55 protein-coding genes and 1 tRNA gene (2 of these 56 running past the window's edge) are annotated in these 56984 nt (G+C 71.5%); 22 read left to right on the forward strand and 34 right to left on the reverse strand.

The window, feature by feature from the left end; all coding sequences use genetic code 11:
• The 5 genes from KBX26_RS06875 to KBX26_RS06895 all read left to right on the forward strand — a co-directional run.
• Positions 1–237: the 3' portion of a DUF4241 domain-containing protein gene (locus KBX26_RS06875; RefSeq protein ID WP_030334294.1), read on the forward strand. 402 nt of this gene lie to the left of the window's left edge; the window shows 237 of its 639 coding nt (coding positions 403–639); the start codon falls outside the window, past its left edge; its stop codon occupies positions 235–237.
• Between the two features lie 148 nt (positions 238–385).
• Positions 386–1066, forward strand: a complete 681-nt coding sequence (locus KBX26_RS06880; RefSeq protein WP_030334292.1) for an FKBP-type peptidyl-prolyl cis-trans isomerase — start codon at positions 386–388, stop codon at positions 1064–1066.
• A gap of 189 nt (positions 1067–1255) precedes the next feature.
• Positions 1256–2083 (forward strand): hypothetical protein, encoded by an 828-nt coding sequence (locus tag KBX26_RS06885; protein WP_030334291.1) that lies wholly within the window; start codon positions 1256–1258, stop codon positions 2081–2083.
• Positions 2084–2114: 31 nt separating this feature from the next.
• Entirely contained in the window at positions 2115–2768 is a 654-nt protein-coding gene (locus KBX26_RS06890; RefSeq protein WP_030334289.1) for an HAD family phosphatase, read from the forward strand.
• 28 nt (positions 2769–2796) lie between these two features.
• Positions 2797–3807 carry an NADPH:quinone reductase gene (locus tag KBX26_RS06895; protein ID WP_030334287.1) on the forward strand — a complete coding sequence of 337 codons (1011 nt, stop codon included), beginning with the start codon at positions 2797–2799 and terminating at the stop codon, positions 3805–3807.
• Positions 3808–3994: 187 nt separating this feature from the next.
• On the opposite strand, the gene KBX26_RS06900 is transcribed toward KBX26_RS06895, so the two are convergent.
• Positions 3995–5629 (reverse strand): fatty acid--CoA ligase, encoded by a 1635-nt coding sequence (locus KBX26_RS06900; protein ID WP_210865055.1) that lies wholly within the window; start codon positions 5627–5629, stop codon positions 3995–3997.
• Positions 5630–5700: 71 nt separating this feature from the next.
• On the opposite strand from KBX26_RS06900, the gene KBX26_RS06905 reads away from it, so the two are divergent.
• Complete coding sequence (locus KBX26_RS06905) at positions 5701–6192, forward strand: NUDIX domain-containing protein (protein WP_030334282.1); 492 nt, start codon at positions 5701–5703, stop codon at positions 6190–6192.
• Between the two features lie 36 nt (positions 6193–6228).
• Here the strand turns inward: KBX26_RS06905 and KBX26_RS06910 are convergent, their stop codons facing one another.
• Positions 6229–7263: an aldo/keto reductase gene (locus KBX26_RS06910; RefSeq protein ID WP_210860563.1), complete on the reverse strand. Its 1035-nt coding sequence runs from the start codon at positions 7261–7263 to the stop codon at positions 6229–6231.
• A gap of 125 nt (positions 7264–7388) precedes the next feature.
• On the opposite strand from KBX26_RS06910, the gene KBX26_RS06915 reads away from it, so the two are divergent.
• Positions 7389–8021 carry a TetR/AcrR family transcriptional regulator gene (locus KBX26_RS06915; RefSeq protein WP_210860564.1) on the forward strand — a complete coding sequence of 211 codons (633 nt, stop codon included), beginning with the start codon at positions 7389–7391 and terminating at the stop codon, positions 8019–8021.
• A 14-nt stretch (positions 8022–8035) separates the two neighbouring features.
• Here the strand turns inward: KBX26_RS06915 and KBX26_RS06920 are convergent, their stop codons facing one another.
• A complete protein-coding gene (locus KBX26_RS06920) occupies positions 8036–9712 on the reverse strand; it encodes an MDR family MFS transporter (RefSeq protein WP_030334276.1) in 1677 nt (558 codons plus the stop codon).
• Between the two features lie 129 nt (positions 9713–9841).
• Positions 9842–10384 carry a type 1 glutamine amidotransferase domain-containing protein gene (locus KBX26_RS06925; RefSeq protein ID WP_210860566.1) on the reverse strand — a complete coding sequence of 181 codons (543 nt, stop codon included), beginning with the start codon at positions 10382–10384 and terminating at the stop codon, positions 9842–9844.
• A gap of 179 nt (positions 10385–10563) precedes the next feature.
• On the opposite strand from KBX26_RS06925, the gene rfaE2 reads away from it, so the two are divergent.
• Together rfaE2 and KBX26_RS06935 are read left to right on the forward strand one after the other, a co-directional pair.
• Complete coding sequence (rfaE2, locus tag KBX26_RS06930; protein WP_247680297.1) at positions 10564–12387, forward strand: D-glycero-beta-D-manno-heptose 1-phosphate adenylyltransferase; 1824 nt, start codon at positions 10564–10566, stop codon at positions 12385–12387.
• Positions 12384–13262: a glycosyltransferase family A protein gene (locus KBX26_RS06935; RefSeq protein WP_210857918.1), complete on the forward strand. Its 879-nt coding sequence runs from the start codon at positions 12384–12386 to the stop codon at positions 13260–13262. The genes rfaE2 and KBX26_RS06935 overlap by 4 nt, the downstream gene beginning before the upstream one ends.
• Before the next feature lies 1 nt (position 13263).
• Here the strand turns inward: KBX26_RS06935 and KBX26_RS06940 are convergent, their stop codons facing one another.
• The 3 genes from KBX26_RS06940 to KBX26_RS06950 are packed head-to-tail and all read right to left on the reverse strand — an operon-like array spanning position 13264 to position 15433.
• On the reverse strand, positions 13264–14370 hold the full coding sequence (locus tag KBX26_RS06940; RefSeq protein ID WP_210864978.1) for a glycosyltransferase family 9 protein: 1107 nt from the start codon (positions 14368–14370) through the stop codon (positions 13264–13266).
• 8 nt (positions 14371–14378) lie between these two features.
• Complete coding sequence (locus tag KBX26_RS06945) at positions 14379–14930, reverse strand: Hsp20/alpha crystallin family protein (protein ID WP_030334267.1); 552 nt, start codon at positions 14928–14930, stop codon at positions 14379–14381.
• Positions 14930–15433 carry a DUF2231 domain-containing protein gene (locus KBX26_RS06950; protein ID WP_030334266.1) on the reverse strand — a complete coding sequence of 168 codons (504 nt, stop codon included), beginning with the start codon at positions 15431–15433 and terminating at the stop codon, positions 14930–14932. The genes KBX26_RS06945 and KBX26_RS06950 overlap by 1 nt, the downstream gene beginning before the upstream one ends.
• A 154-nt stretch (positions 15434–15587) precedes the next feature.
• Between KBX26_RS06950 and KBX26_RS06955 the strand changes: the two genes are divergently transcribed.
• A complete protein-coding gene (locus tag KBX26_RS06955) occupies positions 15588–16205 on the forward strand; it encodes a pyridoxamine 5'-phosphate oxidase family protein (RefSeq protein WP_210864979.1) in 618 nt (205 codons plus the stop codon).
• Here KBX26_RS06955 and KBX26_RS06960 read toward each other — a convergent pair.
• From KBX26_RS06960 to KBX26_RS06970, 3 genes are all read right to left on the reverse strand, one after another.
• Positions 16120–16830 carry a hypothetical protein gene (locus KBX26_RS06960; protein WP_210857921.1) on the reverse strand — a complete coding sequence of 237 codons (711 nt, stop codon included), beginning with the start codon at positions 16828–16830 and terminating at the stop codon, positions 16120–16122. The genes KBX26_RS06955 and KBX26_RS06960 overlap by 86 nt on opposite strands.
• A 97-nt stretch (positions 16831–16927) precedes the next feature.
• Positions 16928–17476: a DUF4240 domain-containing protein gene (locus KBX26_RS06965; RefSeq protein WP_307857760.1), complete on the reverse strand. Its 549-nt coding sequence runs from the start codon at positions 17474–17476 to the stop codon at positions 16928–16930.
• Positions 17477–17507: 31 nt separating this feature from the next.
• Entirely contained in the window at positions 17508–17915 is a 408-nt protein-coding gene (locus KBX26_RS06970; RefSeq protein WP_210857922.1) for a VOC family protein, read from the reverse strand.
• 67 nt (positions 17916–17982) lie between these two features.
• Between KBX26_RS06970 and KBX26_RS06975 the strand changes: the two genes are divergently transcribed.
• From KBX26_RS06975 to KBX26_RS07005, 6 genes are all read left to right on the forward strand, one after another.
• Positions 17983–18627 (forward strand): class I SAM-dependent methyltransferase, encoded by a 645-nt coding sequence (locus KBX26_RS06975; RefSeq protein WP_307857761.1) that lies wholly within the window; start codon positions 17983–17985, stop codon positions 18625–18627.
• An 87-nt stretch (positions 18628–18714) separates the two neighbouring features.
• Entirely contained in the window at positions 18715–19590 is an 876-nt protein-coding gene (locus KBX26_RS06980) for a patatin-like phospholipase family protein (RefSeq protein ID WP_210857924.1), read from the forward strand.
• 2105 nt (positions 19591–21695) lie between these two features.
• On the forward strand, positions 21696–22046 hold the full coding sequence (locus KBX26_RS06990; RefSeq protein WP_247680298.1) for a hypothetical protein: 351 nt from the start codon (positions 21696–21698) through the stop codon (positions 22044–22046).
• A gap of 2 nt (positions 22047–22048) precedes the next feature.
• On the forward strand, positions 22049–22660 hold the full coding sequence (locus KBX26_RS06995) for a tetratricopeptide repeat protein (protein ID WP_210857926.1): 612 nt from the start codon (positions 22049–22051) through the stop codon (positions 22658–22660).
• A gap of 8 nt (positions 22661–22668) precedes the next feature.
• On the forward strand, positions 22669–23934 hold the full coding sequence (locus KBX26_RS07000) for a glycosyltransferase (RefSeq protein ID WP_210864980.1): 1266 nt from the start codon (positions 22669–22671) through the stop codon (positions 23932–23934).
• 55 nt (positions 23935–23989) lie between these two features.
• Complete coding sequence (locus KBX26_RS07005; protein WP_210857928.1) at positions 23990–24208, forward strand: hypothetical protein; 219 nt, start codon at positions 23990–23992, stop codon at positions 24206–24208.
• A 12-nt stretch (positions 24209–24220) separates the two neighbouring features.
• On the opposite strand, the gene KBX26_RS07010 is transcribed toward KBX26_RS07005, so the two are convergent.
• Together KBX26_RS07010 and KBX26_RS07015 are read right to left on the reverse strand one after the other, a co-directional pair.
• Positions 24221–24655: a DUF6228 family protein gene (locus KBX26_RS07010; RefSeq protein ID WP_210864981.1), complete on the reverse strand. Its 435-nt coding sequence runs from the start codon at positions 24653–24655 to the stop codon at positions 24221–24223.
• 1064 nt (positions 24656–25719) lie between these two features.
• A tRNA-Thr gene (locus tag KBX26_RS07015) sits at positions 25720–25793 on the reverse strand.
• Positions 25794–25906: 113 nt separating this feature from the next.
• On the opposite strand from KBX26_RS07015, the gene KBX26_RS07020 reads away from it, so the two are divergent.
• Positions 25907–27679 carry a metallophosphoesterase gene (locus KBX26_RS07020; protein ID WP_210864982.1) on the forward strand — a complete coding sequence of 591 codons (1773 nt, stop codon included), beginning with the start codon at positions 25907–25909 and terminating at the stop codon, positions 27677–27679.
• A 136-nt stretch (positions 27680–27815) separates the two neighbouring features.
• On the opposite strand, the gene KBX26_RS07025 is transcribed toward KBX26_RS07020, so the two are convergent.
• The 6 genes from KBX26_RS07025 to tmk form a co-directional block, all read right to left on the reverse strand.
• Entirely contained in the window at positions 27816–28655 is an 840-nt protein-coding gene (locus KBX26_RS07025) for a regulatory iron-sulfur-containing complex subunit RicT (protein ID WP_030334252.1), read from the reverse strand.
• 297 nt (positions 28656–28952) lie between these two features.
• On the reverse strand, positions 28953–29633 hold the full coding sequence (locus tag KBX26_RS07030) for a hypothetical protein (protein WP_030334251.1): 681 nt from the start codon (positions 29631–29633) through the stop codon (positions 28953–28955).
• The gene (locus KBX26_RS07035) at positions 29633–29938 is read right to left on the reverse strand and encodes a hypothetical protein (protein WP_030334249.1); all 306 of its coding nucleotides are present in this window, start codon (positions 29936–29938) and stop codon (positions 29633–29635) included. The genes KBX26_RS07030 and KBX26_RS07035 overlap by 1 nt, the downstream gene beginning before the upstream one ends.
• Position 29939: 1 nt before the next feature.
• Complete coding sequence (locus tag KBX26_RS07040) at positions 29940–30269, reverse strand: YbaB/EbfC family nucleoid-associated protein (RefSeq protein WP_007454690.1); 330 nt, start codon at positions 30267–30269, stop codon at positions 29940–29942.
• A 121-nt stretch (positions 30270–30390) separates the two neighbouring features.
• Positions 30391–31671, reverse strand: coding sequence for a DNA polymerase III subunit delta' (locus KBX26_RS07045; RefSeq protein WP_210864983.1), 1281 nt, complete (start codon positions 31669–31671; stop codon positions 30391–30393).
• Entirely contained in the window at positions 31671–33770 is a 2100-nt protein-coding gene (tmk, locus tag KBX26_RS07050) for a dTMP kinase (RefSeq protein WP_210865056.1), read from the reverse strand. The genes KBX26_RS07045 and tmk overlap by 1 nt, the downstream gene beginning before the upstream one ends.
• Before the next feature lie 308 nt (positions 33771–34078).
• Here tmk and KBX26_RS07055 point away from each other — a divergent pair, with 308 nt between their 5' ends.
• Complete coding sequence (locus KBX26_RS07055) at positions 34079–35287, forward strand: amino acid deaminase/aldolase (protein WP_210864984.1); 1209 nt, start codon at positions 34079–34081, stop codon at positions 35285–35287.
• Between the two features lie 49 nt (positions 35288–35336).
• On the opposite strand, the gene KBX26_RS07060 is transcribed toward KBX26_RS07055, so the two are convergent.
• The gene (locus tag KBX26_RS07060; RefSeq protein ID WP_051708646.1) at positions 35337–35942 is read right to left on the reverse strand and encodes a TetR family transcriptional regulator; all 606 of its coding nucleotides are present in this window, start codon (positions 35940–35942) and stop codon (positions 35337–35339) included.
• 226 nt (positions 35943–36168) lie between these two features.
• Here KBX26_RS07060 and KBX26_RS07065 point away from each other — a divergent pair, with 226 nt between their 5' ends.
• Positions 36169–37485 carry a D-arabinono-1,4-lactone oxidase gene (locus KBX26_RS07065; RefSeq protein ID WP_030334238.1) on the forward strand — a complete coding sequence of 439 codons (1317 nt, stop codon included), beginning with the start codon at positions 36169–36171 and terminating at the stop codon, positions 37483–37485.
• Between the two features lie 119 nt (positions 37486–37604).
• Here the strand turns inward: KBX26_RS07065 and topA are convergent, their stop codons facing one another.
• From topA to KBX26_RS07095, 6 genes are all read right to left on the reverse strand, one after another.
• The gene (gene topA, locus KBX26_RS07070; protein WP_210864985.1) at positions 37605–40442 is read right to left on the reverse strand and encodes a type I DNA topoisomerase; all 2838 of its coding nucleotides are present in this window, start codon (positions 40440–40442) and stop codon (positions 37605–37607) included.
• A 349-nt stretch (positions 40443–40791) separates the two neighbouring features.
• Entirely contained in the window at positions 40792–41544 is a 753-nt protein-coding gene (locus tag KBX26_RS07075) for a hypothetical protein (RefSeq protein ID WP_210864986.1), read from the reverse strand.
• Entirely contained in the window at positions 41535–42074 is a 540-nt protein-coding gene (locus KBX26_RS07080) for a hypothetical protein (protein ID WP_030334232.1), read from the reverse strand. The genes KBX26_RS07075 and KBX26_RS07080 overlap by 10 nt, the downstream gene beginning before the upstream one ends.
• A gap of 51 nt (positions 42075–42125) precedes the next feature.
• A complete protein-coding gene (locus KBX26_RS07085) occupies positions 42126–44486 on the reverse strand; it encodes a sodium-translocating pyrophosphatase (protein WP_030334230.1) in 2361 nt (786 codons plus the stop codon).
• Positions 44487–44802: 316 nt separating this feature from the next.
• On the reverse strand, positions 44803–45240 hold the full coding sequence (locus KBX26_RS07090) for an ATP-binding protein (RefSeq protein WP_030334228.1): 438 nt from the start codon (positions 45238–45240) through the stop codon (positions 44803–44805).
• Positions 45237–45593: an STAS domain-containing protein gene (locus KBX26_RS07095; protein WP_030334225.1), complete on the reverse strand. Its 357-nt coding sequence runs from the start codon at positions 45591–45593 to the stop codon at positions 45237–45239. The genes KBX26_RS07090 and KBX26_RS07095 overlap by 4 nt, the downstream gene beginning before the upstream one ends.
• Before the next feature lie 188 nt (positions 45594–45781).
• On the opposite strand from KBX26_RS07095, the gene KBX26_RS07100 reads away from it, so the two are divergent.
• From KBX26_RS07100 to KBX26_RS07110, 3 genes are all read left to right on the forward strand, one after another.
• Positions 45782–48217, forward strand: a complete 2436-nt coding sequence (locus KBX26_RS07100; protein WP_210865057.1) for a DEAD/DEAH box helicase — start codon at positions 45782–45784, stop codon at positions 48215–48217.
• Positions 48218–48316: 99 nt separating this feature from the next.
• Positions 48317–48526, forward strand: a complete 210-nt coding sequence (locus tag KBX26_RS07105; RefSeq protein WP_030334221.1) for a hypothetical protein — start codon at positions 48317–48319, stop codon at positions 48524–48526.
• Positions 48527–48690: 164 nt separating this feature from the next.
• Positions 48691–49269, forward strand: a complete 579-nt coding sequence (locus KBX26_RS07110) for a hypothetical protein (RefSeq protein ID WP_210864987.1) — start codon at positions 48691–48693, stop codon at positions 49267–49269.
• A gap of 611 nt (positions 49270–49880) precedes the next feature.
• Here KBX26_RS07110 and KBX26_RS07115 read toward each other — a convergent pair.
• From KBX26_RS07115 to KBX26_RS07155, 9 genes are all read right to left on the reverse strand, one after another.
• Positions 49881–50300: an Rv3654c family TadE-like protein gene (locus tag KBX26_RS07115; RefSeq protein ID WP_280940607.1), complete on the reverse strand. Its 420-nt coding sequence runs from the start codon at positions 50298–50300 to the stop codon at positions 49881–49883.
• On the reverse strand, positions 50300–50695 hold the full coding sequence (locus KBX26_RS07120; RefSeq protein ID WP_051708657.1) for a TadE family type IV pilus minor pilin: 396 nt from the start codon (positions 50693–50695) through the stop codon (positions 50300–50302). Before KBX26_RS07120 ends, KBX26_RS07115 begins: the two co-directional genes overlap by 1 nt.
• Positions 50696–50742: 47 nt before the next feature.
• Entirely contained in the window at positions 50743–50910 is a 168-nt protein-coding gene (locus tag KBX26_RS07125; RefSeq protein ID WP_081883916.1) for a DUF4244 domain-containing protein, read from the reverse strand.
• Positions 50911–50933: 23 nt separating this feature from the next.
• Positions 50934–51515, reverse strand: a complete 582-nt coding sequence (locus KBX26_RS07130) for a type II secretion system F family protein (RefSeq protein WP_210865058.1) — start codon at positions 51513–51515, stop codon at positions 50934–50936.
• A gap of 182 nt (positions 51516–51697) precedes the next feature.
• The gene (locus KBX26_RS32925; protein WP_307857763.1) at positions 51698–53023 is read right to left on the reverse strand and encodes a hypothetical protein; all 1326 of its coding nucleotides are present in this window, start codon (positions 53021–53023) and stop codon (positions 51698–51700) included.
• Complete coding sequence (locus tag KBX26_RS07140) at positions 53020–54231, reverse strand: TadA family conjugal transfer-associated ATPase (RefSeq protein WP_030334209.1); 1212 nt, start codon at positions 54229–54231, stop codon at positions 53020–53022. Before KBX26_RS07140 ends, KBX26_RS32925 begins: the two co-directional genes overlap by 4 nt.
• The gene (gene ssd, locus KBX26_RS07145) at positions 54228–55331 is read right to left on the reverse strand and encodes a septum site-determining protein Ssd (RefSeq protein ID WP_210864988.1); all 1104 of its coding nucleotides are present in this window, start codon (positions 55329–55331) and stop codon (positions 54228–54230) included. The genes KBX26_RS07140 and ssd overlap by 4 nt, the downstream gene beginning before the upstream one ends.
• 220 nt (positions 55332–55551) lie before the next feature.
• Positions 55552–56559 (reverse strand): CU044_5270 family protein, encoded by a 1008-nt coding sequence (locus tag KBX26_RS07150; protein WP_030334205.1) that lies wholly within the window; start codon positions 56557–56559, stop codon positions 55552–55554.
• Positions 56559–56984, reverse strand: the 3' portion of a protein-coding gene (locus KBX26_RS07155; protein WP_245233678.1) for an RNA polymerase sigma factor. The gene runs 129 nt beyond the window's last position; only the last 426 of its 555 coding nucleotides appear in the window; the start codon falls outside the window, past its right edge; it ends in the stop codon at positions 56559–56561. Before KBX26_RS07155 ends, KBX26_RS07150 begins: the two co-directional genes overlap by 1 nt.

Here is a 56984-nt window from a genome sequence, read left to right on the forward strand (position 1 = left end):
CTCGCCGTCCTGGAGGGTTGGGACTCCGATCGGGTCGAGGAGGTCTTCATCCCCGCCGAGCTGCCCTCGTCCCCGGTCCCGGGGCTGATCAGTGCCGTGGTGGACGAGGTCAGCGGTGCGAACGTGGTCACCGTGGCGAGCGGTTGGGGTGACGGCTGCTACGGCACCTGGATCGGTCGGGCCGCCGATGGCCGGGTCACCTCGTTCGTGACCGACTTCATGGTCGTCCCGGAATAGTCGCCCGAGAACGCCCCGGAACTGTCGCGCTGGGCGATCCGGGGCGTCCGCGGCGGGCACGGTAGGCCGCGGTGCGGGTACCGTGTGCGTCGGCTTTCCCCCCGGCACCGGGTGTGCCGGCCACACTTCGCAGCAGGGAGTCGACGACGTGAGCGAGCGGACGCAGCAGAACCGGTCGGCGGGCCAGGACCAGAGCCCGGCCACCAAGTCGGGGCGCCGCCTGGCCGCCCAGTTGGCGGCAAAGAAGGCCGCCGACGCGAGGCGGAAGCGCAACGCGTGGGCCAGCGGCCTCGCCGCCGTCGCCGTGGTCGGGGTGCTGATCGGCGTCTTCGTGACGATCGGCGGTGGCGACGACAAGCCCAAGAACTCGGCCGACTCCACCCCGTCCGCCTCCGCCCCGGCCGCCGACGAGGCCGGCGCGCCTCCCGCGCCGCAGCTGCCCGAGGGCGCCGATCCCGCGCTGGGCAGCAAGCCGACGGTGACGCCGGGCACCGGTGAGCTCAAGAAGCTCGTCGTCACGCCGCTGATCAAGGGCACCGGGCCGGCCGTGCAGAAGGGCCAGAACATCACCACCAACTACGTGGGGGTGTTCTACAAGGACGGCAAGGAGTTCGACTCCTCCTGGAAGGCCGGCCAGCCGGCCACCTTCCCGATCGGCGTCGGCCAGGTGATCCCGGGCTGGGACCAGGGCCTGGTCGGGGTGACGGTGGGCAGCCGGGTGCAGCTCGACATTCCGGGCGAGCTGGCGTACGGCAACGACGAGGCCGCCGCCGGTGGACGTCCGACCGGTCCGCTGCGCTTCGTGGTGGACGTGCTCGCCGCCCAGTGACCTGCCCGGATCGTCCCGGTTGTCGCCGGGACGCGATGGGGTTGTTCACATGGGGCTTCCGGCCCGTCACCCAGCGGCAGTAGGTTCGGCGTCACCCCGGGCGGTTCGCCGCCCGGGGTGCCCCAGCTGGAACCGGACGCGGAGGTGCATGTGACGGCGCTGGACGAGCCTGGGCGGACCGCCCGGTCGATGTGGGCGTACTTCGAGCCGGTGCACGCTGTCACCTACCTCCACCCCCGGGCCCGTGCCGCGTACGAGGCGGTGGGGCTGCGCGGTTACTGGCGCGGTTACTTCGCCGGCCGGGCCGCGCCACTGGGCGCCACCGAGGCGGCCCCGGTGACTGCCGCCTTCTTCACCTTCGCACCGCCGATGGTGGCCCGCGCGCTGCCCGCGGTGTGGCGGTTGGCCACCCCGCAGGAGGCGTTGCGGGCCCGCCTGACCGGCGCGGTGCAGGCGCTCGCCGAGCTGACCTACGAGCTGCCGGAGTCGCATCTGGTGGAGGCGGCCGACCTGTTGGAGCGGGCGGCGTCGGCGGCGCAGACCGCCGGCCGGGTGCTCGGCGCGGCCAACGCGGCGCTCCCGGCCGGCGAGTACCCGCTGGCCCGGCTGTGGCAGGCCGCCACGACCCTGCGCGAGCACCGTGGTGACGGGCACGTGGCGGCGCTGGTCGCCGCCGGGCTGGACCCGGTGGAGACCCTGACCGCGCGGGTGGCGCTGGACGGCTCGCCGCCGCAGTACCTGCTGGGCCGGGGCTGGTCCGAGGAGCAGTGGCAGGCCGCCCGTGAGCGGCTCACCGAGCAGGGCTGGCTGACCGGTGACGGCGCTGCCACCGACGATGCCCGGGCCGGGCTCCAGGCCGTCGAGGACGCCACCGACCGGGCCGCCGCGCATCCGTGGCGGGCGTTCGCCCCGGACGACACGAACCGGCTCCGGGAGTTGCTGGAGCCGATCGCCCGCTCCTGCCACACCCTGGTCCCGGAGGGCAGCCCGGTCGGGCTGCCGGCGCTGCCCGGCTGACGGGCACCCGCCGGTCGGGCAGGATGGGCCCGTGACGGATGCGGTGGTCTTCGACCTGGACGGCGTGATCGTGGATTCCGAGCCGGTGTGGGAGGAGGTCCGCCGGGCGTACGTGGCGGCGCACGGCGGAACGTGGCAGCCGGACACCCAACGCCGACTGATGGGGATGAGCACCGGCGAGTGGGCCCACTACCTCAGCGGGGAGCTGGGCGTCGGGCGTACCGCCGAGCAGGTCGCCGTCGAGGTGGTCGAGGAGATGACCCGCCGCTACCGCGAGCACGTGCCCCTCATCGACGGTGCCGACCAGGTCGTCCGCCGGCTGGCCGCGCGGTGGCCGCTCGGGCTGGCGAGTTCGTCGCCGACCCGGTTGATCGAGGCGGCGCTGGCGGCGACCGGCCTGACCGACGCGTTCGGCGCGACCCTCTCCACCGAGCAGACCGAGCGGGGCAAGCCCGCGCCGGACGTGTACCTGAGCGTGGCGCAGCGCCTGGGCGTCGACCCGACCCGCTGCGTGGCGGTGGAGGACTCGTCCAACGGGGTGCGTTCGGCAGCGGCGGCGGGGATGCGCGTGGTGGCGGTGCCGCACGGCTCGTACCCGCTCGATCCGGACGCCGCGGGGCTGGCGGTGGTGACGCTCGACGCGATCGGTGCGCTGACCCCGGAGCTGGTGGACGAGCTGGGTTGACCGGGGCCGAGCGGGGTAGAGACCACGGATGAAGGCCATCGTGTACGAGCGCACCGGCGACCCGTCGGTGCTTTCTCTGGTCGACCGGCCGGTGCCGGAACCGGGTGCGGGCGAGGTCCTGGTGCGGGTGGCGGTCTCCGGGGTGAACCCGACCGACTGGAAGTCCCGCCGCAGTTCACCGCCGGACGGGTGGCAGATTCCCGGGCAGGACGGCGCCGGGGTGGTCGAGGCGGTCGGCGCGGGGGTCGATCCCGACCTGATCGGTGAGCGGGTGTGGATCTGGGAAGCGGCCTGGCAGCGACAGTGGGGTACGGCGGCGGAGTACACGCTGGTGCCGGTCCGGCAGGCGGTACGCCTCGGCGACGCCCCGTTCGAGCTGGGCGCCGCCCTGGGCATTCCGTTCCTCACCGCGCACCGCTGTCTGACCGCTGGTGAGTTCATGCCGGACACGTTGCGGGCCGGCGCGTTGGCGGATCACACGGTGCTGGTGCAGGGCGGCGCGGGAGCGGTCGGCAACGCCGCGATCCAGCTCGCCCGGTGGTCCGACGCCACGGTGATCGCCACTGTGAGCAGCGCGGAGAAGGCGCAGCTCGCCGCGTCGGCCGGTGCCTCCTTTGTGATCAATTATCGGGAGCAGGACGTGGTCGAGGAGGTCCACAAGATCGCCCCCGACGGGGTCCACACGATCGTGGAGGTCTCTCCCGCCCGTAACGCCCCGATCGACGCCCAGGTGCTGCGCCACGGCGGCGCGGTCTGCATGTACGCCGACGACGGTGGGGGCGAGGTCAGCATCCCGATCCGGGCGATGATGGCGCCGAACGCCCGTTGGCAGTTCGTGCTTGTCTACACGGAGCCGAAGGCGGCCAAGGCGCTGGGCGTGAAGGACGTGGCGGCGGCGGCCAGCCAGGGCGGCATCCGGGTGGGTGCGGACGCCGGGCTGCCGTTGCACTACTACCCCCTGGCCGAGGCGGCAGCGGCGCACCAGGCGGTGGAGGATTCGACGGTGGGCAAGGTGCTCATCACCACCAGCGACGCCTGATCGGGTCGCCGATCGCCCGATTTCCCCGTCAGCAGGACAGAAGCGAATAACTTTCGCAACAATGATGGTGCGGGTCACCCCGCGTGGAGCGGGCGGCCCCGGCGCGGTGCGAACGCCGGGGCCGCCCCTGGGGAGGGTTGTTGCAGGAGTACTCCCGCCCCAACAGGCGACAGTGCCTGGCAAAACGTTACGGGGCTGTCAGCTCCCGGACAGTCAGCTCACCCCCGGCGTACCGCGAACGGACGACCTTCTTGTCGAACTTGCCCACGCTCGTCTTCGGCACGGTGTCGATGAACGCCCAGCGCTCGGGCAACTGCCAGCGCGCCACCGACGTGGCCAGGAAGTCCCGCAGCTCCTCCGCGGTCACCGACGCGCCCTCCCGGACCACCACGGTGGCCAGTGGCCGCTCGTCCCACCGCTCGTCCGGGACACCCACCACGCACGCCTCCAACACCGCCGGGTGGGCCATCAGCGCGTTCTCCAGCTCCACCGACGAAATCCACTCACCACCGGACTTGATCACGTCCTTGGCGCGGTCGGTCAGCGTGATGTACCCGTCCGGCGAGAGGGTGCCGACGTCGCCGGTTCGCAGCCAGCCGTCGCGGAACTTCTCCTCCTCCGGGGCGTCGTCACCGACGTACCGGGCGGTCACCCACGGCCCACGGACCTCCAACTCGCCCACCGCCGTGCCGTCGGCGGGCATCGGCTCGCCCGACGGGCCGACGATCCGCGCCTGCACGCCCGCCGGCACCCGCCCCTGCGTGTAGCGGTAACGCCACGCCTGCTCATCTGTCACACCGGCGGGTGGACGTGAGACCGACCCCAGCGGAGACATCTCGGTCATCCCCCAGGCGTGGATGACCTCGATCCCGTGCCGCTCGCCGAACGCGTGCATCAACGCCGGCGGGCACGCCGACCCGCCGACGATCACCTCACCGAGCGACGAGGTGTCCACGTCGTGGGTGTCCAGGTAGGCCAGCAGGTCGGTCCAGATGGTCGGCACCGCGCCGGCCAGGGTGGGCCGCTCGGCGGCGATCATCTCGGCGATCGGCGCGGCCTGGAGGAACCGGTCCGGCATGATCAGCGACGCGCCGGAGAGGAAGGCCGCGTACGGCAGGCCCCAGGACATGGCGTGGAACATCGGCACGATGGCCAACTCGCGGTCGGTCGGCCCGAGACCGAAACCCTCCGGCATGCAGACCTGCAACGAGTGCAGGTAGATCGACCGGTGCGAGTAGGCCACACCCTTCGGGTTCCCGGTGGTGCCCGAGGTGTAGCAGAGCGCGGCGGCATCGCGCTCGTCGACCTCGGGCCAGTCGTACACCTCGGGCCGGTCGGCGAGCAGCGCGTCCCAGTGGTGCACGGTGATCCGGTCACCGGCAGCCGCCACCAGCGGCGCCGGGTCACCGCCGCCGACCACCACGACGTGCCGCACCGTGGTCAGCTCGCCGATCACCCGGGCCAGCAGCGGGAGCAGCGTGCTGTCGACGAGCACCACCCGGTCCTCGGCGTGGTTGGCGATGTAGACGACCTGGTCGGGGAAGAGCCGGATGTTGAGCGTGTGCAGCACCGCGCCCATGCTCGGCACCGCGAAGTAGGCGACCAGGTGCTCGTTGTTGTTCCACATGAAGGTGGCGACCCGCTCGTCCCCGGTCACCCCGCACTCGTCGCGCAGCGCGTGCGCCAACCGGGCGGCGGTGCGCCCCACCTCGGCGTACGTCATCCGGCGGGGCTCGGCGCCGGTCCAGGTCACCACCTCGGCCGTGCCGTGCACTCCTGCGCCGTGCTCGAGGATCCGGGAGACCTGCAGAGGGGCGTCCATCATCGTGCTACGCATGGGTAACAAGCTAGTGTCGCGGGTCACACGTTGGGAACCCCCGTAAGTTGTCGCAGGTGAGCATCTCCTGGGCCGACTCATACGTGGGGCAGTTGCGCGCGCTCGCCGGGGACCGGACGCTGATGTTCGTCGGCGCCCGTGCCGTGGTGAACGACGACGCCGGACGCATTCTGCTGATCAAACGCTCGGACAACGGCCAGTGGGCCATGCCGGCCGGCGCGATGGAGCTGGGCGAGTCGATAGCCGACTGCGCGGTCCGCGAGGTCCGTGAGGAGACCGGACTGCGGGCCCTGCGGGTCTGCGCGTTCGCCCTCTACACCGGCCCCGACCGGACGAGCACCAACATGTACGGCCACACGTACCAGGTGTTCACGACGGCGTTCAAGGTGGAGGAGTGGGACGGGCAACTGGCCCGGGTCACCGACGAGACCACCGACGCGGGCTTCTTCGCCCGGGACCGGTTCCCCGCCCCGCTCTCCACATCGGTCATCGAGACCCTGGCCGACCTGGACGTCTTCGAGCAGACGAACCGACTGATCCTCAAGTAGGTCGGCCCCGGAGTCTGCCGACTCCGGGGCCGTGCCTCACTGGGGCAGCCGAACCCCGGCGAAGTACCCCTCCTGGATCCAGTTCGGGTACGCGACCGGCAGCTTGGTGGCCTCGTCCAGCTCGGTGAGGTCCTGCTCGGTCAGGGTGAGGTCCGAGGCGGCGATGTTGTCCACCAACTGATCGTGCTTGCGGGCTCCGACGATCACGCTCGTCACCGCGGGCCGGGACAGCAGCCAGGCGACCGCCACCCGGGCCGGGCTGACCTCGTGCCGCTCGGCGACGCCCTTGAGCACGTCGACCACCCCGAAGGCGTGCTCCGGGTCGAACGGCGTGAAGCTGGCGTAACCGGGCTGGGCGCTGCGCGCGCCGCTGTCGGCGACGGCCCCGTCCCGGCTGACCTTGCCGGAGAGGAAACCACCGGCGAGCGGGCTCCAGACGGTCAGCCCGACTCCCTCGTTGAGCGCCATCGGCACCACGTCGCGCTCCACGTCCCGGCCCAGCAGCGAGTAGTACTCCTGCACCGAGACGAACCCGGCCAGCTTCTCCCGGGCGGAGATGCCCAGCGCCTTGGAGATCTGCCAGGCGGCGAAGTTGGCGGCCCCGATGTAGCGGACCTTGCCCTGCCGGACCGCGTCGTCGAGCGCGCGCAGCATCTCCTCCATCGGAGTGATGTGGTCGAAGTTGTGGATCTGGTACAGGTCGATGTGATCGGTGCCCAGCCGGCGCAGGCTGTCCTCCAGGTTCTGCATGATGTGCAGCCGGGAGGTGCCGACGTCGTTCGGGCCGGGCCCGGTGCGGGAGTGCACCTTCGTCGCCAGCACGACGTCGCGACGCCGCTTGCCGAGCGCCTTGCCGAGCAGTTCCTCGCTCTCGCCGTCGCTGTAGCCGTCGGCGGTGTCGACGAAGTTGACGCCGGCGTCCAGCGCGGTGTCCACCAGCCGCTGCACCTCGGGCAGCGCCAGCCCACCGAGGGTGCCCCAGAGCGGGTGCCCGCTGCCGCCGAAGGTCATCGCGCCGAGCGAGATCTCCGAGACGTACACCCCGGTGGTGCCCAGCAGTCGGTACTTCACGTGTGTTGCTCCTCGTGGTGGGTGGGAGGCCGAGGTCAGGCCCTCCCTGGTCACTATGTCGGACACTGTGTCCGGCAACGAGCGTACGTCGCCGATCCGGCCCCCGGCCACCTAGGATTCCGGCTATGCCCTCGATCACCCGCCGCCGCCCGCGCAACCCCGACGGACGAGCCGCCGTCGAGGCACGGGTGCTGGCGGCCACCGAGCGCCTGCTGCGGGAGGGCATCCGCTTCACCGACCTCGGGGTACAGCGGATCGCCGCCGAGGCGGGGGTGGCGCGGTCGACCTTCTACACCCACTTCCGCGACAAGACCGAACTGCTCATGCGTCTCGCCGGCACCATGCGGGAAACCTCCTTCGGCCGCACCGGCGAGTGGAGTCCGGCCGGGCCGGGCGATCCGCTCGCGGCGCTGACCGAGGTCTTCGCCGACGTGATCCGGATCTACCGGACGTACGCCCCGGTCCTGGCAGCGGTCAGCGAGGTGGCCGCGTACGACGAGGTGGTCCGCGAGTACTGGGCGGCGGGGCTGGAGCGGTTCGTGGCCCGTACCGTGCAGGCGCTCCGCGTCGAGCAGGAGGCCGGACGTACCCCCGCCGACCTGGACGTGACGGCGGCCAGCCGGCTGATCGTGGTCGGCGGCGACCGCTTCCTTGCCGATCACGTCAGCGCCACTCCGGCCGACCCCGAGACCGACGCGGCGGCCGCCCGGGAGTTGGCGGCGACCTGGTGGTACGGCGTCTACCGCCGCCCCGCCTGACCAACCGGCCGCGCTCAGATCATCGTCTGGGACTTGGCCTCCATGTCGGCGGCCGCCTCCTCCTTTGACTCGCGGGTCAGCGGCTTGCCACCCGGGGCCGGGGCCTCGCCGCCGAGCGGGTCGGCACCACCGGTGGCGCCCTTCGGACCGGCACCCCGCAGCTGGGTGTTGGGCAGCGTCAGGGTGACCACCACCGCCACGATCGCGATCAGGCCGGCGGTCAGGAAGACCATGTCCAGCGCGTCGACGAAGGCGCCCTGGATGGCCGCGCGGACCGGCCCCGGCAGGGCCAGGATGGTGGCCGGATCGTTGATCGAGATGTTGGTCCCACCACTCGCCGCCACGGCGGCCTGCTCCTGCGGCGGGAGCTGCGCGATCGCGCCGGGCAACCGGTCGGCGAGCCCGCCGGTCAGCCGGGACGAGAGCACCGTGCCGAGGATCGCCACCCCGAACGAACCGCCCAGCGACCGGAAGAACGTCGCCGAGGAGGTGCCGGCCCCCAGGTCGCGTACGGAGACCGCGTTCTGCACCGCCAGGATCAGCGACTGCATGCACAGACCCAACCCGATGCCGATCACCACCATGTACCCGAACGCGACCCAGAGCGAGGTGTTCACCGCCAGCTGGGTGAAGAGGAACATGCCGGCCAGCAGGGTCACCGAACCGGCCACCGGGAACCACTTGTACCGGCCGATCCGGGTCATCGCGCGACCGGTCAGGATCGAGGTGATGATGATCCCGGCCATCATCGGCAGCATCAGCAGACCGCTCTGGGTCGGCGAAGCCCCCTTGACGATCTGCAGGTACAGCGGGATGAAGATGATCGAGCCGAACATCACCAGACCGATGATGAGCAGGGCTGAGTTGGCCAGCGCGAAGGTGGCACTGCGGAACAGCCGCAGCGGCAGGATCGGCTCGGCCACCCGGGCCTCCTGGAGGACGAAGAGCACCCCCAGCACCGCACCGACAACGAAGAGACTGATGATCACGCCAGAGCCCCAGGGGTACTCGTTGCCACCCCAGCTCAGCGCCAGCAGCAGGGAACTCACCCCGGCCACCAGCAGACCGGCGCCGAGCCAGTCGATCGAGTGGTCCCGACGTTCGAACGGGATCAACCGCATCACGTGGTAGCAGACGACGATGGCCAGGATCGCCAACGGCACGTTGATGTAGAAGATCCATCGCCAGTCGGTCTCCGCGAAGTAACCACCCACCAGCGGCCCGGCGACCGACGAGATCCCGAAGACCGCGCCGAACAGACCCTGGTAGCGGCCACGCTCACGGGGTGACACCACATCCGAGATGATGGTGAAGGCCAGCGTCAGCAGACCACCCGCGCCGAGACCCTGGATCCCTCGGGTGACGATCAGCTGGGTCATGTTCTGCGACAGCCCGGCCAGCAACGACCCGACCAGGAACGTGCCGATCGAGAAGAGGAAGACCGGTCGACGCCCGTACAGGTCGGCCATCTTGCCGTACAGGGGCGTCGACGCGGTCGAGGCGAGCAGGTACGCGGTGACCACCCAGGAGTAGTGGTTGATCCCGCCCAACTCGCCCACGATGGTCGGCAGTGCCGTGCCGACGATGGTCTGGTCGAGTGCGGCCAGCAGCATGCCGGTCATCAGGCCGAGCATGAGCAGCCGGATCTGCTGACGGTTCAGCACCGGCGCGTCGGAGGCTTCCGTGGTCATGTGCCCTTCTATCCCGTCACCCGCAGAACATGCGCCGAACCCCCACCCCAGCAGGGTTGATCATGAAGTTATTGCCATGACACCCGCGCAAGGCGGCAACAACTTCATGATCAACCGGGGAGGTCGGGGTCAGGGGGTGGTGAAGGATTTGGTGATCTCCGCGCAGAAGGCGGGGAGGTCGTCGGGTTTGCGGCTGCTGGTGAGGTTGCCGTCGGTGACGCACTCCTCGTCCACCCAGGTGGCTCCGGCGTTGGTCAGGTCGGTACGCAGGGTGGGCCAGGACGTGATCCGCCGACCCCGCACCACGTCCGCCTCGATCAGCGTCCACGGGCCGTGACAGATCACCCCGACCGGCTTGCCCGCGTCGAAGAACGCCTTCACGAACCGCACCGCGTCCGGGTCGCCGCGCAGGAAGTCCGGGTTCGCCACCCCGCCGGGCAGCACCAGCGCGTCGTACCCGGCGGCGTCGGCCTTGTCGACTGTCACGTCCACGTCGTAGGTCTTGGACTGGTCCAGGTGGTTGAAGGACTGGATGGAACCGGGCTTGAGCGAGACCAGCTCCGCCGTCGCGCCGGCGTTCTCCACCGCCTCGCGTGGCTGGACGTACTCGACCTCCTCGACGCCGTCGGCGGCCAGGAAGGCGATCCGCTTGCCCTGCAATGTCGCTGCCATCTCGTACATCTCCTCTCTGGGGGTACCCCAGTTCCCTTCCCGCCGCCGAACACCCGAAACAGGCCGGACAGGTACGGACCGGTGCGGACCGGCCAGGCGCCACCGAAGGTGGCATGACCAGCGGCGGGACCGGCCGTCAGCCAGGTTTGTCGGCCAGGCCGCTGGGGACCCGGACGGGCATGGCAGGAGCAGCAGCGGAACAGCGCCGGCTCGCCACCGTCGTGGAGAGCTGGCTCGAACGCCCAGTCCTGATCGTCGGTGACGCCATGTTGGACGAATGGCGGTTCGCCGACTCCGACCGGCTCTGCCGGGAGGCGCCCGCCCCCGTCCTCACCCTGCGGCGGCGGATCTCCGCCGCCGGTGGGGCCGCGAACACCGCCGTCAACGTCGCCGCCCTCGGTGGCCGGGCGGTGCTGGTGGCACCGGTCGGTGCCGACGTCGCCGGGGACGAACTGCACGACTGCCTGGACCGGGCCGGCGTCTGGGACCGCACTGTCAACCAGCCCGGGCGGCCCACCCCGGTGAAGCGGCGGATGCTGGCCGGCAACCAGATCCTCCTGCGCGAGGACTCCGGCGACCCGGAGGACGCCCTGGACCACGACGGGGTGGCCCGACTGCTCACCGCCCTGAGTTGTGCCACCGAGGAGTTGCGCGCCGCCGCCGGTGGGGAAGCCCCGACCCTGGTGGTCTGCGACTACGGCCTGGGCGCGCTGCCCGCGCCGGTCCGCGCGTGGCTGGTCGACAACCGCGAGCGGTACGCCACCGTCGCGCTGGACGCCCACGACCTGGCCGACTGGCGGGGCCTCGCGCCGACAGTGGTCACTCCCAGCTTCGCCGAGGCGACCCGGCTGTTGGCCCGTGCGGGCGGCACCACCCGACCGACCGGCGGCACCGAACTGCACCTGGAGCACCCGGACAACGGCCTGGCCGACGGGCCGTCCGAGATGACAGCGGGTGCCGCCCCGGGCGCGGTACGGGCCGACGACGGCACCGGCAGCACTGCCCCGGGGCCGATCGGTGAACCCACCCCGGGCGAGGGACGGGTGGCCCTCACCGGCGACGGGCTCAGCGTCACCGGCACCGGCGTCACAGTGAACACCCGGGCCGGTGAGGGCGTCGACCGGGCCGTCCTGGCCGAATCGCGGCTGGCCGAACTGCGGGCGCACACCGGCGCCGACGTGGTCGCGGTGACCCTGGACACCGAGGGCGCGGTGGTCGGCGGTGCCGACGGGGAGCCACGACGCAGCCACAGCACCCCGGTGCCGGCCAGCCACGCCGTGGGTGCCGGCGACGCGTACCTGGCGGCGATGACGTTGGCCCTGGCCGCCGACGCGCCGCTGCCCACCGCCGCCCAACTCGCCCAGCTGGCGGCCACCATCACCGTCTCGGACACGGGCACCTGCGTGTGCCGACGCGACGACCTGCTCGCCGCGCTCGACCAGCCGACCGACACCACGGGCCACCCCGCGCTGGTCGGTGGGGACGAGTTGGACACGATCGTCGCCGAACACCGCGAGGCGGGACGGTCGATCGTCTTCACCAACGGCTGCTTCGACGTGCTGCACCGCGGGCACGTGCGCTACCTGGAGCAGGCCCGCGCGTTGGGTGACCTGCTCATCGTGGCGGTCAACTCCGACGGCAGCGTACGACGGCTGAAGGGCCCGGACCGGCCGGTCAACCCGGTCGAGGACCGGGGTGCCCTGCTCGCCGCGCTCGCCTGCGTGGACCACGTGGTGGTCTTCGAGGAGGACTCACCAGCCGCGCTGATCGAGGCGGTCCGACCGGACGTGTACGTCAAGGGCGGCGACTATCCGCCGGAGCTGGTGCCGGAGGCACCGTTGGTGCGCCGGCTGGGCGGCCAGGTGCGCACCCTCGGGTACGTGCCGGACCGGTCCACCTCCGCGATCATCGAGCGGATCCGGTCGCACAGCCAGGACCTGTCGCCGCACGTCGACGACCGGGAGCCGGACCCGTCGCTGCGCACCCACACCCAGGCGTCGTGAACCGCCCTCTCGACCTCGGCACCCCGGCGGCGTTCCGGGCGGACCGGCTGCTCGACGTGCTGATTCCGACCCGGAACCGGCCCACCGAGCTGGCCGTCACGCTGAGCGGGCTCGTCGCCCAGGACGGGCTGCCCGGCTTCGGCGTGGTCGTCAGCGATCAGTCCGACGGGGACCCGGCGTACGCGCACCCCGCCGCGGCCACCATGGTCCGGGCGCTGCGCCACCGGGGTCACCCGGTGCTGCTGACCCGCCGGCTGCCACGGCGGGGGTTGGCCGAACACCGGGCGTACCTGCTCGCCGCCTCGGCCGCCCGGTACGTCCTCAACCTCGACGACGACATCTGGCTGGCACCGGGTGCGCTGCACCGACTGGTCACCGCGATCGGCGAGCTGGGCTGCGGGTTCGTCGGCAACGGTGTGCACGGGCTGTCGTACACCGATGACGTGCGGCCGGAGACGCACGGCCTCTACGAGGAGTGGGCCGGCCCGCCCACACCGGAGCGGATCCGACCCGACACCCCGCAGTGGAACCGGGCCCGGATCCACTCCGCCGCGAACCTGCTGCACATCACCGAGCAGTTGGCGCTGCCGCCGGGGGCGTGGCGGGCCTACAAGGTCTCCTGGATCGGCGGGTGCGTGCTCTACGACCGGGCCAAGCTCGTCGACGCCGGCGGCTTCGACTTCTGGCGTCGGGTGCAGGAGAAGCACCAGGGCGAGGACGTGGCCGCGCAGCTCGCCGTGATGTCCCGCTACGGCGGCGCGGGCATCCTGCCCAGCGGCGCGTACCACCTGGAGTCCCCCACCACCGTCACCGACCGGGACGTGGAGGCGTGGGAGGTCGTCCTCGCCGACGAGGACACCCCGCAGTTGGCGTGACCTACCGGCCGAGCACCTCCCGGGCGGCCTCCAGCACCTCGATCACCGGGACGTCGGTCACGAACGAGTCCCGGTGCGGGCACTCACCGTCGCCCGGCCGGTGCGGGTAGATGCCCGGTGTGCAGTCGATCCCGCAGACCGGGCAGTGCACAGTCCACGAGCTGATCGGCCGGTGCCGGCCCCGCAGCGGGCTCGCCCCGTTGATCAGGTTGCCGACCCAGAAGATCCCCACCGTGGGAGCGCCCACCGCGGCGGCCAGGTGCAGCGGGCCGGTGTCGTTCGAGACGACCACCGCGCAGTCGGCGTAGCAACCCACCAGCCCACCGAGGCTGAGCGTGCCCACCTGCGGGCGCACCGGCACCTGCGCCGCGGCGACGACCCGGTCCACCACCTCCTGCTCGGACGGGGTGCCGGTGACCAGCACCTCGTAGCCGTCCGCGTGCAGCGCACGGGCCACCTCGGCGAAGCGCTCGGCGGGCCAGCGGCGGCGGGTGTCGGTGGCACCCGGATGCAGCGCCACCCGCTGACGATCGACCGGGCCCAGCACCCGGGCGGCCTCGGCCCGGTCGGCGTCGGTCACCGCGAGCCTCGGCGTGACAGTCGTGGCTGGCGCTCCCGCCAGCGCCACCACCTCCAGGTAGCGGATCACCTCGTGCTGGTAGTAGACGTAGCGGAGCCACCGGTCCAGCGGCGGCGCGTCCTCGGTGCGCAGGCCGACGGTCAACCGGGCACCGAGCCGACTGATCAGCGGGTTGGAGTTGGCGCCCCCGCCGTGGATCTGCACCGCCAGGTCGAACTCCGCACCGGCGGCAGCGGCCAGGAAGTCGTCCATCGACGACTCCGGCTCGCCCGGCTCCGCCGTACGGATGCCGGGCGCCGCCGGCACCACCAGCACCCGGTCCACCGGGCCGGGCCGGTCGCGCCAGAGCTTCGCGTGCCACGGCGCGCCGAGCAACACGATCTCCGCCGAGGGGTACGCGGCGCGCAACGCGTCCAGCGCCGGCAGGGCGAAGATGAAGTCGCCGAGCGCGTTGGCGCGCAGCACGGCGATCCGCCGCACGTCGGGAAGGCGCTCGGCGGTCGGGCCGAGCACGGGAGGGCTGACCACGCGGCCCGCTACGGCCGGTCGATCTCGTCAGCGGTGTCCGGGCGGTGCAGCTCCCGGTCCGCGGCGGGGTCGGCCGGCATCGGCGTACCCGGCAGGAGGTCGCCGGAGCGCGGCCCGGTGCGACCGACAGTGATGGTGCGCGGCGCGGGCCGGGTCGCCCGAGGCAGCCGAACCCGCAGCAGACCGTGGTCCATCACCGCGTCGATGGCATCCGGGTCGACCCGCGCCGGCAGGTTGACCCGGTACTCGAAGCCGCGCGTCTCGAAACCGCCCGGGATGCCCTGGTCGGCGTTGACCTCCGCCTCCGAGCGGGCCCGTACGCACAACTCGCGGTCGTCCAACTCGACGGCCACCTCCTCCGGCGCCACCCCGGGCAGCCGGACGACGACCTCCCAGCCGTCCGAGGTCTCGGTCAACTCGACGTCGGACGCCCCGGCGCGACCACCGACCAGGCGGCTCAACTCGGCGCGCAGCGACTGCAGCTCCCCCATCGGGTCCCAGCCCTGCTGCCGTCCGCCCCGCCATCCCCGACCGAAGCCGCCGAACTGCTGTTCACTCATCACACCTCTCCGATCCGCTGGGTGGCCGCCGGCGGCCGCAGCGAGCTGGACGCGTCCAGGCCGGCGTCGCTGTCGACGCCAACACCGAGCCGGTCGACCAGCTCACCACCGAGCCACGCACTGATGCCGAGGATCGCCAGCGCGACCACCTCGACGACGAGCAACGCGCCGCCAGCGGCGCGGGAATCGGCGTTGAGCCGGACCACCCAGATCGCCGCGAAGAGCAGGATCACCGCGACGTTGGCGCCAGCGTGCAGCAGACCCACCCGCTTGGCGCGGGTGCCGGTCGGGATCGCCAGCAGGTCGAACGAGCCGGCCGCCGCGGCGAGCAGGCCGCCGATCAGACCGACGGTGATGTTCCAGTACGCGACCTCGCCGAGGAAGTCGGGACCACCGACGGTGTCCACCACATCGAAGAGCACCGCCGTGGCCAGCAGCGCGACCGGAAACATGACCAGCATCGGGTGGACCGGGTGGCCCAGCACCTTGAGTCGGCTCTCCATCTCCCGGCCTCCACTGATCGGCTGCACTGCGCGACGCTCTCGTACGGCGGGCCGTACCCAACGCTGTCCGGCGCAAACCTCGCGCTGGTCACGGCGGCCTAGGCTGACGAATGGTGGTACCCGCCACCGGCTCAACGGTCGAGGGAGGATCGACGTGACGGTGGAGATCACCACTCATGAGGAGTTGCGCGAGCTGCTCGGCGTGCCGCACCCACGGGCCGCCAGCAAGGACCGCCCCCGCCTGCACCAACGGGACCGCGAGTGGCTGGGCGCCTCGCCGTTCTGTCTGATGGCCACTGCCGGCGCGGACGGCACCTGCGACGTCTCACCCAAGGGCGACCCGGCCGGGTTCGCCCTGGTGCTGGACGACACGACCATCGCGCTGCCGGAGCGGCCCGGCAACCGGCGGGCCGACGGCTACCGCAACATCCTCGACAACCCGCACATCGGGTTGCTCTTCCTGATCCCCGGCCGGACCGACACGCTGCGGATCAACGGGCGGGCCCGCCTGGTCAGCGACGCGCCCTGGTTCGACGACATGGTGGTCAAGGGGCACCGGCCGGTGCTCGCCGTGGTGGTGGAGATCGAGCAGATCTTCTACCACTGCGCGAAGGCGTTCCTGCGGTCCGAGCTGTGGCGGCCGGAGACCTGGCAGCCCGAGGTGTTGCCGTCCCGCGCCCGCCTGATCAAGGAGGTCGAGGCACCGGCGGAGACCCTGGAGGACCTGGAGCGGCACTACGGCCCGGAGTACGCCACGAAAATCTACGTCTGATCCCGCCGCCGACCTGGACCTGCTGGGGAACACGCCCGCCGTCAGGCCGGGTGGTCCCGGCCGGATACGGCGGATCCTGCACCCCGCCACGCCATCGGAAGAAGGCGTTGGCGGGTGGGAGTGCCAGCAGGACGAGGGCGATCAGGAGTGCGGGCGACGCCACGAACCCCGCCGCGGTGCTGAGCGGCTCGGCCCACCCGGGCATCAGTTGAGCGGCGACCTCCTCGACCCGACTCGCGTCAGGACTCTGCGGGATATCGTCGCCGCCCGGAACGGTGAAGATGAACAGCCAACCGGCCGACACCGCCACCGTCACGCCGCCGACAACCCAGGTGACGATCCGGGTCCAGTTCCGACCGGCCAGATTGGCCAGCGCCAGCGCCAGCACGACAAGGGCGGTCAACGCCACGACCAGGCCGACACCAATGAGGAACACCATCGGCGGGGCAGCGAAGCCACTCGGCGTGCCCACCTGCTCGTGTGCCCTCAGGTAGGTGTTCTCCCGAACGGCCTCGGCCGCCACCTGCGCGAGCCGGGCGAGACCACTCAGCCCCAGCAGCACGCTGGACGCGACGACGACGCGCCGCCCTGGTCGGACCGTCGTTGCTGAAACCCCCGTAGTCATGGACGGATGCTAACCGCGCCTCAGGGCCACCTGCCGTCTCGTGCAGGCGGATCTCCCACCGGTGTGGCCGGACCGGGGCCTATTCCGACGATGACGCTCAGGCTGACCAGCCGGCCCGGTTGCCGAACGACTCCCGGGAGATCCCGGAGCCGGTCTCCGGCCACGAACCGAACCGATCGTTGTGCAGGTGCGCGAACAGGTAGCACATCCCTTCGCAGTCGGCGTCCGGCAGCGCCATCGCGGGGTTGGCGCGGACCGCCTCGTAGTACGCCCGCCCCAGGGCGACGATGAACCCTCGCGCGTAGAGGAAACCGTCGTCGGAGCCGTCGCTCACCTCGTGGATGTCCTCCCGGTCGATGTCGTGCAGCTTGCGCTCCACCACCCGGTCGAGATCGGTCAGCTCCTGCCCGGTCAGCTCGGCGGTCAGGTGCCCGAGACGGTCCAGGAACGCGTCCAGCCAGGCGTCGATGGCGTAGGCCGGCCCGTCGCCGTCGTCGTCATCGGCGGGGTCGCGGTGGATGAGGGCCTGCCGCAGCGCCAGGGGCTCGGCGCCCAACTCGGCCCAGGCCGCCTCGATGAGTGCCCACAGTCGGGCCTCGTCGGCAGGGGTGGGCAGCGTCCCGGGGGCATCGGTGGTCACGGTCACCGTCGGACCGTAACCACCACCACCGACGGTTTCAGGACTCCGAGTCGGCGGTCACCATCCACAAGTGACCATCCGGGTCCGCGAAGACGCCCGCGTACGCCCAGGGTTGCGCTGCCGTCTCGGTGATGATCTCGGCACCGGCGGTGCGCGCCCGCCCGACGAGCGCGTCCACGTCGGCCGGCGAGGCGACAACGAGGTTGAGCAGGCATTCGCTCTGACCCCTCGGGGCGACCTCGTGCCGGCCGATCACCCAGCCGAAGCCGCCGGTCGGGATGAGCATCAGCCGCAGCCCGTCGTTGACCACGAACTGCAACGGTTCGGGAATGCCGTCGTCGGCCAACTCGCCCACGGCGTCGAGGCCGAGTCCGTCGCGATAGAAGCGGTATGAGGTAGCGCGGTCCGAGATGGGAAGACTCAGGATCACCGGTGCGGAAGTCATGGACGCCTCCAAACTGTCGGTCGGGCACGGCCAGCCATCAGTGTGTAGCTCAACTAGCGTTGGCGTGGTGACCGCAGACGACTGGCTGTCGGAGACCCGCACCTCCTACGACACGGTCGCGGTCAGCTACGCGCGCCTGGTACGCGACCTGCTGGCCCAGGCACCGCACGAACGAGCCGCGCTGACGTCGTTCGCCGATCTCGTGCGGGCTGCCGGCGGCGGGCCGGTCGTCGATGTGGGCTGCGGGACGGGTCGCATCACCGCCCACCTGCACACGCTCGGCGTCGACGCCTTCGGGATCGATCTCTCGCCCGGGATGATCGAGGTGGCCCGCCGTGATCACCCTGAGCTGAGGTTCGAGGTCGGCTCGATGACCGACCTCGACCTGGCCGATGACTCGGTCGTTGGCGTGGTCGCCTGGTACTCCCTCATCCACATCCCCGACGACCAGATCGACTCCGTGTTCGCGCATTTCCGGCGGGTGATCCGCCCCGGTGGCCCCCTGCTGCTCGGGTTCCACGTGGGCGACGAGACGACCCTCAAGACGGAGGGCTACGGCGGCCACCCGATGAACGTGCACGTCCATCGTCGGCAGCCAGCCCAGGTAGCGGCCTGGCTACGTCAGCACGGGTTCACCGTCGACTCGCAGACCACCGTCACCTCGGCGGAGAGCCGACTCGGCGGAACCATCGTCGGCCGACGGGAACCCTGAGCACCGCACCCGTTGTCGATCCACAGTCACCACTGTTAGCCTCAACTGCGTACAGCGTTAGCAGTATTCCACCGAATGAGGCGACTGATGACGGACGACGCGCGGCCTGTCTGGGTGCTCGGTGGCGGTGGAGTAGCTGGCATCGCCTGGGAGGTCGGCATCCTCGCCGGGCTTGCCGACGAGGGGGTGACCGTGACCCCGGAGGCAGTCCTCATCGGCACCAGCTCCGGTGCCGTCGTGGGTGCCCAGATCGCCAGCGGCACCCCCCTGGCGGAACTCTTCGAGCGACAGCGCGGCGGCGTCGCCCACGAGACCTCACCCGCCCTGCGCCTGCTCGACCTGCTTCGGCTCGCCCGGGCACAACTGTTCGCGCGCAGCCCCGAGCAGGCCGCTCGCCGCCTCGGCCGGCTCGCCCTCGCCGCACGCATCGACGACCCGTCCCGGCAGCGCCGGATAGCCGAGGCTCGACTGCCCGACCACGCCTGGCGGGACGACGCCGACCTTCGCATCGTGGCCGTCGACACCGGGACGGGCGCCAGCCGCACATTCACCAGGCACGACGGCGTACCCCTGGTGGACGCTGTCGCCGCGAGCTGCGCCATGCCGATCTCGGCCGCCCCGGTTGCCATCGGCGGCCACCGCTACATGGATGGCGGCATGCGGTCGACCCTCAACCTCGACCTCGCCCCCGGAAACGGCCCGGTCATCGCCCTCGCGCCGAGCACCGCCGCGATCGGGCCGTGGGCGCGCATCGAGAAGCAGCGAGCCGCGCTGGGCACGGGCCGCCGGGTGGAGTTGCTGCTTCGCGACCAAGCCTCCAGACGAGCGCAGGGGACCGGCGTGATGGACCGATCCGTCGTGCCCGCGCTCGTAGCCGCAGCCCGCGACCAGGGCCGACGCGAGGCGCTCCGGGTGGCCGCCGCACTCGCGGGGTCAACGCCGGGGCGAGAGACGCGAGGCTGACGCCGAGGCCTCCTCGCGACGTCGTTCGCACGGTGGCGCCTCCCCAGCAGGAGCGTGACGCCTACCGCGACCTGCGGGTGCGGCGGTGAGCCGCCCCCCGACGTGACGAGTCCTTGGAATGGGCGGCCCGCAACGCGGTGGCCAGGGCCTATGCCCTGATCGTAAGTAAGTTCCGCATTCTCCTAAATGTATCTAGGTGCCACCAAAACCCCCCTCGACCGACCAATGGGTCGAATACGCTACGACTCGCCCGCCAATAGCGGCGAGTGACTAGTAGGTAGCTCTGGGTGTATCCGAGGTGGCTCTGGAGGGGTCATGAGCAACAACCGACGGCTGCGGCGGCGGCGGCTGAACCATGCCCGGGCGGCTTCAGGGCTGAGTTCCGCCCTACTGGTAGTCGGAATGACGGGTGGGCCCGCAGCCGCAGCGCAACCGGTGGAAGCGAAGCCGTCCGCACAGGACGTACACATCGGTACGCCCGGCCCGCTTGGCCAACTCGGCGTGTGGCCCTCATCCTGGTCAACGGTCCGCCAAGACAGCGACGGGCCCGACGATTCGTGGGACCAGTACCCCGACGGGCAACCGGACTACGGTCCGCAGGGCTGGCAGAGCCCCTGGGGCGGTCACGACAAGGACAAGGACAAGGACAAGGACAAGGACAAGGACGACTACCCGCACGGCAAGCAAGGCCCCCAAGGCCCTCAGGGCGCTCAAGGCGACGCGGGCGCTCACGGTGCTCACGGTGCTCACGGTGCTCAGGGTGCCCAGGGCGACGCAGGCGCTCAAGGCGCACAGGGATTCCAAGGCGAAGCGGGCAGCCAGGGCGCTCAAGGCAACACAGGCGCCCAAGGCGCCCCGGGCAACGCAGGCGCCCAAGGTGCTCAAGGCTTCCAAGGCGCTCAGGGCGCCACCGGCGTGCCGGGCGCTCAAGGCGCTCAGGGTGACGCAGGCGCCCAAGGCGCCACCGGGGCTCAAGGGCCCCGCAGGGTGACGCAGGCGCACAGGGCGCACAGGGCGACTCGGGCGCCCAAGGTACTCAGGGTTTCCAAGGCGCCACCGGTGCCCAAGGCGACGCAGGCGTTCAAGGCGCTCAGGGTGATGCGGGCGCCCAAGGCGCCACCGGCGCCCAAGGCTTCCAAGGCGCACAAGGCGATGCAGGCGCACAAGGCGCCACCGGCCCCCAAGGCGATGCAGGGGCTCAGGGCGCCACCGGCCCCCAAGGCCCACAGGGAGCCGCAGGCGCACAAGGCTTCCAAGGCGCCCAAGGCGCCACCGGCCCCCAAGGCCCACAAGGCGACGCAGGTGCCCAAGGCGCCCAAGGCGATGCAGGCGCACAGGGGGCCACCGGCCCCCAAGGCCCACAGGGAGCCGCAGGCGCACAAGGCTTCCAAGGCGCCCAAGGCGCCACCGGCCCCCAAGGCCCACAGGGAGCCGCAGGCGCACAAGGCTTCCAAGGCGCGCAAGGCGATGCAGGCGCTCAAGGCGCCACCGGCGCTCAAGGCCCACAGGGTGACGCAGGCGCTCAAGGCGCCACCGGCGCTCAAGGCCCACAGGGCGATGCAGGCGCACAAGGCGCCACCGCCGCTCAAGGCGCGCAAGGCGATGCAGGCGCACAAGGCGCACAAGGCGCCACCGGCGCTCAGGGCCCACAAGGTGACACAGGCGCCCAAGGCGCCACCGGCCCCCAAGGCCCACAGGGCGACACAGGCGCCACCGGCGCTCAAGGCCCACAAGGCGCCACCGGCGCTCAAGGCGCCACCGGCGCTCAAGGACCACAGGGCGACGCAGGGGCCCAAGGGGTCCAGGGCTTCCAAGGCGCCACCGGTGCCCAAGGCCCACAGGGCGACACAGGGGCCCAAGGGGTCCAGGGCTCCCAAGGCGCCACCGGCGCCCAAGGCCCACAAGGTGACACAGGCGCCCAAGGCGCCACGGGCGCTCAAGGCCCACAGGGCGACGCAGGGGCCCAAGGGGTCCAGGGCTTCCAAGGCGCCACCGGTGCCCAAGGCCCACAGGGCGACACGGGCACACAAGGCGCCACCGGCGCTCAAGGTTTCCAAGGCGCCCAAGGTGCGCAGGGCGCGCAGGGCGCCCAAGGCGCGCAGGGCGTGGCGGGCAACGGAATCCAGGCCGCCTACATCCAGGGTCCGCTGACCGTGATCGCAGACACCCCCGTCGATTTCGGCTGTAAGCCGGGAGATATCGCTGTCGGAACCGGATATCAGCTATCGGGTGCAGGAGTGAACCCCGTGCTCATCCAGCCACTCACGACCAGCGGCTACCAGTTCACCTTTACCGGCGGGGGCGCCGACATCTGGGTCTCCTGCATTTCACTCGCCACACCGCTGATGTTGGGGGCTCCGTCCGAGACGTCGGACCGCGCGACGTCCAACAGCAGCGAGGCCAACCGGACGAACAGCAGGCCGAACCGCCCCGTTGTCGTCGAGGAGGAGAAATGAACATGCGTCAGATACTCGGGTCGCTCGCCTGCGGTGCGGTCCTGCTGACCGGTGTCACGGCATGCAGCGACAAGCCTGCCGAGAAGCCACAGACGAACAACGCCGGCAACACCGACAAGACGAACGGTGGCACCGAAACGCCGGCTGATCTGCTGAAGCTCGGTCTCGAGCAGGGCCAGGCCGGCGACTTCGACGCGGCGAAGGCCACCTTCGAGAAGCTGCTGGACGCCGAGGCCGACAACAAGTTCGCCTGGTTCAACCTGGGCTACATCGCCCAGTCGCGCAATCAGGCCGACGAGGCGATCAGCAACTACGACAAGGCACTGGCGGCCGACGCCAACTACAAGCCGGCCCTCTACAACAAGGCCATCGCCCTGGAAGGTAAGGCACCGACGACGGCGATGGACATCTACCGCAAGATCGTGTCGATCGACAACAAGTCGTCGACCGCCTACCTACGACTGGGCATGCTGCTGTCCCAGTCCGGTGAGGACGCGGCGGCGCGGGACGCCTTCAAGACGGCGATCCGCCTGGACAAGGGGCTCAGCTCAGCCGTGCCTGCGAAGTACCGCACGTCCCCTACCACGCGGTCCTCGACGCCGGCAGGTAGGTGATTGGCTCCATGCGCACACCTCGCGTAACGGTCTTCACGGGGAGCAACCGCACTCGCTTCATCGACGAGTGTTTCGAATCGCTCGTCGCTCAGACTTTCACCGACTGGGAATGGGTGGTCATCCTCAATCAGGGGTCGCGTTGGCGGCCCGAGAGGCATGACGATCGCATTCGGCTCATCGTCCAGGACAACCTGAACGGCGTCGGCGCTGTGAAGGGGTATGCCTGCGCCGAGGCTGCCGGCGACATCCTGGTCGAGCTGGACGACGACGATCTGCTCAGTAGCGACTGTCTGCAAGAGATCGTCGATGCCTTCGACGCGAACCCGGAGGTGGGGTTCGTCTACAGCGACACCGCGCAGATCCAGGAGGACGGCGGCCGCTCCGAGGACCGTTTCGCGAGTTCGTTCGGCTGGCGGCACTACGACGAGAAGGTGGACGGCCGCGAGGTGCTGGTCTGCCGGGCGATGCCGCCGACCCCGCACAACGTGAGCTACATCTGGTACGCGCCCAACCACGTACGGGCGTTCCGCCGGGACATCTACGAGAAGGTCGGCGGGTACGACGAGTCGCTCGACGTCGCGGACGACGCCGACCTCATGGCTCGGATGTACCAGGTGAGCGAGTTCCATCACATTCAGAAATGCCTGTACCTCCAGCGCATGCACGCCAAGAACACGCAGCGCATTCCGGATGTCAACGCCCGCATCCAGCAGCGCACGGTGGAGATCTACGACCGGAACATTCAACACAATGTGCTGGCCTGGTCGCGGCGGCAGGGACTCCTGGCACTCGACCTGGGCGCCGCCCACAACAAGCCGGAAGGGTATCTCGGTCTGGATTACCACGCCGCTTCGGGTGTCGACATCGTCTGCGACATAACGAAGGGTGTCGACCTGCCGGACAACAGCGTCGGGGTCATTCGGGCGGTGGACTTCCTGGAACACATCCCGGACAAGGTCGCGCTGTTCAACGAGTTGTACCGATTGCTCGCACCGAACGGGATGCTGTTGTCGCTGACCCCTAGCACCGACGGTCGAGGTGCCTACCAGGATCCAACGCATGTGGCCTTCTACAACGAAAACTCCTTCTGGTATTTCACGGATGCCAAATATTCTCGGTTCGTACCTGAAATCACATGCCGATTTCAGGCGTCCCGGTTGGTCACGTACTTCCCGAGCGAATGGCACAAGACACACAACATCCCGTACGTCTCCGCGAATCTCATCGCTATCAAGGATGACGCCCAGCGCAACGGCGGCCTGCTGAACATATGACCATGCGACAGTCCGTGGATGGCCGGGCTGGCCCTCCACCACGTACTGTCCTCTCGTGGTTGACACTGATGAGGCGATCCAGATCGCGATGCGATTCCTGGCCGGCCGCCTCGCCGAGCGTCAGGACCTGCGCGAACCGCCGAGCGTGCAGGGTGTGACCATCGAGCAGGTGGCGACTGTGACCGGCGTGCGGCGTTGCCATGTCGTGAGTTTTGGATGGCCGTTGCGTGTGGCTGTCGATCAGGAGACGGGCGACGCGGACATGCTGCGGTAAGAGCGACCGCTGCTATGCACGGAGGAAGTGTGTGAGGTCGCCGGCGAAGCGGGTCAGCTCCTCTCCCGCTTCGAGGACGAAGACCGCTCTGGCGGACCAGGCCGTGTCGTCCCAGTCGGGGCCGGGAGCCCGAAGAGTCACACCCAGCGACACGTGGCCTCGACCGTCGTGCCGAGCGTCGATCACCAGCTCGCGTTCCATCGATGTCCAGGTACGGGTGCCGCTCCAACCCTCCCAATCGGCCGCGAGCCTCTCCACGAACCCGGGCAGCGTCGTGTCCGGGGAGGCGTAGAGTCCATCGATCTTGGCGACTGTCGACGCTGTCATGTTGAGTTCGTGCAACTCCGCCGCGATCGTGTAGACGTAGCCGTCGCCGTACGGATCGTGCGGCCGATGAACAAGCCACCGCTGGTCGCCAGACCTCTCAAGGACGAACGGTTCGCTCATAGACGGTCTCTGAGGAACCACGACACCCGGTGCGCCGAGGGCATCGGCAGTGGCTCGTCGTACGAGTGCACCTCGAGGTCCGCCAATTGGCCCTCCTGAACGAACAGCAAGAGGCCGCCAACCGTCTTGCCTTGATCGTCGACCACGATGCCTTCGGCTGGTACCGGACTCGTCGCATCGGAGGCCGGTGGGTGTCGGCCTTGCGGCCAAAGCCAGATAGTGCCGCAGCCACAGCCACAACCCGGCTGAGCCAGGACGTTCCGCGACTGCATCCGGAGTTCGCTCGCGCCGGGGAAATCCTGCGACAGCAACGCATGCAGGACCGCGGCCTCCTCTGGTGACAGCGGACGGGGATCTGGTCGATCTGGACCCACGGGCGTAAGACTACGGCGGTATCTCGCTCACAAGCTCTGTGCCGAAAGCCGGTGTGCAACGATGATCGGCATGTCGACTCCACGAAAGGGCAATGCCGCGTAGGCGCCCCGCGCAACTGCGTGCCGACTTCATCTACCGGCGACCTCTTGACGGGTCAACCTCGGTCATCCCTGGACTCTCGGCCCGGGGCTTGAAGGTCATCGCCTCCCTCGAACGCACGCGACTCTGGAACCAGGCCGTGTCTGATGCACTACGCACCTGGTCATGGTTTGTGCGCCACCCATGGCATCGCTTGTGGGACGAGAGCGCCGGCTGCGGGGTGATGGAGTGCTGTCCGAACCCGCCCGAACTGCGCTGGGTCCTGGACGTCGCCGTTGCGGTCCTGCCGCCGACCGATGCCCGAAACCTCCGTAGGCAGATCGCAGCCCTCGATGAGCAGTGGTGACAGCCGTAAGGCATCGCCGCCAGGCCGGGTGCCTCCGACCCGTCGTTCATGGCCCCGACTGCGTCCGCGTCGTCACAGAGATCCTCGATCACTCTCAGATCAACGTCACTCTCGGTGGCCCCGAGGTTGATCGGGAAGCTGATGCCCGGCTGGAGGGAGGGGGTGCTGTGGTCCGGTGAGCAGGTTGAGTGGTCGACCTTAGAAACGGCAGAAGCCCAGGCCGATGACCTGGGCTTCCGTACCGAGCCGCCTGACGGAATCGAACCGTCGACCTACGCATTACGAGTGCGTCGCTCTAGCCGACTGAGCTAAGGCGGCAACGATCAGCAAGTGTACGGCACCCGGCGGCAGCGACCGAATCGGATACCCCCGGCGCATCCGCCAGCACCAACCGGACATCGGCCGCCATCTGGACGTTTACCGGACAGCGGATGATCGGACTCGGCACTACGCTGCGGCGGGTGAGCGACGAACGCGACGATTCCCCCCGCCCGGAGCGTCCCGACCGCCCGCCGGCCGGTGAACGCGCCGCCCACCGGCCGCGCAGCACCGACCCGCTGGAGTTGGGCTTCACACCCCGCAAGCCGGTGCCGTGGCTGGCACCGTTCCTGCTGATCAGCACCGGCATCCGGACGCTGCTGGCGGTGCTCTTCGGGGCGTACCTCGACAAGCGCGAGTTGCAGAACGCGTTCGGCGACGGCATCTTCCGCCAGGTCGGGCCGGACGGCGGGCTGTGGCTCGACTACGTGGCCGACCTGGGTGACGGCTTCAACGCCACCTACTCGGTGGCGTACCTGCTGGCGCAGCCCGAGCTGACCGTCGACGGGCACCGCCTGCCCCGGGCGCAGACCCTGGTGATGGGCGGTGACCAGGTGTACCCGTCGGCGGCCTACGCCGCGTACGAGGACCGGTGCAAGGGGCCGTACCAGGCCGCGCTGCCGGTGGCGCCGGCCGAGAAGCCCACCCTCTTCGCGGTTCCGGGCAACCACGACTGGTACGACGGTCTCACCGCTTTCCTGCGGCTGTTCGTCCGTTCCCGGGACCGCAACTTCGCGGGCTGGGGCACCGGGCAGTCCCGGTCGTACTTCGCCGTGGAGTTGCCGGCCGACTGGTGGTTGCTCGGCGTGGACGACCAGTCCGGCTCGTACCTCGACGACCCGCAGCTGGCCTACTTCGACGAGGTGGCCCGGCGGCTCGGTCCCGAGTCCAAGGTGATCATCGCGGCGCCGGCGCCGACCTGGGTCAAGGCCGTCGACAACCCCACGGCGTACGACTCGATCGACTACTTCATCCGTACGATCATCGACCCGACCGGGGCGCGGGTGCGGCTGCTGCTCTCCGGCGACCTGCACCACTACGCCCGCTACTCCGGGGCGGACCGACAGCTGATCACCTGCGGTGGGGGCGGCGCGTACCTCTATCCCACCCACAAGCTGCCCGAGCGCATCGAGGTGCCACCGCGGGACACGCCGACCCGCAAGGCCAGCTCCGCCCAGCCGTACGACCTGGTGGCGCGCTACCCGGACGCCGCGCGGTCCCGTCGCTACGGGTGGGGCATCTTCCCCCGGTTGCCGCTGCGCAATCCCGGCTTCACCACCCTGCTCGGCACCCTGCACACCCTGCTGATGCTGGCCATGGCGGGTGCGACGGCGAACTGGGCCGACAGCACCGACCAGCGGCTGTTCACCGTCCCGCTGGTGGCGATGGTGCTGGTGACGGTGGTGGCGGCGGCCCTGTTCGCCAAGCCGCCGAGCGCGAGCGGCAAGCGCCACGCGCGGCACTGGATCCTCGGCGTCGGCCACGGCGTCGCGCAGGTGGCCCTGGGGGCGGCCGGCACCTGGGTCTGGTTGGCGCTGCCGTTCTACGACTGGCCGTGGCCGCTTCCGGCAGTCGCCGCGGCGGTGCTCTACGGTCCGGTGATCGGTCTGGTCGCCAGCCAGCTGGTGGCCGCGTATCTGCTGGTGGCGAGCTCGTTCGGGGTGAACGTCAACGAACTCTTCGCCGGCCAGGGCATTGAGGACTCCAAGTCGTTCCTGCGGCTGCGCATCGACCCGGACGGCACGCTGACCATCTACCCGATCGGGGTGGATCGCGTCTCCCGCGACTGGCAGGTGAACCCCGACCAGTCCCCCACCAGAAGCTGGCTGACCCCGAAGTCCCCCCTAACCCCCCACCTAACCGAACCCCCCACCGTCCTCCCCTAACCCCACCCCCCTGCCCACCACCCACTCCCACACACAGCCGTGTTGATCAAGAGGTTTGCGTCAGAAACCGCGCCCGACATGACGCAAACTTCTTGATCAACGAGGACCGGCGGGAGTGGGTGGGCCGGGGGTGGGGTTAGGGGGTGTAGCGCTGGTCGTGGGCTTGACGGGAGCCGCAGACGTCGGCACGGGAGCACATGGAGCGGGAGCCGTCCGCGTCCAGACGTACTGTCACCGCGTCTCTCGGGACGCTGTGGCCGACCACCCGGCCGTCACCCTCCGGCGTGGAGACCCGACTGCCGACCGCCGGGGCGGTCTCCTGGAAGCGCTGGTACAGCGGGTGCTCGTACTTGAGGCAGCACATCAGCCGGCCGCACGCGCCGGAGATGCGCAGCGGGTTGAGCGGCAGGTCCTGGTCCTTCGCCATCCGGATGGTCACCGGCTCGAAGTCGGTGAGGAAGGTGGCGCAGCACAGGTCCCGACCGCAGGAGCCGATGCCGCCCTGCACCCGCGCCGAGTCGCGGGCGGAGAGCTGACGCAGCTCCACCCGACAGTGCAGGGTCGCGCCCAGATCGCGGACCAGGGATCGGAAGTCCACCCGGTGCGGGGCGGTGAAGTAGACGGTGCTGCGCTCGCCGCCGCTCTCGGCGGAGCCGAGCACGTGGTCGACCGCCACCACCTTCATCGGCAGGCCGTGCGAGCGGATCAGCCGTTTCGCTGCCACCTTCGCCTCAGCCTTGCGCCGACGCAACACCTCGTCCCGGCGGAGGTCGTCGTCGCCAGCGAGCCCCACCAGGCGGGGGAAGCCGTCGGTGTCCTCGGTCACCCACTGCGCGGCCCACACGCACTCCGCCACCTCGGGCCCGTCATCGGTGGGCACCAGCACCCGGTCGCCCACCTGCGGACGCAGGTCACCCGGGTCGAGGTAGTAGAGCCGCCCGTACCGGTTGAAGCTGACCGCGCAGAGCATGCCCATCCCCCCACCCTACGACGGGTCGCGGCGCAGGGCGCACCGGCCGGCTACGCCCCGCTGCCATTCATCGCCGTCGACTCGACCCATTGCCGGGCGTCCCGTCGTGCCGTTGCTCCTCGCCCGGACGGTTGAATCCGGGGCCGGGCAGGAGACAAAACGTGCCGCGACGGCGTTGAGTGGAGACAGACCTGCGGGGGGTGCAGGGGGAAGACCACGGCGTCGCCGTGGGCACCGGCTCAGGTCAGGTGCCCGCGAGCGACGCCGTGGCCTGTCCGGGGCGGCGCGGGCCCGAGGTTCGGGTTACCAGCCGACCCGGGTGGGCTGGTCGTAGCGGGGTCGCCCGTCCGTCGGCGGACGCCACGCGGTCTCGGCCAGGCTCGGCGCCCACTGTCGCAGCAGTGTCTCCGCACCGTCGTAAGCGACGCACAGCACCGCCAGCACCCGGGCGGCGATCTCGGCCGCGTCGGCGACGCCGGGCCCGACCGGCCCGGGGCGCATTGGCGCGCGGGTGGCGGTGGCGGCGACCACGGCGACCGCCTCGGCCGAGCGGAGCACGTCGGCCAACGTGCGGGCCAGCGCGAGACGGCTGCCCTCCACCCAGTCGGCGAGGGCGTCGGCGTATCCGGCGGTGGAGTCGAGTCGCCCGACCAGGCTGTCCGGCCCCTCGTCGAGGTGACGCAGCAGCGCGGCCCGCTGCTGCCCGTACGCGGTGGCGGCCGGGCCGGACCAGAGCACCGAGTCGGTGAGCGCCGCGCAGACGTCGTCGTACCCCCGGACGAGCCGGCGCACCGCGTGCCCGGCGCTGGCGAGCGGCACCGGGTGCAGGTCGAGGAAGCTGCGGACGGCGTCGCCCGGCAGCACCTGCATGCGGCGCAGCAGCGGCCAGACCCGGTGCCCTTCGGGCACGCCGGCGGCGATCAGCGTGTCCACCCGGCGGAGCAGGTCGAGGCCGGGCTCGGCGAGCCGGTCCAGTGCGTCCATCACGGTTCCCCGGTGAGTCGGCGGCGGGCCGCCCGGTCGACCTCGGCGTAGCGGTCGGCGGCCTCCCGCACCGCCGCGGCGGCGGCGGCCAGTCGACCGGCGGCGGCGCGGGCCTCCCGGGCCCGGTCGTCGGTGGCGGTGGTCCACTGCCGGTGCAGCGCCCGACCGATCTCACCCGGCCGGCCCGGCGCGTCGGCGCCGAACGCGGCCTGGGCCGGATCGCTGGCGGTGACGGTGTGCGAGACCAGGGTGAGGGTGGCGCTCGCCTCGTCCAGTCGGGCGGAGAGCGCGCGCAGTGTGTCCATCTCAGGCCCCCGCGAGCGGTCGGTAGGCGGCGAACGTCTCGTTGTGCAGCTTTTCCCGGGCCCATTCGGCGGCGTCGGCCGCCGCGGTGACCGCGGCCTGCACGGAACCGGCCACGTCGCGCGGACTGCGGGTGTGCAGCGGCCCGAGGAACCGGACGTCGGTGATCCGCCCACCGGCGGTGACCACCACCTCGACCAGACCGTCCGGCGACCGGACGGTCACCTCGACGGTCGACACCGCCTGGTCGAACTCGGCCTGGAGGGACTCGATCCGGCGGTAGCGTCGCACCGCCTCCTCGATCCAGGCTTCGTCGATCTCCCCCCGCGGCATCGGCCGACTCCTCCCGGGCGATCCATCACTCAGTGTGCTGCCACCGTCACCACGGCACACGGACCGTACCGCACAGCAATCGAACCTGTCGATGCCTGTGGACAACGCCGGGACGTGCGGGTCAGCCCTTCCAGAGGGCGAGCATCATCGCCTCGACAGCGATCCGCGGCTTGACGTTCGCCTCGATCGCCGCGCGGCAGGCGAGCACTGCCTCCAGCCGGCGCAGCGCCCCCTCGGCGTCCCACTTCTGGGCGCCGGCACCGGCCAGCGCCACCGTGTCGGTGTGCACCGGGGCGACGGGTGCGCGCAGCGCCATGGTGAGCGCGTCCCGGTAGAAGCCCGCCAGGTCGACGAGCGCCCGGTCCAGGGCGTCGCGCTGGGCCCGGGTGGCCCGGGACTTCTGCCGCTTCTCCAGCTCCTTGAGTTGCCCGGCGGCGCCCCGCATCGCGCCGGCCGCGCCCCGGCCGGTGCCACCCGCGCCGAGCGCGGTCTCCAGAGCCGCCCGTTCGGCCGTGTCGGCCTCGGTGACCGACGCCGCGGCCTCCGCCTCGGCCGCCTCGATCAGCGCGGACGCCGCGTCGAACGCCGCGCCTACACCTGTCAACCGGCGGGGTACCGCGAGCACCGCCTCACGCCGTTTGCGGGCCTCCGGGTCGCGCGCCAACCGGCGGGCCCGACCCACGTGGCCCTGCGCGGCCGCCGCCGCCCACTGGGCCACGTCGGGTGCGATGCCGTCCCGACGAACCAGCACCTCGGCCACCGCGGCGGCCGGCGGCTGCCGCAGGGGTACGACCCGGCAGCGCGACCGGATGGTCACCGAGATGTCGTCCGGGTGGGTGGACGGCGCGCAGAGGAGGAAGACAGTTCGCGGCGGCGGCTCCTCGATCGCCTTGAGCAGCGCGTTGCCGGCGGCCTCGGTGAGCCGGTCGGCGTCCTCGATGATCACCACCTGCCAGCGCCCGCCGGATGGGGTACTGGCCGCGCGGAGCACCAGCGCGCGCATCTCGCCGACGCCGATGGAGAGCCCTTCCGGCACTACCATCCGCACGTCGGCGTGGGTGCCGCCCATCGTGGTGTGGCAGCCGGGGCACTCACCGCAGCCGGTGCCGTGCCGGCACTGCAGTGCGGCGGCGAACGCCCGTGCGGCAACCGAGCGACCGGAGCCGGGCGGCCCGGTGAAGATCCACGCGTGGGTCATCCCGGTCGACGGGTCCACGGCACCGGGCGCGGCGTCGCCGGCCGCGAGCGCGGACTCGTCGCCGCTGGCCGGGTCGGCGGCGACCAACGCGGGTGCCCGGTCGGCCACGCCAGCCCGCAGCACGGCCGCCGCCGCGGCGGCGGCCCGGCGCAGCTCCGCCACCGCCTCGTCCTGACCGACCAGGTCGGCGAAGACGTCCGGCATCAGGTCTTGTGCTCCATCGTCACCAGCTCCGCGTCGGATAACTCCGGCTGCACCGAGGTGTCCGGGCCCTGCGCCGGGCGCGGGTGCACGATGCCGCCCGGCTTACCGAGCATCTCCTCGACCCGCCGGACCACCAGCTTGCTGATCTCGTCGACCGGCCGGGACGCGTCGAGCACCAGGTAACGCTTCGGGTCGGCGGCGGCGAGGTCGAGGAACGCGTACCTGACGCGCTCGTGGAAGGCGATCGACTCGGCCTCCAGCCGGTCGGTGCCGGCGTTGCGCGAGGCCACCCGGGACAGGCCGGTGTGCGGCTCGACGTCGAGCAGCACCACGAGGTCGGGCTTGAGCCCACCGGTGGCCCAGGAGGAGAGCCAGGAAACCTCGTCGACGGGCAGCGTACGGCCGGCACCCTGGTACGCCAGGGACGAGTCGACGTACCGGTCACTGATCACCACACCGCCCCGGACCAGCGCGGGCCGGACGACGGTGGCCACGTGGTGCGCCCGGTCAGCGGCGTAGAGCAGCGCCTCGGCCCGGGGGGAGGGCGCGTCGTCGCCGGAGGTGTCCAGCACCAGCGACCGGATCCGCCGGCCGACGCCGGTGGCCCCCGGCTCGCGGGTGACCACGACGTCGCAGCCCTGACCGCGCAGCCGCTCGGCGAGCGCGGTGAGCTGGGTCGACTTCCCTGCGCCCTCGCCGCCCTCGAAGACCACGAAGAGCCCGGCGGAGACGAACGGCTCGGCCGGCATCAGCGGACGACCCCGGATGGAGCCCCACAGGTCGGCGAGGACGGGGACGCCCTTCTTGTCGTCCATCTGGCCGAACGCGCTGATCCCGGCGAAGATGCCGGCGGCACCGGCGGCGAGCAGCAGCAGCCGAGTCGACGAGATGGACAGGCCCAGGTCAGCGATCTCCAGCTTGCGCGAGCCGCCGACGCCGACCAACACGCTGCTCAGCCCGATGGCCAGGATCAGCACCAGCCGGGTGCCGATCTGCACCACGGCGAAGACCCGGCCGCGCACCTCGTCGGCAACCTCGCCGCCGAGCAGGGTGGTGCCGGCCAGGAAGGCCATCCCGGCGCCCGCGCCGACCAGCACCGCGCCGACGATCGCCATCGACAGGTGGATGGCGAAGGCGAGAGTCATCACGGCGGCGCTGGCCAGCACGATGCTCATGCCGAACCAGCGACGCCTGGACATCTCCTTGACGACCATCGGGCCGAGCCCGATGCCGAGCGCCAGACCGACGAAGATCGCGCCGAAGAGCAGTGAGAACGCGGCGTCACCGGCGCCCAGCGAGTTGGCGAAGAACTTGGCCGTGCCGACCACGATGCCGCCGCCGGCGAACGCGCCGAAAATGCCCAGCACCAGGCCCCGGACGAGCGGGGTCTGGCCGATGTACTTCCAACCCTCGGAGAACTGCCGGAACATGCTCTGCTCGGCGCGTTCCGCCTCGCCGCGCTGCGCCTCGCTGATCTCCTTGATCCCGAACGCCACCACCAACGCGGTGGCGAGCCGGGAGAAGGAGTTGAACCAGAGGGCGAGCTGGGCCGGCTCGGCCCAGGAGGGCAGATCGCCGCCCACGGCGCCACGGACGCCACGGTCGAGCACCGCAAGGCCGATGGCCGCGGCGACCGGGGTGAGGCCGTAGGTGGTGATCAGGGTGAGCTGGTTGGCCGCCTCCAGCCGGGCCCGGGGGATCAGGTTCGGGACCGCGGCCTCCTTGGCCGGAATCCACAGCAGGGTGAGCGACTCGATCAGGAAGGTGGCGATCAGCGCCCAGCCGACCACCAGGCCGCCGGCGGCGCCGCTGAGGGCGTAGAGCGGAATGGAGGCGAAGAGCACGAAGCGCAGCAGGTCACAGATGACCATCGTCCAGCGCCTGTCGAACCGGTCGGCGAAGACGCCGGCCACCGGGCCGAGCACCAGCGCGGGCAGCAGCCGGATCGCGGTGACCCCGCCGAACGCGGCGCCCTGGGCGGTACTGCCCTGCACCTGCGAGGCGGCGAAGAGGGCGGTGGCCAGCAGGCCGAGCCAGTCGCCGAAGGAGGCCGCGCCGAGCACGATCCAGAGCCGCCGGAACGGCTGGATGCGCAGCACGGACCGGATGGCGGCATAACCGGACGGATCTACCTGACCACCGCTGGACGGGTTGGCGGCGTTGCCCGACTGGTCGCTCGATCGCGACACGCCGGGCGACTCGCCGCTGTTCTGGCTTTCGATGGCCGTACCTCCACGTGCCGGCCCATCGCTGGGCACCTCCGGTGCAACACTCTAGACCCGGGTGGGGGCCACCCTCCGGGCGACATTCTCCTGCTCGCTGAGCCTAGGCCGCCGGAGGTACCGGCCGCAGCCCGGACGTACGCGAGGGTATTTCGCATTCTCCGTCAGACAGTTAGCGTGCACACGTGGCCATCGAAAGCGACAAACTTCGCGAGCGCCTGGACCGGGCGACTGCCCATCTCGACCCCCCGTACGCGGTGGTCGACCTCAGCGCCTTCGACGCCAATTCGGCCGCCCTGGCCGATCGCGCCGCCGGAAAGCCGGTCCGCCTCGCCAGCAAGTCGGTCCGCAGCCGGGAGTTGATCAGCCGAGCTCTCGGGCGGCCCGGCTGGCAGGGCATCATGGCGTTCACAGTGCCCGAGGCGATCTGGCTGGTCCGCGCCGGCGTCAGCGACGACGTGCTGGTCGCGTACCCGAGCGGGGACCGGGCCGCCCTCGCCGAGCTGGGCGCCGACCCGACGCTCGCCGCCGCGATCACCCTGATGATCGACGGCACCGGCCAACTCGACCTCATCGACGCCGTCGCGGCACCGGGGCAGCGCGCCGAGCTACGGCTGTGCCTGGATCTGGACGCCTCCTGGCGACCGCTGCGCGGCCGGGTGCACGTCGGCGTCCGCCGCTCACCGGTGCACAGCGCGCGGGCCGCCGGAGCGCTCGCCGCGGCCGTCGCCGGTCGGCCCGGCTTCCGGCTGGTCGGGCTCATGTCGTACGAGGCGCAGATCGCCGGCCTGGGCGACGCGCCGCCGGGGCAGACGCTGCTGGCCGGCGCGATCAGGCTGGCCCAGCGCGGGTCGTACCGCGAGCTGCTGGCCCGTCGTGGTGCGGCGGTCGCCGCGGTACGCGAGCACGCCGACCTGGAGTTCGTCAACGGCGGCGGCACCGGCAGCGTGGCCGCGACCAGCGCCGATCCCGCGGTCACCGAGGTCACCGCGGGATCGGGCCTGTACGGGCCGACGCTGTTCGACGCGTACCGCGCCTGGCGGCCCACCCCGGCGGCCTTCTTCGCCTGCACCGTGGTCCGCCGGCCGACGCCGGAGCTGGCCACGGTGCTCGGCGGCGGCTGGATCGCCTCCGGCCCGGCCGCCGACAGCCGGCTGCCCCGGCCGTGGCTACCGGCGGGGCTGAAGCTGGTCGGCACCGAGGGCGCCGGCGAGGTGCAGACGCCGCTGTCCGGAGCGGCCGCGGCCGACCTGCGCGTCGGCGACCGGGTGTGGTTCCGCCACGCCAAGGCAGGTGAGCTGTGTGAACGGGTCAACGAGCTGCACCTGGTCGAGGGGGACGCGGTGGTGGCGACGGTCCCCACCTACCGGGGTGAGGGGCGGGCCTTCCTCTGACGCCGGAGGGCCGCCCCACCGCCGGCCGGAGCCCGCGCCCCGCGCCGACTCAGACGGGCTGGGCCGCCTCGGCCTGTTTCCCGGCGGCGGACCGGCCATTGTCCGGGCCGTCGACCTGGCGGTGCAGGTACTCCCGGATCAGCGCCTTCGCCTCCAGCAGCACCCGTTCGTCGCCGTCGGACTTCCGGCGGAACGCGAGCTTGATCAGCGCGTCCGCCGCCTCGACCGCGATCTCCAGCACGAAGCGCAGCTGGGGCACGTCGGTGAGCCCGAAACGTTCGGTGAGCACCCGGGCCAACTGGTCGGCGATCACGCCGTTGTTGTCCCGCTGCTCGTCGAGCAGGTGCAGGTCGACCACGTCGCCGAAGTGCAGGGTACGGAAGCCGGGGACGGTGCGGTGCATCGTGATGTACTCGTCGATGCCCGCGTCGACGCCGTCCCACCAGTGGGTCATCTCGTCGGAGGCGAACCGCTCGTCGAGGCGCTGGAGGTAGGACTCCATGGTCCGCAGGGTCAACGCCTGCACGATCGCCCGCTTGTCCGGAAAGAACTGGTAGACCGACCCGATCGCCACCTCGGCCCGCTCGGCGAGCAGGGTGGTGGTCAGCCCCTCGTACCCCACCTCGTCGACGAGTTCGGCGCAGGCATCCAACATGCGCTGTACCCGCGCGACACTTCGACCTTGCACCGGTACGCGGCGCAGCGGCCCGGTCGTGGCGGCTGGTGTGGACACTCTGCGCCACCCCCCTTCGACGGATGAACATATCTCCACGTCACGAGTCCGTGACTACCGGTACAACGAGCGGATCGCAATTGCGGTATTTACCAGCTACAACGTTCCTGATATGAAGTCAGTTCATATTCATGAATGAGGAGTGCGCATGGTTCGCATCGCACCGCCCCGGGCTGGCTGGTCCAACTGGGCCGGGAACCAGCGTGGCAGCGCCAGCACGATCCTGCGCCCCGGCTCGCCGACCGACGTCGCAGAAGCCGTCCGATCCGCAGTGGCCGACGGCGCTCGAATCCGGGTGACCGGCAGCGGCCACTCGTTCACCGCCGTCGCGCTCGCCGACGACCGGCGGATGGACCTGTCCGAGCTGGACACCCTGGTCAGCGTGGACGTCGCCCACCGACTTGTCACAGTTCCGGCCGGAATGACCCTGCACGCGCTCAACGGCCTGCTCGCCCGGCACGGCCTCGCGCTGCCCAACCTCGGCGACATCGACGCGCAGACCGTCGCCGGGGCGATCTCCACCGGCACCCACGGCACCGGCGCCGGCTACGGGTGCCTCTCCACCTTCGTCGAGGCGATCACACTGGTCACCGGTGCCGGCGAGGTGCTGCGCTGCTCCGTCGACGAGAATCCCGACGTCCTCGCCGCCGCCCGGGTGTCACTCGGCGCGCTCGGTGTCCTGGTCGAGGTGACCCTGCGCTGCGTCGACGCCTTCGTCCTGCGCGCCCACGAACGCCCGGCCGAACTGGCCGACGTGCTCGGGGAACTGCCCGAGCTGATCGGCCGGCACGACCACGTCGAGTTCTACTGGTTCCCGTACACGTCCCGGGTCCAGGTCAAGGCCAACGACCGGGTACCCGCCAACGACCGGCCGCTGTCGCGCTGGCGCGGTTGGATGGACGACGACTTCCTGTCCAACCGGGTCTTCGCCGGGGCCTGCCGGCTTGGCCGGGCCGTGCCCGCGCTGGCCCCCGGGATCAGCGCGGTCTCCGCCCGCGCCCTCACCGAACGGCAGTACACCGGCCGCTCCGACCGGGTCTTCTGCACCCCGCGCCGGGTCCGCTTCGTGGAGATGGAGTACGGCCTGCCCCGCGAGGCGCTGCCGGAGGCGCTCGCCGCGCTCCAGCGCATCGTGGACGGCCTGCCGTTCAAAGTGCTCTTCCCGGTGGAGGTGCGGTTCACCGCCGCCGACGACATCTGGCTGTCGCACGGCTACGGCCGGGACAACGCCTACATCGCCGTGCACCAGTACGTCGGCATGCCGTACGAGCCGTACTTCCGGGCCTTCGAGAAGGTGGCCGCCGGGCTGGGCGGTCGCCCGCACTGGGGCAAGTTGCACTACCGCGACGCCGCCTCGCTGGCCACCGCGTACCCCCGCTTCCCGGACTTCCAGGCCGTCCGTGACCGCCTCGACCCGGACCGCGTCTTCGCCAGCCCCCACCTGAACCACGTCCTCGGCGCCTGACGGCACGCCCAGGCGGAGCCACGTAGAACTTGGACAGTCTCCGCTCTGTCGGAACGGAAACTGTCCAAGGTCTGGGAGTCGGACCGGCGCGGGCACCGATCGGTTGGCTCGCGCCGGGGTTACTCGCTGCTGGTGGCGGCCTTGCGCGGAGCGGCCTTCTTCGCCGGAGCCTTCTTGGCCGCGGTGGTGGTCTTCGCCGTGGTGGTCTTCTTCGCGGCAGTGGACTTGCTGGCGGCGGCCGTCTTCTTGGTGGCCGTGGCCTTCTTCGCGGGCGCCTTCTTCGCCGCCGCCTTCTTCCGCGGCGCCGGACCCTTCGCCCGCTTCTCGGCGAGCATCTCGGAGGCTTCCTCCAGGGTCAGCGCCTCCGGGGTCTGCCCGCGCCGCAGCGACGCGTTGAACTCCCCGTCGGTCACGTACGGGCCGAACCGGCCGTCCTTGATCACCAGCGGCTTCTCGGTCGCCGGGTCCACGCCCATCTCGCGCAGCGGCGGTGCCGCGGCTCGCCGTCCACGGGCCTTCGGGGCGGCCAGCAGAGCCAGCGCCTCGTCGAGGCCGACAGTGAACATCTGGTCCTCGGACTCCAGCGAACGGAACTCCTCGCCCCGCTTGACGTACGGGCCGTACCGGCCGTTGTTCGCGAAGACCTCGACGCCGTCCGGCGCGACACCGATCAGCCGGGGAAGGCTGAGCAGCTTGAGCGCCTCCTCCAGGGTCAACGAGTCCGGTGTCTGCGTACGCAGCAGCGACGACTTCCGCTCACCACTGGAGACGTACGGGCCGAACCGGCCGGACTTGAGCACGATCGGCTCGCCGGTGGCGGGGTCGTCGCCGAGCTTGCGCTCGCCGCTGCCGCCGAGGAACAGCTCGTGCACCTTCTCCGGGGTCAGCTCGTCCGGGGCCAGGCCCTCAGGGATCGGCGCCCGGTCACCCTGGCTGCCGCCCTCCTCGCCCTCACCCGCTGCCGGTGCCGGCTGCTCGCCGCCGGGCAGCTCCCGTTGCAGGTACGGCCCGTAGCGGCCGACCCGCACCACTACCTCGCGACCGTCGTCGTCGGTGAAGAGCGGGATGGAGTTGACGCTGCGGGCGTCGATGTCGCTGAGGTTCTCGGTGACCAGCTTCTTGAGCCCGCCGGAACGGGCGATGTCCTGGTCGCCGGCACCGTTGGAGCTGCCGAAGTAGAACGCGGTGAGGAAGTCGACGGCGGCGTGGTCACCGCCGGCGATCTCGTCCAGCTCGTTCTCCATGGTGGCGGTGAAGTCGTAGTCGATCAGGCGGGGGTAGTGCCGCTCCATCAGCCCGATCACCGCGAAGGCCAGGAAGGTCGGGATCATCGCCTGGCCGCGCTTGGTGACGTACCCCCGGTCCTGGATCGTCTGCATGATCGACGCGTAGGTGGACGGGCGGCCGATGCCCAGCTCTTCCAGGGCCTTGACCAGCGACGCTTCGGTGTAGCGCGACGGCGGCTGGGTGTGGTGGCCCTGCGCGGCCAGCTCGTCGGCGGTCAGCGGCTGGTCCTTGGCCAGGGTGGGCAGCCGGCGCTCGGCGTCCTCGGCCTCGGCGTTCTCGTCGTCGCTGGACTCGACGTACGCACGCAGGAAGCCCGGGTCGGTGATGGTCTTGCCGGTCGCGCCGAAGTCGGCTTCCTCCTGCGCGGTGGAGACCGCCCGGATCCGCACCGACACGCTGGAGCCGACCGCGTCGGTCATCTGCGAGGCGATGGTGCGCCGCCAGATCAGCTCGTAGAGCTTGAACTCCTCAGCGGACAGCTCCTTGGCCACCTCGCCCGGGGTGCGGAAGTTGTCCCCCGCCGGACGGATCGCCTCGTGCGCCTCCTGCGCGTTCTTCACCTTGCCGGTGTAGCGGCGCGGCTCCGGCGGAACGCTGCGCTCGCCGTACAGCTCGACGATCTGTCGACGGGCCGCCGAGATGGCGGTCTCCGACAGGTTGACCGAGTCGGTACGCATATAGGTGATGTAGCCGTTCTCGTACAGGCGCTGCGCGGTGCGCATCGTCTGCTGCGAGGACAGGCGCAGCTTGCGGGCCGCCTCCTGCTGGAGGGTCGAGGTGATGAACGGCGCGTACGGGCGACGACGGTAGGGCTTCTCCTCGACCCGGGTGACGGTGAACGGCCGCCCGTCGAGGCGGGCCGCGAGACCCCGGGCACCACTCTCGTCGAGGTGCACGACCCCGGCGCCGGCCCGGACGCGACCGGTGGTCGGCTCGAAGTCCTTACCGGTGGCGATCCGGTCGCCGTTCAGGGCGATCAGGGTGGCATTGAAGCTGCGCGGACCCTCGCCGGCGTTGGCCACCGCCAGGGTGGCCAGGATGTCCCAGTATTCGGCGGTGCGGAAGGCCATCCGCTGGCGTTCCCGCTCGACCACGATGCGGGTCGCCACCGACTGCACCCGGCCCGCCGAGAGCCGCGGCATGACCTTCTTCCACAGCACCGGGGAGACCTCGTAGCCGTACAGGCGGTCGAGGATCCGGCGCGCCTCCTGGGCGTCCACCAGATCGCGGTCGATCTCCCGGGGGTTGGCCACCGCCGCCTGGATCGCCGGCTTGGTGATCTCGTGGAAGACCATCCGCTTGACCGGCACCTTGGGCTTGAGCGTCTCCACCAGGTGCCAGGCGATCGCCTCGCCCTCGCGGTCCTCATCCGTGGCCAGGAGGATCTCGTCGACCTCCTTGGCCAGCTTCACCAGCTTGCTGATCTGCTGCTTGCGGTCGGCGGAGACGACGTAGAGCGCGTGGAAGCCGTTGTCGACGTCCACCCCGAGCCGGGCCCAGGGCTCCTTCTTGTATTTGGCCGGCACGTCGGCGGCGTTGCGCGGCAGGTCGCGGACGTGACCGAAGCTGGCCTCCACGACGTACCCCGGGCCGAGGTAGCCCGAGATCGTCTTGGCCTTCGCCGGTGACTCGACGATGACCAGACGGGTGGTTCCAGCGTTGCTCGGCACGTCTCTCCCCGACCTCACTCCTGCTCGTGGCCTGCCGGCGCCCGGACAGCGACCGCTTTCGACCCCGCCGTAGCACCGGCGGTCCGGATGTCCAACGTAACGCGTTGCCCGCGATTCGGGTTTCGCGGGCCGCAAACCGCTTCGACGCGGCGGTCGACACCGCCCCGCCGCGCTCGGCACTGCCGGACGGCGCCACCGTACACCGTGAGTAGGGCTCGAAGCGGGTCACTGTGACGATGGCGGACTCACGACCGAGGTCCGACCCGCCCGTTTTCCGCCTGGATCGACCCGCCGGCTGTCCGGCACCGGACACCCGGACGCCGCCGCCGACCTGGGCGAAATGACCGGTTCACTGCCGAGCGGGCCAGGCGTCGACCGGTGCCGCGGGCGGCGGTCCGCCGACCAGCTCGGCGAGTCGGGCCAACCGGCGGCGTCCGGCGATCCGGTACGCCGGGCCACCCTCCGCCGGGCCGACCAGCGTCCCGGCCAGCCCGGCCGCCGCGAGCGCGACGCCGATCGACTCCCAACACTCCTGGTCGTCGGGGCCCAGCCGCAACAGGTAACAGTCGGGAGGCTCCGGCGTCCCGGCGGCGGCGAGCCACAGCCGCAACCGCCGGCCGGTCAGGTGGAAGGCCGCCGGCGGGCGTTTCGTCGAACCGTTCAGCCAGGCGGCCGCGAGCGGCTTCAAGACCCGGGTGTACGACGTACGCACGGCGTGTCGCTCGCCCTCGATCGGCTCCCAGCTGGCGGCCAGCCCGCGCGACGCCAGTTCGGCGACGAGCACGTGCACCCGCCACGCGGCGTCCACCCGCACCGAGAGCCGGGCGGTGCCGCCCATCCGGACCACCTCAGCCGGCCCGGCGAGCAACCCGGCGAGGTCGGCGACGGCCGGTTCGGCAGCGTCCGCGCCGAAGAACACAAGTTGCCGGCCCCCGTCGTCACCCGGGGCCGGGCCGTTCACTGGGGAGCCGTGTTGCGACGGGCCGTTCCGCGGCGCGCCGCCACGGCGTCGCCCGGGAGTGGGCGTGTCGGACTCGGGCGCGGGGAACAGCGCCGGGGGCGGCTGCGCCTTCCCGGTGTCACCGAGCCCGCTCAGCGACACTCCGGCACCTCGTCGAATGCCTGTTTCAACTCCTCGGAGTTGAGTTTGCTGGTGTCCAGCGCGCTGGCGTCGTACTCCTTGTTGAGCGTCTCCACCGCCGCCCGCACGCCGTCGTAGAAGACGGTCGGCTCGCCGGTGCCCAGGCCGTCGATGGTGTCCCGGGCACGGCCGTACGCGTCCCGCATCTTCCCCAGCGAGCTGCGGAAACCCACGGAGATGGCCTCGCCGTTGTCGGTCTCCGGGATGCCCGCCTTCTCCACCTTGCGGCGCGCGGCCTCGCTGGCCTGCTCCGCCCCGTCGAAGAGCCGCACCAGGTTCTCCTTGGCCTGCGCCGGCGTGGTCTGCGCGGTCATCTGCTCATCAGTGCTGCTGGTCAGCTTGTTGATCTCCAAGCGCCACGGGGTGAGCGCGCCGCAGACCGAGGCCGCCCAGGCCCGTGGGCTGGGGCCGCCGCCGCAGCCGGCCAGGACGACGATCGTGGCCAGGACCACCGTGAGCTTTCCGGCGGCAGACGCCCGGCACGTACGCATGCGTTGCAGCGTACGGCCTTTGGCCAGGTGTGGCACCGGGCCGTTCCTGGGTCAGGCGTTCACCGTCTCCGGACGGTGATCGGTGCTGCCCGCGCCGGTGTTGCCATCGGCGTCCGAGTCGGACATCGCGATGCCCTTGCGCTTGCTGAACACCACCGACGCCACGATGATCAGCGTCGCCACCAGCGCGATGCTGACGCGCAGGCCGACGTTGCGGTCGTCGCCGACGCTCCAGGCCACCACGGCGGGCGCGATCAGCAGCGAGACCAGGTTCATCACCTTGATCAGCGGGTTGATCGCCGGGCCGGCGGTGTCCTTGAACGGGTCACCGACGGTGTCGCCGATGACAGTGGCGGCGTGCGCCTCGGAGCCCTTGCCGCCGTACGCGCCGTCCTCGACCAACTTCTTGGCGTTGTCCCAGGCCCCACCGGAGTTGGACAGGAACACCGCCATCAGGGTGCCGGCACCGATCGCACCGGCCAGGTACGCGGCGAGCGCACCGGGCCCGAGGCCGAACCCGACAGCGATCGGCGCCAGGATGGCGAGCAGACCGGGGGTCATCAACTCGCGCTGCGCGTCCCGGGTGCAGATGTCGACCACCTTGCCGTACTCCGGGCGCTGGGTGCCGTCCATGATGCCGGGCAGCTCACGGAACTGCCGGCGGACCTCCATCACCACGGCACCGGCCGAGCGGGACACCGCGTTGATGGCCAACCCGGAGAAGAGGAACACCACCGCCGCGCCGATGATCAGGCCGACCAGGTTGCGCGGGTTCGCCACGTTCAGCGAGTTGAGGATCTCCGTCCCGACGTCGCCCACGCCAGCCGTCGCGTACGCGCTGCGGAGCGAGTCGGTGTACGAACCGAACAGCGCGGTCGCGGCGAGCACCGCAGTGGCGATCGCGATGCCCTTGGTGATCGCCTTGGTGGTGTTGCCGACCGCGTCCAGCTCAGTGAGCGTGCGAGCGCCGTGCTCGTCGAGGTCACCGGACATCTCGGCGATGCCCTGGGCGTTGTCGGAGATCGGCCCGAAGGTGTCCATCGCGACGATCACGCCGACGGTGGTGAGCAGGCCGGTGCCGGCCAGCGCCACCGCGAACAGCGACAGCGTGATGGAGCTGCCGCCGAGGAGGAACGCCCCGAAGACGCCGGCGCCGATCAGCAGAGCCGAGTAGACAGCCGACTCCAGGCCGATGCTGATGCCGGCCAGGATCACCGTCGCCGCACCGGTCTGCGAGCTCTTGCCGATGTCCTGCACCGGGCGCCGGTTGGTCTCGGTGAAGTAGCCGGTCAGCGCCTGGATCGCGGCGGCCAGCACGATGCCGATGACCACCGCGCCGATGGCGACCAGCCGGGGGTTGCCGGGCGCGTCGGTGAGCCCGCTGTCGAACTCGCCGAAGGTCGCCGGGAGGTACGCGTAGGCGGCGATCGCCACCAGCACCGCGGAGAGCACCGCCGACAGGTAGAAGGCCCGGTTGATCGCGGTCAGGGCGTTGCGGTCGGTCGCGCGCAGCCGGGTGATGAAGACACCGACGATCGCGATCAGCACGCCGATGGTGGAGATGATCAGCGGGAAGACCAGGCCCTCCTCGCCGAACGCGGCGCGGCCGAGGATCAGCGCGGCGACAAGCGTCACCGCGTACGACTCGAACAGGTCGGCGGCCATGCCGGCGCAGTCACCGACGTTGTCGCCCACGTTGTCGGCGATGGTGGCGGCGTTGCGTGGGTCATCCTCGGGGATGCCCTGCTCGACCTTGCCGACCAGGTCGGCGCCGACGTCGGCGGCCTTGGTGAAGATGCCGCCGCCGACCCGCATGAACATCGCGAGCAGCGCGGCGCCGAAGCCGAAGCCCTCCAGCACGGTCGGCGCGTCACCCCGGTAGAGCAGGACGACCAGCGCGGCACCGAAGAGGCCGAGGCCGACGGTGAAGAAGCCGACGACACCACCGGTGCGGAAAGCGATCTTCATGGCCGCCTCGCGGCCACCTGCTCGCTCTCTCGCGGCGGCGGCCACGCGCAGGTTGGCGCGGGTGGCCAACCACATGCCGGCACCGCCGATGAACGCGCTGAACAGGGCGCCCACCACGAAGAAGAGTGAGCGGCCGATCTTCACGGCGAGCTCACTGCCGTCGGTGTCGTGCACCGGAAGCAGGAAGAGCAGCACGACGGCGATGACGACGAAGATCGCCAGGGTGCGGAATTGACGGAGCAGGTAGGCCGAGGCGCCCTCCTGGACCGCCCCCGAGATCTCCTGCATTTTCTCGGTGCCCTTACCAGCGGCCAGCACCGTTTTCGTCAGGGCGGCAGCGAAACCGAGCGCCACCAGCGCGACAACCGCGGCGATGACGACGTAGGTGACATTGCTTCCGGTAAGGGAAAGCCCGCCGCCGTCGGCGGCCAAGGTCTCGGACATCTGTGTCCTCCTGTTACCGAACAATCGCGCCGGTGAGTGGAGACGCACTGACCGACGCCTGGATGCGGACTCGCAAGCGCGCGCCAACCCACCAGCGGACCAGCGATGACCACCCATACCCGCTGGCTGCGGGATGGGTCACTTGCTGACAACCCGGGTACTGTAGCCCTCCTCAGTGTTGGAGGTCACACCCAGGTGGCACCGTGTCGCGATGATCTTCGTCGCTGTGTTATGAAACGAAATCTGATATAGGGCCCGGTCCATGCAAAGAAGGCCGCATCCCCAGCTGGGGACGCGACCTACGCAGCGGAACCGTTCAGCGGCCGACCGGCCACACCATCCGTACCTCGGTGCCGATGCCCTCGTCGACCGGGCGCACCTGCAGGTCCTCGACGAAACCGGCGAGCAGCGCGAAGCCCACGCCGGTGGTCAGCGCCTCGTCGGTCAGCGACTCGTTGGCCAGCTCGTCCGGCGGCAGCGCGGTCAGACCGATGCCCGCCTCGATCGGCGCCCGGTCCACCACCCGCACGGCGTACGAGCCACCGTCGGACATCTCCACCAGCACCGGGTCGGCCAGGCCGTACTGCCGATGCAGGGCGACCGCGCGGGTGCACGCCTCACCGATGGCCAGGCGCACCTCGTCCAGCAGGTCCTCGCGGACCCCGGCCCGTCGGGCGACGGCGACGCCGACCAGACGGGCGGTACGCACGTGCACCGGCGCGGGCGAGAACGAGAGCTTGACTGTCGCCATCACGCGCCGGCGCCCGCCGAGTCGGCGCTGACCGCCGCGTCGACAGTCGGGTGCAGCGGAAACACCTGGTCCAGTGCGGTGATCCGGAAGATCTTGAGCAGGGGCTCCTTGTCGCAGACCAACGCGAACGAACCGCCGGCGGAACGGAGCCGCTTGAGCGCGCCGACCAGCACACCCAGCCCGGTGGAGTCGAGGAAGTCCACCCGACCGAGGTCGACCACCACGTGACGCGCCCCACCGTCGATCAGCTCGAGGAGCCGTTCACGGAGCCGGGGTGCGGTGTAGACGTCCACCTCACCACCGACCTCGAGCACCGTGTGCTCGCCCACGGTGCGGGTCGCCAGTGACAGCTCCATCGGTCCTCCTCGCCAGAGCCGTAAACTCTCGTGGGCATCTAACCACTACCGCCGGGGCGGCCTGCGGACGCCAGCGGAGGCTTCCCCTTACCCCGGTGTCCGACTTTTCATCTCCGAACACCAGTGCGAGAGTGCAGGGCGTGACCTCCAACGACTTCAGCTCCGCGCGCCACGCACCGCGCGACGACCTGGAGTCGTCGTCCGCGGCCACCGTATCCGCTGGTCCCGGCCCCGGGCCAGCGCCGGTCGACCTGCTGCGCCGGCTGCGCGCCCGGGGCGCCGCCGACCCGGTCACGCACGTCGAGCGGGTGCCGGCCCGCACCGGAGTGCCCGCGCCCTGGCCGTCGTGGGCACCGGCGCAACTGCGCACGGCGTTCACCGGGCGCGGCGTGGTCGCGCCCTGGCAGCACCAGGCCGAGGCGGCCACCCTGGCGTACGAGGGCCAGCACGTGGTCGTCGCCACCGGCACCGCGTCCGGCAAGTCCCTGGCGTACCAGCTGCCGGCCCTGGCCACGCTGCTGGCCGACCCCCGGGCCACAGTGCTCTACCTGGCGCCGACCAAGGCGCTCGCCGCGGATCAGTTGCGCGCCGTCGCCGCGCTGGAACTGGAAGGGGTACGCCCCGCCTGCTACGACGGCGACACTCCACGCACCGAGCGGGAGTGGATCCGCCGGCACTCCCGGTTCGTGCTGACCAACCCCGACATGCTGCACCACGGCATCCTGCCCGGGCACGCCCAGTGGTCCGGCTTCCTGCGCCGCCTCGCGTACGTGGTGATCGACGAGTGCCACACCTACCGGGGCGTGTTCGGCTCGCACGTCGCGCACGTGCTGCGTCGGCTACGCCGGCAGTGCGCCCGGTTCGGGGCCACCCCGGTGTTCGTGCTCGCCTCGGCGACGTCCGGCGACCCGGCCACCGCGGCCGGGCGGTTGACCGGCCTGCCGGTGACAGCGGTCACCGAGGACGCCTCCCCCCGGGGCGGGGTGACCTTCGCGCTCTGGGAGCCGCCGCTGCTGCCACCCGACGCGGGCTCGTCCCCGCCGGTACCACCAGCCTTGTCGTCCCCGGTGCCGCCGCAGGCGACCGGCGACGACCCCTCCCGGTCGGTGCCGCCGCAGGGAAACGGTGACCACGACGACCTCCGGCAGATCCGCCGGTCAGCGCTGCGCGAGACCGCGGACCTGCTCGCCGACACCGTCGCCGAAGGGGTACGCACCCTCGCGTTCGTCCGATCCCGCAAGGGCGCCGAGGTGGTGGCCGCCAACGCGCGTCGGGCGCTGGACGACGCGGTGCCGGGGCTCGGCGACCGGGTGGCCGCCTACCGGGGCGGCTACCTGCGGGAGGAGCGGCGCGAGCTGGAACGCGCGCTGCTGCACGGCGACCTGCTCGGCCTGGCCTCGACCAACGCGCTGGAGCTGGGCGTGGACCTGGTCGGGCTCGACGCGGTGCTGATCTGCGGCTACCCGGGCACCCGGGCGTCACTGTGGCAGCAGGCGGGCCGGGCCGGGCGTTCCGGGCAGGAGGCCCTGGCGGTGCTGGTGGCGCGCGACGACCCGCTGGACACCTACCTGGTGCACCACCCGGAGGCGATCTTCGGGGCACCGGTGGAGGCGACGGTGCTCGACCCGGCCAACCCGTACGTGCTGGCCCCGCAGCTCGCCTGCGCGGCGGCGGAGGCACCGCTCACCCCGACCGACCTGGCGCTCTTCGGCGACGGGGCGAAGGAGGCGGTCGACGAGCTGGTCGCGGCGGGGGCACTGCGGCAACGGCCCACCGGTTGGTACTGGCGGCACCGGGAGCGACCCGAGGTGGACCTGCGCGGCGAGGGCGGCGCCCCGGTCGCCGTGGTGGAGTCGTCGACCGGCCGGCTGCTCGGCACCGTCGACGGCGGCTCCTCGCACTTCCTGCTGCACCCCGGCGCGGTCTACCTGCACCAGGGCGTCTCGTACGTGGTCGACCAGCTCGACCTCGTCGACGGGTGCGCGCTGGTGCACGCCGAGGAGCCGGACTGGTCCACCCACGCCCGCGACGTCACCGACCTGTCGGTGGTGTCGGTGCGTTCCTACGTGGACGCCGGGCCGGTCGGCATGTTCCTCGGCGAGGTGGATGTGACCAGCCAGGTGGTGTCGTACCAGCGGCGGCGCATCGCCACCGGCGAGGTGATCGACACCCGGCCGCTCGACCTGCCGACCCGGGAGCTGCGCACCGTGGCGGTCTGGTTCACCCTGTCGCCGCAGTCGTTGACCCTCGCCGGGGTCCAGCCGGCCGAGGTGCCGGGTGCGTTGCACGCCGCCGAACACGCCGCGATCGGCCTGCTGCCGCTGATGGCCACCTGCGACCGCTGGGACATCGGCGGGCTCTCCACCGCACTGCACCCGGACACCGAAGCGCCGACCGTCTTCGTCTACGACGGGCACCCGGGTGGCGCCGGGTTCGCCGAGCGGGCGTACGGGACGGCGGCGGCGTGGCTGCGGGCCACCCGGGACGCGATCGCGGAGTGCGGCTGCGAGACCGGATGCCCATCCTGCGTGCAGTCACCGAAATGCGGCAATGGCAACAACCCCCTCTCCAAACCGGACGCGATCCGGGTGCTCGACGTGGTGCTGGCCAACCTGCCGCGCTGAGCAGCTTGCATGAACCGGCATGGCACGGGGCACAATGATGTGGGAGCGCTTCCATCGATGCCTTTGTTGCTGATCGCCCCCCGTGCCCGAGGAGAAGCTGTGGCCGACACCATCGCCGAGACCGTCGACCTGCTCTACACCATCGACCAGGACAATCTCACCCTCGACCAGCAGATCGCGCTGGGGTCGGCACTGGCCGCCCTGGCCCAGGCGGAACGGCTGGAACAGATCAACGAGCGGCTGCGCGGCATCCACCAGGTGCTCAACACCTGGGCGCTGCGGGCCGCGACCTCCGTCGACAGTCGCTGAGGTCTGCCGGGGTGATCCTGCAAGGGCACCAGTGATCACTCCGGGCTGGGTAGTCGTCCGACGGGCCCGACGACTACCCAGCAGCAACTGATCATGGACCGCAGGGGGAGCGACGGTTGTCGGGCTGTGCGAGACTCCGGCGCACCAACCCCAGAGGAGTTCAGATGCAGCTCGACAACTTGCAGGGCCAGCACCAGTTCCACATTCGCCAGCGCCTGCGCATGATGGTCAACCAGTACGAGGTCCGGGCGGTCTCCCCGGACGGCAGCGAGGGTGAGCTGTTGGCGTTCGCGCAGCAGAAGCGGCTCGCCTTCAAGGAGCAGGTGACCATCTACACGGATGACTCCAAGCAGCAGCCACTGCTCGGTTTCAAGGCCCGCCAGCGCATCGACCTCGGCGCCACGTACGACGTCACCGACGCGGCCGGCAACCCGATCGGCCTGTTCCGTAAGGACTTCGCCCAGTCGCTGCTGCGCTCCACCTGGCACGTCGAGCAGGCCGGCCTGCCGCAGGTGACCGGCCAGGAGCGGAGCATGCCGGTGGCGCTGCTGCGTCGATTCGTCGACTCGCTGTCCTGGCTGCCGTACCACTTCGACTTCACCGCGGGCGGCCAGCCGGTCTTCTCCGTGATCAAGAAGTGGGGCCTGCGCGACAAGTACGTCGTCGAGGTGCAGCACCCGCAGATCGACCGTCGCCTGGTCATCGCGATGGCCGTCGCTCTCGACGCGCTCCAGTCCCGCTGACGCACCCGGCCCGGACGAGGGCAGTGCGATGACCCTCAGCGGTCGCCGTCGTGGCCACCCATCCTCGGCTGCCGGCCGGGACCTGGACCTCGACCAGTCCCGGCCGGCCCGCACTCCCGGGACGGCCGGCCATCGGACCGCACTGCCCCGGCCGGCCATCGGACCGCACTGCCCCGGCCGGCCATCGGACCACACTGCCCCGGCCGGCCATCGGACCACACTGCCCCCAGCCGGCAGAGCGTTGAACCGCACTGCCGCCGGCCGGCAGGCCATCGCACCGCGCTGCCCCAGACGGCCCGCCGCTGGTGACTCGACCCCTGACTGGTCTGGTCGCCCCTTTGGAGCTGATGCCGTAAACGCATCGCCCTTGATGTCGTATGCGATTCAGCTCCAAAGCACCCACCAATCCGACGAGGACCCTTGGTTCCTTCGACCACGCGTCAGCCCGGACTTCCGCTCGGAACGTGGCGGTCTTGCCGACGTAGTGCACCGGCGGCGGCCCTTTGACGCCGCGATGCGGGCCAAACCCCTCCCTCCACAGGCCGCGCCCGCCCTCCACAGAACGCGCCCTGCGCTGGCCGCGGTGGTTAGTAGAGACGCCACCGCGAGGGTCAGCCCCGCACCGGGCCGGCACGGGCGCTCGCCGCAGCCACCCGGGTCAGGCCGGGTAGCGGCGTGAACGCCACCTCGACTGTCACCAGCACGTCCAGCCCGTCGAGGTGACAGCTGACCAGGCGGCCGTCGTTGCGACCGGCGAGGTCGGACGCGGACGCGCAGGCCACCGCGTCGCCGTCGAGCGCCCGGGCGGCCCCGGCCAGCGCGCCGAGGTCGGCTGCCACCGCCGCCCGCTGACTCGCCATGCCGGCGGCGACGATGGCCGCGCCGAACGTCCCGAACAGCACGAAGACAAGCCCCATCGCCAGCAGCAGGATTGTCGCGCCACCGCGTTGCCGGTCCGGCCGGCGAGCAACAAGGCCTCCGGCAGCCGGTGGGTCACTGGCGTGCCGTGGCGGATCCTCAGTTCGCGGCACTACCAACTCCCCTCGTCTGCACCCGGTTCGACGGCGGCGACGGCGGTGGCGACCACGGTGATGCGGGGTAGCCGCCCGCCCAACGTCCGGACGGGTGCCCTTACCGTCGCGTGCGCCCGGTCGCCTTCGACTGACACCGACACCGCCGCCCCCGGCGGCGCCGCACTGCCACCCTCCGCGTCGCCGTCCGCGCCCCGGGCGGCGGCGAGCGCCGCCTCCCGGGCCGCGTGCAGGCAGCCCGCCTGCGCGCTGACGGCGTTGACCGCGGTCAGGCCGGCAAGCAGGAGCAGAAGCAGCGCCGGCAGGCCGGCCGCCAGTTCGGCGGTGAAGGACCCCCGGTCCCCACCAGCGGCCCGGACGAGGAGGCGCCATCTGCGCCCGCCGCCTGCCGCCAGCCCGGGAACGCTCGGTCCTGACCGACGGCCGGCCCGCCGGCGCCCGATCACTTCAGTGCCCGGTCGATGACAGCGGTCAGCGCCGACTGGACGTTGCCGGAGGTCAGCACCTTCAGCAGGATCCCGGCGAAGGCGACCGCGGCGAGGGTGCCGACGGCGTACTCGGCCGTGTTCATTCCGGCATCGCCGCGCAGGCGAGCGATGAGTTTGCGCATGACTGTTTTCCCTTCTCGATGGGTCAGAGCACGTCGCCGAGAACGGCGACGATCACCGGCACGAGTCCGGCGAGAATGAACGCCGGCAGGAAGCAGAGCCCCAGCGGCAGGACGATGAGCACACCCGCCCGGCGGACCGACGCCTCGGCGGCGGTGGCCCGGTCGGCGCGCAGGTCGTCGGCGAGCCGGGTCAGTGCGCCGGCCAGGGCGGCACCACTGTTGGCTGAGCGCAACGCCGCCGAGGTCAGCCGATCCGCGCCGGGCACTCCGTCCAGGGCGGACCACGCCTCCGCCGGACCACCACCGAGCAGCAGCGTGCGGCCCACCCGGGCCAACCGGCCGGCGAGCGGCCCGTCCAACGCCTCGGCGACGGCCAGCACCGAGCGGTCCACCGGGGCGCCCGCCCGCATCGCCGCGGCCAGGAGGTCGGCGGCGAGCGGCAGGTCGGCGGCCTCCTGCTGCCGCCGCCTGCGCGCAGCGGGCGACTCGATCCGCCGCAGCAGGACATCGAGCAGGAACGCGGCCGGGACGGCACCGAGCAGCCCGAGCCAACCCCCGACGACGATGGCCACGGCGAGCCCACCCAGCGCCGCCACGAGCCGGATCGCGTCCGGCCGCCGCCGACGGGCTGAGCGGGGCTGGCCCGCTCCACTGGGCTGGCCCGCTGCATCAGGCTGGCCCGTTGAGCTGGGCCGGCCCGCTGCACTGGGCTGGACCGCTGAGACCTGCTGGCCCGTTGCCCTGCGTTGGTCCGTCGGGCCGGCCTGGCCGGCAGGGCGCCGGGCCGTCATCCGGCCCGCCCCGGGGTCGCGCCCAGCCGTTCCGCCCAGAGGAGACCCACCGCCTGAAGAGCGACCGCGGCAACGGCGCAGGCACCGCCGACTGTGCTGTGCAGGAGCACCGCCATGGGGTCGACACCGATGCCGTAGCCCAGGCCGATCCCGCCGACCGGCAGCGCCGCCAGTAGCCAGGCGGTAGCCCGCGCACCGGCCGCCTGGGCTGCCGCTGCGGCCAGGCCCCGATCGGTCGCCCGGGCGTCCGCCTCGATCCGTTCGACGAGCTCCGCCAGCGGCGCGCCGGTCCGGTCGGCCAACCGCACCGCCGCCGACGTCAGCTGGCGGAGTCGGCCAGCCCCGTCACGCTCCACGGTCGCGACGTCGAGCGCACGTGCGATGGGCAGCCCGGCCCGCAGGTCCGCCGCGAGGCCGCAGAGCTGGTCCAATCCACGTCGTCGGGTCCGCTCGGCGCTCCGGTTCAGTCGCCAACGCAGCACGGCGCGCACTGCCAGCGTGCCGTACCCGGCCATCGCCACCGCCGCCACCGGACCACCGACCACGGCGCCCACAGCGCCGCCGAAGAGGCCGACCAGTGGCAGCACCCGGGTCGCCGATCGGGAGATGCGCACCGACGGTGGCGTACCCGGCGTTCTGCCGGTCGGGCCGACGCGCAGGCCGTCGTGGCGATCGGCGATCGCCCATCCGCCGGCCGCCGCCGCACCGGACACGTCGCCCCGACAACCCGCATCCAGGTCGCCGTGCCCGTCCGCGGTTGCCGGGCCGGGGACGCCGGGCGGACCGTCCCCGTCCCCGTCCCCGTCGCTGACACCGACACCGACACCGACACCGACACCGATCGTGACCGTGGCCGCCGACGCAGGCCGTTGTTCCACGTCGAGCATGGTGGTGGCCTCCTCCGGCCGGGCGCTGCCGATCGGACGTCGGGGATCTCGACGGGCCGGCGGACGCGTCGGGCCCTCCGGACGGGTGAAGCCGCCTTTCACGCCCGGCCACCTCGGGCTGCGGATGACGTCCCGGTCGGGCCAGCCGAGCGCCGTCCGCCTTCCGTTGACACCGGCAGCGGTACCCGGCTCATCGGTGATCCGGACCGGATGACCCGAGGTCGGGGCAGCGCCGGTGCGGTCGACCAGCAAGTCCGGAGTGCTGCCGAGTTCCCTGATCCACTGCACCAGGGCGTCATCCGGATCGAGACCGCCGGCCCTCCGCCCCGGCGTCAGCACGCGACGTCGACGGGCCCGCACGCTCCGTACGGGCCATGCCACCAGGGCAGCGGCGACCAGGAGCAGCACCGCCACCAGCATCGTCCGGGCGGTCATGCCGGACCCGCCGATCCGGGCCACGGCTCGCTGAGGATGGGCGGCACCGCCACCCCACGCTCCCGCAGCAGCGCCCCGAGAGCACGGGCGGCGAGCCCGAGCCCACCGCCGCGCACCCAGGCGGGCACCACTGTCACCATCCGTTCGGGCCCCTCGGGCAGCAGCAGGCAGACCGACTCCAGGACCCGGCCCTGATCGCCGCGTCGCACCTGGAACAGCACCTGCAACGCTGCCGCCACCTGGGCGTGCAGCGCGGCGCGGGGCAACCCACCCAACATGCCCAGGGCCTCCAACCGGGCCGGCACGTCGGACGGTGTGTTGGCGTGCAGCGTGCCGGCACCCCCGTCGTGGCCGGTGTTGAGCGCGGCCAGCAGGTCGACCACCTCACCGCCCCGGCACTCCCCGACCACCAGCCGGTCCGGGCGCATCCGCAACGCCTGCCGCACCAGGTCCGCGAGACTGACCACGCCCGTGCCCTCCACATTGGCGGTACGCGCCTGCAGCCCCACCACGTGCGGATGCCCCGGACGCAGCTCGGCGGCGTCCTCCACCAGCACGATCCGTTCGGTGGCCGGCACCATCCCCAGCAGCGTGTTGAGCAACGTCGTCTTGCCCGAGCCCGTGCCACCGGTCACCAGGTACGCCAGCCGGGCCGCGACGACGGCGGCGAGCAGTGGTGCCAGCGGTCGCGGCACCGTCCCCTGGCGCACCAACTCGTCGAGGGTGAACGGCCGATGCCGGAAGGTACGGAGGGAGAGGTACGGACCTTCGGTGGCCACCGGCGGCAGCACGGCGTGCAGTCGGGTGCCGTCGGGAAGGCGCGCGTCCGCGTACGGGGAGCCGTCGTCGAGTCGCCGCCCGGCGCTGGCGATCAGCCGCTGCGCCAGCCGGCGGACGTCGTCCACCGAGCCCAACGGAACGGCGACCTGATGCAGCCCCGACCCCCGGTCGACCCAGACCCGAGCGCCGTTGACGAGGACGTCGGTGACCTCCGGGTCGGCGAGCAGCGGCGCCAGCGGCCCAGCGCCGACGAGGTCGTCGCGTACCCGGTCGGCGATGCGCAGCATGGCCGTGTCACCGAGCACCGCGGCGGTCGGCTCGGCCCGTACCGCGGAGACGATCGCCGCCGCGGTGACCGGGGTGGTGGCGGCGGCGATCCGCTGCCGCACCCGGGCGGCGAGCGTGCCGTCCTCCGGCCGGCCGGTCATGCCGCACCAGTGGCCGGCACGCCGGTCAGGTCGGTGACGATCCGTTGGCAGAGTGCTGCCAGTGGGCCCTTTCCCCCGGCGGCCGGCGCCTCACCCCGCTCCAGCCCACGGCAGAGCCCCGGCTCGGGGCGCAGCGTGCCCGCCAGCGGAAGGCCCAACGCGCGTGCCACCTCCGCCGCCCGCAGCCGCCCCGGGGCGGGCCCACGCACCACCACCGAGAGCGCAGCGCAGTGCGGGGCGGCTGCGGCCACCACCCGAGTGGCCGCCGCGGTGGCGCGCAGCTCGGCCGGCACCACGACGAACGCCTGATCGGCGGCCTGCAACGCCACCACCGCCGCGTCGTCGAGCTGTCGGGGCAGGTCGATCACCACGAAGTCACGCCCACGCCGGGCGGCGTCGACAGTCGCCGCCATCGCGGTCGCCGGCAATGCCAGCATCTCGCCGCGATCCCAGGAGAGCACCACGAGATCACCCCGACTGGGCAGGGCCCGCACCAACGCCGGCGCGTCCACCCGTCCGTCGGCGGAGGTCAGCGACGGCCAGCGCAGGCCTTCCAACTGCTCCCAGCCGAGCACGAGGTCGAGGCCACCACCGAGCGGATCGGCGTCGACGAGGAGGGTGCGCAGCCGGGCCCGGGCGGCGGTCACCGCGAGGCCACCGGCGAGCACGCTCGCGCCCGCACCGCCCCGACCACCGAGAACCGCGACGACCCGGGCGCCGACGCCGGCCGGACGGTCCGGATCATGTTCGGCGAACCGATCCACCAGCCACGGCTCCGCGGCCGGCAGCATGGCGACGTGCTCGGCCCCGATCAGCTCCGCCACCTGCCAGCCGGGGTCGAGCTGACCGGCCCGGCCGACCAGCACCAGCCGGGGCCGCTGCGGCAACCGGGCCCGCAGACACGCCTGCGCCTGGTCGGCGCCGAGCAGCACCAGAGGTGCGGGAAGCCAACGGGTACGGGCAGCCGCCGCGTCGCGGGCGAACTCCACCTCCGTCCCGCCGACAGCGGCGAGCCGGAGCACATCATCGAGTAGATCGTCGTCGCCGGTGACGACCAGCGGAAGCCGGCGGATCGGCGGAACCGTGGTACGGGGTGGCATCGCGGCCTCCAGCGGTCGGGCTCTGGTATGCCGCCGACCCTGCTCGGAATCCGCCCCACGAGCCGCCCCGATGCCGTCGCCTGTGGACAACCTGGTGGCCTGTGGAAAACCTCCGCTGAGACAGTTGATCTGCTACGAGCGCGGGCAGCTGCGCAGCTACCGCCGCTGCGGTGAAGACAGCGGGGCCGCTCCCGAGCGGAGCGGCCCCGCGAGTCGGTGGTCAGCCGGGCTGATTTGTCCAGGCGGCATCGAGGATCACCTCGTACGAGCTGATCCGCATGGGCGACAGCGTCAACAGCTCATGGGCGAGCAATTCGCCCGTCCTCGGATCGAAGATCAGAAGAGATTGCTGGTCGTGTTCGCGGTCGTCGAAGGTGACGGCGACTCCATTGCGGCCGGCGCGGTCCGTGACCTGCCCCCGCCAGCGGAAGCCGGGCACGTCGGCGAGAACCCGCAGGACCGCCGCTCGGGTCGCACGCGGCACGACGTACTGCCCATAGAGCGTGCCGACCCACTTGCTCGCCGACCCCGCGCCGTACTCGACCTTCAGCCGCTCCCGCAGCTCGGACGGGTCGGCCGACGGCTGCCTGAGCTCCTCCGGCGGCAGCGGCATGACGCTCGGTGCGGGGGTGCCGGTGGCTGCTGGTCGCCCCAGGCTCTCGCGCTGCCAGTAGTCCCGAGACTCCTGGTCGGGGTACTGCGGCTCCAGTTGGGTCCTGACTTGGTTACCGGTCCCGTCGACGGCCTGCCAGAGCTTCGTCTCGCTGGCGAAGGCCACGTGGTGGCGGCCGTCGGCTGAGGTCATCACAGGATCGCCCCACACCTTCGTGTGGTGGTACATGTAGCGCCCGCTCTGGTGGTCGTACGCCGCGTCTTTGATCTTGTCGGCCAGCATGCGCAGCTGCGGGCCGGCGGCCGGCGGATCCGCGTCGAACTGGTACGCGACCGGCACGAGCACCAACCCCGCTGCCGCCGGTTCGCCCGGAGTGTCCGGTGCGCCCTCGCCGAGCGGCTGGAGCACCGCCACGGCACCGGCCGCGACAGCCAGCGTCCCGGCCGTCAGGACCAGCCGGCGGGTCGGGCGTACGCGACGATGCCCGGCGGCCGTGTCGGTAGCGCCGGCGCGGTCGATCAGCTCGCGCGCCGAGACCAGCGGTGGTTCGACGGCGGCGGTTCGGGCCGGGTCGGCCGGGCCGAGAAGAGTACGGGTGCGCTCTGCTCCGAACATCACAGATCCTCTCGAATGGTCACCAACACCGGGCTACGACGGGTCTGCGCGGGCCGGTCCGCCATTGCGTCGGCCAGACGACGCCGGGCGCGATGGAGCCGCACGGCCGCGGTTGGTCCGGTGCAGCCGAGCACCTTCGCCGCCTCGGAGACCGTCAACTCCTCCCAGCCGACCAGCCGAAGAATTTCCTGATCAAGCTCGTTGAGGGTGGCCAACGCGGTCCGGACGTCCGCGACCCCGACGGTCGTGTCCGCACCCGGCGATCCGGCCAACCGCGCAAGGTCGACATTGGTGATCGGGAGAAGATCCGGGGCGGCACGCCGCGACCGCCACTGGTTCGCCAGGAGACGACGAGCCACCCCGTACAGCCAGGGAAGACTGCGGTCAGGCACCTCTACGCGGCGACGCCAGGCGACGACGAAGAC

It is taken from the genome of Micromonospora sp. C97, assembly GCF_018070385.1.
In the GTDB taxonomy this organism is placed as follows: Bacteria; Actinomycetota; Actinomycetes; order Mycobacteriales; family Micromonosporaceae; genus Micromonospora; species Micromonospora parva.

Coding starts and splice junctions, on each gene's coding strand:
- KBX26_RS06885 (WP_030334291.1), top strand. CDS start 1,256: ATGTGGGCGTACTTCGAGCCGGTGCACGCTGTCACCTACCTCCACCCC.
- KBX26_RS06895 (WP_030334287.1), top strand. CDS start 2,797: ATGAAGGCCATCGTGTACGAGCGCACCGGCGACCCGTCGGTGCTTTCT.
- KBX26_RS06900 (WP_210865055.1), bottom strand. CDS start 5,629: ATGGACGCCCCTCTGCAGGTCTCCCGGATCCTCGAGCACGGCGCAGGA.
- KBX26_RS06915 (WP_210860564.1), top strand. CDS start 7,389: ATGCCCTCGATCACCCGCCGCCGCCCGCGCAACCCCGACGGACGAGCC.
- KBX26_RS06920 (WP_030334276.1), bottom strand. CDS start 9,712: ATGACCACGGAAGCCTCCGACGCGCCGGTGCTGAACCGTCAGCAGATC.
- KBX26_RS06925 (WP_210860566.1), bottom strand. CDS start 10,384: ATGGCAGCGACATTGCAGGGCAAGCGGATCGCCTTCCTGGCCGCCGAC.
- rfaE2 (WP_247680297.1), top strand. CDS start 10,564: ATGGCAGGAGCAGCAGCGGAACAGCGCCGGCTCGCCACCGTCGTGGAG.
- KBX26_RS06945 (WP_030334267.1), bottom strand. CDS start 14,930: ATGAGTGAACAGCAGTTCGGCGGCTTCGGTCGGGGATGGCGGGGCGGA.
- KBX26_RS06950 (WP_030334266.1), bottom strand. CDS start 15,433: ATGGAGAGCCGACTCAAGGTGCTGGGCCACCCGGTCCACCCGATGCTG.
- KBX26_RS06960 (WP_210857921.1), bottom strand. CDS start 16,830: ATGACTACGGGGGTTTCAGCAACGACGGTCCGACCAGGGCGGCGCGTC.
- KBX26_RS06970 (WP_210857922.1), bottom strand. CDS start 17,915: ATGACTTCCGCACCGGTGATCCTGAGTCTTCCCATCTCGGACCGCGCT.
- KBX26_RS06980 (WP_210857924.1), top strand. CDS start 18,715: ATGACGGACGACGCGCGGCCTGTCTGGGTGCTCGGTGGCGGTGGAGTA.
- KBX26_RS06995 (WP_210857926.1), top strand. CDS start 22,049: ATGCGTCAGATACTCGGGTCGCTCGCCTGCGGTGCGGTCCTGCTGACC.
- KBX26_RS07000 (WP_210864980.1), top strand. CDS start 22,669: ATGCGCACACCTCGCGTAACGGTCTTCACGGGGAGCAACCGCACTCGC.
- KBX26_RS07010 (WP_210864981.1), bottom strand. CDS start 24,655: ATGAGCGAACCGTTCGTCCTTGAGAGGTCTGGCGACCAGCGGTGGCTT.
- KBX26_RS07020 (WP_210864982.1), top strand. CDS start 25,907: ATGATCGGACTCGGCACTACGCTGCGGCGGGTGAGCGACGAACGCGAC.
- KBX26_RS07025 (WP_030334252.1), bottom strand. CDS start 28,655: ATGGGCATGCTCTGCGCGGTCAGCTTCAACCGGTACGGGCGGCTCTAC.
- KBX26_RS07030 (WP_030334251.1), bottom strand. CDS start 29,633: ATGGACGCACTGGACCGGCTCGCCGAGCCCGGCCTCGACCTGCTCCGC.
- KBX26_RS07035 (WP_030334249.1), bottom strand. CDS start 29,938: ATGGACACACTGCGCGCGCTCTCCGCCCGACTGGACGAGGCGAGCGCC.
- KBX26_RS07040 (WP_007454690.1), bottom strand. CDS start 30,269: ATGCCGCGGGGGGAGATCGACGAAGCCTGGATCGAGGAGGCGGTGCGA.
- KBX26_RS07045 (WP_210864983.1), bottom strand. CDS start 31,671: ATGCCGGACGTCTTCGCCGACCTGGTCGGTCAGGACGAGGCGGTGGCG.
- KBX26_RS07060 (WP_051708646.1), bottom strand. CDS start 35,942: ATGTTGGATGCCTGCGCCGAACTCGTCGACGAGGTGGGGTACGAGGGG.
- KBX26_RS07065 (WP_030334238.1), top strand. CDS start 36,169: ATGGTTCGCATCGCACCGCCCCGGGCTGGCTGGTCCAACTGGGCCGGG.
- KBX26_RS07080 (WP_030334232.1), bottom strand. CDS start 42,074: ATGCGTACGTGCCGGGCGTCTGCCGCCGGAAAGCTCACGGTGGTCCTG.
- KBX26_RS07085 (WP_030334230.1), bottom strand. CDS start 44,486: ATGTCCGAGACCTTGGCCGCCGACGGCGGCGGGCTTTCCCTTACCGGA.
- KBX26_RS07095 (WP_030334225.1), bottom strand. CDS start 45,593: ATGGAGCTGTCACTGGCGACCCGCACCGTGGGCGAGCACACGGTGCTC.
- KBX26_RS07110 (WP_210864987.1), top strand. CDS start 48,691: ATGCAGCTCGACAACTTGCAGGGCCAGCACCAGTTCCACATTCGCCAG.
- KBX26_RS07125 (WP_081883916.1), bottom strand. CDS start 50,910: ATGCGCAAACTCATCGCTCGCCTGCGCGGCGATGCCGGAATGAACACG.
- KBX26_RS32925 (WP_307857763.1), bottom strand. CDS start 53,023: ATGACCGCCCGGACGATGCTGGTGGCGGTGCTGCTCCTGGTCGCCGCT.
- KBX26_RS07140 (WP_030334209.1), bottom strand. CDS start 54,231: ATGACCGGCCGGCCGGAGGACGGCACGCTCGCCGCCCGGGTGCGGCAG.
- ssd (WP_210864988.1), bottom strand. CDS start 55,331: ATGCCACCCCGTACCACGGTTCCGCCGATCCGCCGGCTTCCGCTGGTC.
- KBX26_RS07150 (WP_030334205.1), bottom strand. CDS start 56,559: ATGTTCGGAGCAGAGCGCACCCGTACTCTTCTCGGCCCGGCCGACCCG.